Below are 54569 nucleotides of genomic sequence, written 5' to 3'. Positions count from 1 at the left end.
AGGAATAAGGGGCGTAGACATGAATCCGAGCCTGAAAGTGCGAGCTGCCATTCTTCTGCCCGCAATCGCCATCATGGTCGCGATGACTGCTCTCGCAGTCGCCCAACCAGACCTGATCGGGCCTCTCACGAGAGCTATGCCGTTCGTCGGCATGGTAGCCCTAGGACCGGCAATGGTCATAGCACGGTTAATGGGACACCGGAGTGCTCAGTCAGAGGCGCACCTCCACAGGAGGGCCGTCCGGCTGAGGAAAGTGCTGATCGCGATTCTCGTGGCCAATGCGGTCTTCATCGTGGGCATGGCGGTTCTGGCATTCACCCAGCCGCCGAATGTTGCGGCCCTGACTATCGCCATCACCGCGGTGGTATCCATCATCGTGGTCGTAACCGCACTTGTTCTCGATCGCCGGACGCATTCCGAGGAAGGCTCCCAGAGCCGAACAATTACACCGTAAATTCGGACGACTGGTGCGGCCTCAAAAGAAGTGGCTACCTGACGTCGCCTGGTGACTCTTGTGCCTCTCATCCCTCTTCAAAGCAGCGGAGAAAAATACTGGGCGTAACATCCCGTCCACTGGGGGACTAGCCGACTCCGTCTCCTCAAGCAGCCTCCTATCTTGCCTGTACTGAGCCGTGCGGGTGCACACATGAGCTGTGCGCTGCTGGAAAATCTCTGGCCAGGAACTGTCCGCAGCCGTAGGCTGAGCGCACAGATGCCGCCGGTGAAAGGGGCCAACCGTCCGCCAACGATTCGCACTCTTCTAATCGGCCGGCTGCCGGCGTCACCGCTATCAACCACCCGAAGCGTATATTCATCGTCTAACAGGAGCGGAACCGCATGAGACGCCAAGCTTCAAGAAAACCCGTTCCAAGGGCGCTGGCAAAGTTCTGTCTAATTGCCTCTCCTGTTCTATTCCTACTTTTCCTGGTCTCGGCTATCTGGGCGATTGCCGCCGGTGACTCCATCTGGAGCGTACTTCGCGGCTTTGCGTTCGCCCTGATATTCGTCGCTATTTTCTTCCAAATGCGTCTGGAATATAAGCGCGCTCAGGAGACATCGAACAAGCCGCTTTAGGCCTCACGGCCCAACCACTGGCCCCAGGCGTCTTGCCCCGCGGCCTGTTCCGGCCCGATGCCGCACAATCGTGGTTCTCCGTTGGTTGGCCATAGTCTTCTGAGGTGAATGTCTACAAGGAGCATCCCAGCGTCGTTGGCCGCTGGAACAACAACGAGCTTGTTCCCCTGGATGAGGCCCGCGCGGCCGACACCACCGTCTGGTTCCCCATGCCCGAAGAGGATGAAGACGGCGAACGGATCTGGGAGGGCCTCAAGGGCCGGCTTGAACCGGGCGGGGAGGTGACTCTGCTGGCCATCCCGGCCTATGCATACGATCTGAACTTCGGCGACACGGTGAGCGTGATCGCCTCGGCTGAAGGCCCCCTGGTGGCCACCGGTATCCTTCGCGACAGCGGCAACTACACTTTCCGGATCATCGTGCCCGCTACCCCTGAGCCCGGCGCCGAGTGGCATACCCTCGCGGAGAAATTCGCCCGAATGGGCTGTCTGGTCGAGGTCATGACCACCCGGTTCATCTCCCTCTCCTGCGAGGCAGCCCAAGCCCAGGAGATAGCTGACAGCCTCCGGAACCTTCAGGACGCCGGGGACCTGATGTACGAAACCGGACGCACCCGGCACCCGGACAATTCCTGAACCTCCCGCCCATCCTGGCTTGTATCCTGCATGCTTTGCAGGCCGTCTGTACTGAGGGGGTGACGTACCCCATCCCATAACACGCGGCTACTTCATTCGCTTGGACGTTCATACTCTTTCTTGCGCAATAGCTCCGCCACGATGCCACCCAGCCCGCAAAGGCCCATGAAGATAGCAGGGAAGAGCATTTCCTCGGAGGTCATGAATAATATAGCGGCACCCATAATCAGTATGACCGAGCAGGTTATTAGCGGCCATTTCGCTTGCAATCGTGCACGGCGCTGCGGATCGTAGTGAAAAGTGCGCTCAACAGTAATCAGCACACCAATATCCGCAATTAGCACCATTGCGCCGATGACTACTAGGAGCCAGCTACCGAAAATAATTCCGGCTCCTAGCGCACCCAAGGCAGTCAGTCCCCACGATATGGCCATAAATCTTCCGCGATCGAGAGGCATCCAGACCTCACCTCTCTTGGGCATGAATAACATTCAGAGCCTCCTAGATGAGCCGACAGTCTCATGAACGGCGCGGTTATTAAGGCGAGTTGGTCCCGTCGCGGGTGGGCCGGGCAGGTTTTCGCCCGGCCCGTTTGCTGCCGGTGTTCAGTCCTTTTGGCCTTGTGCCAGTGCGTCGTTGGCGAGTTTGACGAGTTCGGCCTGCGCCTGGGACGGGACACTGGCACCGATCTTGACCGCGTTGGCCGCCAGCGGTCCCTGGACGCCGGCAATGGTCATGATCGACTGGGTCTCCCCGGTGTCCAGGGTCTGGGTGACGAGGGTGCCGACGGATTCCTCGCCGATGGTGGTCACCTCCAGCGGCTGCACCTGGCCGGTGATTGTCCGGCCCTGGACCTGGATCTGGAAGTTGGCGCACTCGGTGGCGGCCTGCCTGGCCTGGGCGATCTCCTCGGCCATGGCCTGCGGATCAGGAACCGCAATGACAGTCACGGTGGTCACCGTGTTTTCCGCAGCCGCCTGGCTGGTACCCGCGGCGTAGGTGCTGCCTTCGGGTACCTGGGCGTTCTCGGTGGCGAACGCGGCGCAGGCCTCCGGGGTGACGGTGGCAGTGGACTGCATTTCCTTGGCCTGGGCCAGAAGCTGGTCCAGCTGGGCCGCCGGCACCACGGTCAAAGGCTGGCCCTGCGCATCGGTCAGGGAGGAAACCAGAGCGGTCAGGTCCTCATTGGTATAGGTCTTGGCCGCGGTGGGCGTCGGCGACGGCGCCTCGGAGGACGCCGGGGCCGCCGAGGCCGGTTCGGACGATTCCGATTCCGCCTCTCCTCCGCAGCCGGTCAGCACCAGCGCCCCTGTAAGAATCAAACCGCAGATCCCAGTGTTCCGTTTCATTGGTTCCGTCCTGTCGATCAGCCGCTGTATCAGGCACAGCGTGGTTTGTCGTGATACAGGTCACGCTACATTCGGTCCATGGGGCCCGCCAGAGCACCGGACGGGTTAAAGGTTGCAAAGGCAGCAAGGGAATCATCCCCGGACCCGGAAGGGATCAAGGTGCCTTGCGGACTGCGAGATGCGAAGCAGGAAAACAATAGTTAAGGTCTGCTCGTTTAACCACCCATGCCATAGAGGCAGAGCCTTCACGCCCATTCCACTGGGGTGTTTGATGGGGTTATGGACACGGCGAAACGGCTCGCGCGACTCGCGGTACAGGTCTTCACGCAGATCCTGGTGTTCCTGATCCTCACTTGGTTGAGAACGCTGATAGGTGGGGAGGACTGGGCGGACGCCCTGTCGTCGATGGCTTTTCTTTTGGTCATTCTCTGGATCGTCATGCTTCTGGGGTACTGGCGGGACCGCCGAAGGGCGGCCCGGGGCGTGTTCAAGTGCTACCTGCGGGTTACCTCCGGATCCGCGCCGACGCTCACCGGCAAGTGGCAGTACGGCTTCGCAGCCCCCGGTGAGGGCCAGCTTGAATTCCAGCCCTTCCGTGGAGGAATTGAGAGCGGCGATGTTGTTGCGCTGCCGGTCGAAGGGGTCGGCAGTGAGAGGGAACCGACTTGGAAGGAAGCCCTGTTCGGATTCTCCTTCCCACCGCGCTTCATCACCCTCGAAACCAACGGGGGCCGGATAGAGCTTGCCGCTGCCCGGCCTGACATCCAACGGGCACGAGTTACCATCACCCAACCGCAGCCTCGCTGAGGCCCGCACAGAAACTCTAAGCCTGCGGTGTGGCCTTCAGACTGCTTCGGCAAAAGCGGTCTTTCCTCCCGCCTGTAGTGAACCGAATGAGTTGGTTGTTAGCGGGAGATGGTCTCGTCCCGCTTTCCCTCCCGGCCCCCGTTCCCCGTCAACCTTACGAAAATTCCCGCAACGACTACCAGAACGAGCAATCCTGCGAGCATGAAACGAGGCAGATTCGGGTCTGGGACTGCGATTATTGTTCCCGCGATTGCGAGAAGAGCCACTATCTGCAGCCACGACAAGCTGAAGTTCTTGCGCATCTGTTCCCCGCCTCACACCGGACCAATGTCCGCTCATCCTTGCGTGAAACTGCTGTGAGGGCAATACATCTCCACTGAGAAGCCAGCCGTCTCGCCGAGGGAGCCTTCTTAACCGCGGGATGCAGGCACTCTCAGGGGCAGAAACCTTCGCCCCCACACTTGAGACTTAAGGTCCGTTTGAATGGGCGGCAGGACTCCCTCATCCATCGACTCGAGGATGCCCCTCCTTGTCAGGCTCCGACATGCCTCGCCTGCCCTTTCCTACAGCCGAAAAGATGAAAAAGGTGACGAAAAACATCGGCAGGCCCATGAAAAGCAGCATGTCGAGTCTGTCCGTACGGATGGCCCAAACTATAACTCCAGTAAGAACTATCAGAGCAGCGGAGCGAGCGATCCAGCGCCTTTTCATGGATGGGGCCCTTCAAGAGGCGGTTTCTGTAGTTATGCAGCGGTCCTGGAAGTGAGCCCTAAGCTTTTCCTTGCCGGGAGAGGGAGCGGGGTTGAGTGTCCTTATCAGTGAATCGTGAATGTCAATCTATCAAGCGAGGACTCACAGGACGATCCCCTAAACAAGGGCTCGAAACTTACGTGATCCGCAGAAGCACTGCCTCGACAAGGAACCTCTGTTATCCGGCTGGCCAGAAGAATCGTCAGCTCCATGCCTCTGGCCGCAGCGCTTTTTGCAGCCTGTTAAGTCAACGGCGCCAGCGTCGGACGGCGACAATTAGACCGACCGTAGCCAGCACGGGAAGCACAATGAAGATGTTCGCCGAGCCGGCTCCAAGGGTCCATATCCCGAGCATGAGCAACCAACACAGCACGGTGACGAAAGCGGCCAGCACCACCACTGTGGGGACCTGGTTCCGCTGAAAAGATTGATGGGACATGCCACTTCTCCTGCCTGCAGAAGGTTCGGAATCTGTCTTGTCATCACAGCACGAAGCCACGTAACCGGCCAGCCCCACGGCACGGGAATGCCTTCCTCGGCACAGAATTAGCTAGGGCTATGTGACCCCACATACCGACTCGATCGGGAATGCCTTTTATCGAGCCCCTTGCACGAAACAGTATGCACAGGCCGAGCCGGCTGGGCTGCCGCCGAGCATCGGGAGAGCGACTTAGCGGTCCTGCCGACCGGTCCCCATCCGTTGTTATGCGCTGCCGTCGAGTTGCTTCTTCCTGGCCCTCAGCATCGTCCAGATGGCGGCCGCGATGGCAAGAAAGAAAACAGCAAGCGGGGGCAGAATGGTTGCCAAGGTGAGCCCGCCGGACAGTGCGGCGGCAATTGCACCGGCGCCGAGAACTAATCCTGTCAAAGCCGAGCCCGTCATGATCCTCTTCCAGATGTCGGCATCACGGCTGCTGAGCTGGGAGGCGGTGAATTTCTGAGTGACCTCTGGCTCAAACAGTTGGGCAAGAGACATACCTGTGAGGCACGGAAAGAGTGCCAGTGCTTGATTGGCAAAAAAGTTCGGAGCGCTGATGACCGCAACAACGACCGTGACAACCCCGAACCCGATGACGGACATGTACTTCCATCGGCGGCGGGTCAGTCTGAGCCTGCCACCGTGGCTGCGTCCGGACAGCACGACAACCCCGGCAAGGACAACGAGACCGGCCGCAACGGATACCAGGATGCGTAGCCAGGAATCAAAGGGCAGGCCCCAGAAAAGGACACCGGACAGGACCCCCAGGACGATGACCACAAGCCCGTCAGCAATCCGGAGGCCGGTTTCAGCCTTCGCGGACATCATGCCCTAATTCGATCCGGTTGCCCTGCCGGTGTCAATCATCTCCGGCCCTACCGTCTCGGCCAAGGTGGCGTGCCGCAAGCGACTTACAGAAATGCATTACGCCGCCTCAGGCGCTGACTTTGAGAGTGAGTGCCGCGATAAGGAACAAGAGACCAATGAAGCTAAGCGTCATGAGGGCAATCCGGGTGGATCCTAAGGCTTCCCCTTTGGCGCGTGGATTCTTCATCGCATAAATAGCCGCAGGAAATCCAAGCAGGATGGCTATCATCATCAACACGAACGGGTCCATCTGCACGGGATTCCTCCTGTAGTTCGTTGAATCCTAAGCGGACCTGACGTGGAAGGTGTCACGCCGTCGTTTGACGCTCCAACTTGAGATGGACCCTTCCTTGCTGCGGACCCGGACGGGCTTCTTTGTTTGCAGAACCTGAAGGTGCTGGGGGTACTCGCAGCCGGTTCGCCGTGCGAACTCGACAGCGAACTGCTCATTGACGAGCCGGGCGAGGTCCTTTTTGGTCATGCCCATGTAGACGGCAAGTGCGATCAGAAGGACGAAAGCGGCGACCAGGACGGTGGCAAGGAGCCAGCCCTCGATGATCTCTCGCATTCTGAGCTGTACGGCAACCAGGACGATGCCTACAAATATCGGGGTGGTCACGCGCTCCGCGACTTCCATAAGCCAGTATTTACGGACATCGGGAAACGTGACGGTGAAACCGTCCTTGCTCATCAGCACCCCCGGGCCCTGCCTTATCAGTCCCTGCTCATGGATCGTGGTGCTCAATGTACCAAGCCTTGAAACCGCTGGCGAGGGGCCCAGGAACAGCCGTCCTTACCCTCATGCCGGCACGCCTCATACAGATCCGTGGGCAGGGGAATCACACGTGGCAAGCCGATTTATCTCGAGCGAAACTGTCACGGGTCCCGCACCTGGTGGGGCACCCTGCAGGTAAACCAGAGGCACGATTTCGCATCATCTCCCCGAAATTGTCTTGCCTCTCTGGTTCGGAATCCTCGACAGTCCTAGGCTGAGCCCCGACAGCCTGAAAGCCCGGCCCTCCAACAGCCCACCGGATGTGGGGTTAACAAAGGGGTGCAGAAATGCGCAGAGGAATCAAAATCGCTATTGCCGCAGCTGCGGTTGCAGGAGCTGCAGCAGTGGCTATCGCCGCGGTACCGACACCCGAGCCCAGGGACGCGTCCCGGATCATAGATTCACTGGCCAGGCCCCAGCAGGCGGAGGACAGAGTTCCTGCGGCGTGGGAGTCCCGCCTGCCCATGGATCTTGATCCCTCGAAGACCCGGCTGCTGGGAACAGTGGAGCCTGTCACCTACTACGGGGTGCCCAGCGGTGACGACAAGCTCTGCATGATTGCCGCGGACCCCACTGACGCCAACGGACTCGGATCCATTGGCTGCACGCTGCTGGTGAGCTTCGAAGGCAGCGGCCTGAAGATGGAGAATCCGGAGCGAACCGAAGCAGCCTGGCTCGTGGCTCCGTCCTCGGCCGCCAAGAGTCTGGAGAGGGTCAAAGACCAGTCAGGATGGAGCCAGCAGGCACCGAACTTCCTGGTCCGGACAGACCACTAATCGCCTCTCCAGCACCCGTGAACCGGTCTTCAATATGGTGCCTTGGAATCTGATCGCTGCAAGGGCCAAGCGCAAAGTTCGCCACGAACCCCTGCAGAGTATGTTTGGCGAAAGTGTCTTTTGTCTTGCGCAGCGCACAAGCTGCGGGCTACAGGCGCCTTCGCTGAGACAGTCTCTGTCATGCAAATGCGCACGGAGTGATTGGGCTTACGGTTCCAGTGCGGGTATGCCGAGGCGCTGGCAGATGTCGGGGCCGCCGGGTATTACCGCGGCCATGTCTTGGTAGACGCATGCCGTCAGTTCCGGTACCGGGTACTTGGGGCCGTTGGGATCGTCGGGGTTGAATCCGCTGTTCGGATCCCGGAGAGCAGGGTTCATGCCGTTCCGGGTCAGAACACCTTCCCGCCAGGCTTCCGCGCACCGCTCGACCGCACTTCCGGTGTCTTCACCTGGCAGCTGAGCCAAACCGAGTCCGTCAGGTTCGTTGAGGTCCTGGCTGTAGAAGCAGCGGATGAAGGTCTGGTCGGGTACGGACTGGCTGGCCACGTAGAAGGCGCCAGCCGTGGTGCCGGCTGCGACAATGCCGGCCAGGACGATCAGGCCGGTGTGCCTGTTCCTTTTCTTCTCCGGTTTGCGGATTTCCGCGTTCATGGCCGCCAGCAGGACCGTTCTGGTCTGTTCGCGGCGCGCCCGCGGGAAGTCTTCGGTGTCGATGTCCGGGATGCCCATCATTCTCTCCCTTCCACAAGTTCGCTGCTGTCCGTGGCCAATTCCGGTCCCTCGGATTTGAACCTGGACCGGACCCGGTTGAGCCGGGACCGGACGGTGCCGACCGGGATCCGCAGGGTGGCCGCGGCCTGCTCGTAGGTCTGTTCCTGGACCAGACACAGGATGGCCACGTCCCGGTCTTTGGCCGGCAGGCGGTCGAAGGCTTTCAGGACCTCCTGCATTTCGCGTTCGGCGTCGACCTTGGCGGCGGTCGCGTCGGCGGGATCGGGCTGCTGCCTCGGGACCGGCAGCCGCTGCAGCAGCGCCTCGTACCGGCGCTTCGAGCGGTTCCGATTCCGGTCGACATTGGTGGCTACGCCGAAGAGCCAGGGAATCATCGGTTTGCGTTCGATGTGCAGCTGGTCCCGGTGGCGCCAGGCCTCCATGAAGGTCATGCTGACGATTTCCTCGGCCTCGTGCCAGGAGCCGGTACGGCGGAAGGCATACCGGTAGACCGCATCGGCGTGCCGGTCAAAGATAATGCCGAACGCGTCCGGATCCCCGCGCGCGCACCGCTTCAGCAGCGCCTCGTCGCTCTCACCGTCTAAAGAAGAAGGTTCCCCCATACCTAGTAGTGTCCACCACTGCGAAAAAGGTTCACGAAGATCTGACCGTCAAGGTGTGTGATAGAAGAAACTCGCTCACACCGGTAACAAGCAACAAGGTGTCAGCCGTCTTGACGAAGGACCGGCTCTGTATGGGCCTCCTGCCGGACAGGGATGCGCCGCCGCTTCAGTCATACAGGGCGTAGCCTGACTGCATAAGTGATACGGAAGTTGTTGCTTATGCGGGAGCTCTCCGTGATCGCGTGTCAGGAATTCCCTATAGCGATGAGACCAGGACGGGCATCATGGCGGAACAGATGTTGCATCCCACGCCCCGCAGCCGGTGGGAGCAGGTCTTGGACGTGGGCGGAACGTTCGCCACATTCTTCATTATTTTCAGCGCGTTCACCCTGCTGCGCGAGGCGGTGGGATTGTGGCCTGCCATCGTCATCGTGCTCCTGAGTGCTGTCGTTCTGACAAGCATTTCAGGCCGCTTCATCGCATCGTTGAAACAAGCGCGCGCAGCCAAGGACGCTGAACAGGGTCTTTTTGAATGCCACCTTCGGTACGGCAAACCTGTCCCGGGCTCCTCCAGACGCCCTTGGTCCATAGGCTATGCACAGGTAAAGGGCGGCACTCTCACCTTCCAGGCCAAAAATGGCGTATCAGGTCCTCTGGCCGGGCCCCTGAAAACCTTCTCAAACCTCGTACCCCTTGATAGACCAGACCCGTCCGCAAAAGGTCCATGGCCCATAAGGGGAAAAATCGTAACGCTCGATACCGACAAGGGCCCCATCGATTTGGCAGCATCCGAGACCGGCCTGAAGCTGCTCGCAGCCCACTACTCAGGCCACGGGAACCCGGACCGTCCCGGCACAAACCGGCCAGCCTAGTGAGGGCCAGCGGCACTCAACTGATGTCTTCCCCGTCCGGCTTGCAGTCGGCCGGTTGGGAGTGCTGCCTAGGCCCTGGATGGAGGCTTCAGATGTCGTCCTCGTCCTCGCCGGGGTATTCGAAGGGACCGAGCTCTTCAATTAGCTTCTTGCCCTTGGGCGTGAAGGCAAGCATGAATCTTTCGCCGTTGCTGGGTGAATCGAACGGCCATTCTTCCAATTTCCACTGTCGGCTCAGCCACCACCTTGTAATCTCCTCAAAGGCTTCGTTTGGAGTGCAATCCCACGGTTCGAACTTTTCCCGGACGTTCCCAGGAATCATCAGACCTTGGAAAAGCAATTCGGCAAGTACTCCGATAGCCATAACCTGCTGATCCAGGGGATCCTTGGCCCCCGCAAACCAGGCAAAAGAGGCTAGGTCTCCTGCGCCAACCCAATCGCTCTGGCCTTCATAGAGGGCTCGATGCGCTGCGGGGCTGATGACGTACTTGTCCACCGGTTCATTGCTCATGGTTGTCGCGGTTCCCCTTACCTCGTGATCTGAACGGCGTCTGAGCGCCAAGGACCTTCATCGTGCCGGAAGCTGAATCGCCCCGCCAACTTTGAGCGTCCCGGTTGCCGGCCGCCTGCCGGCCTCACCCCGGTCGTCTGAACCGCTGCGGGGGCTCGGCCTGTCAGGGAGACAGGAGGCAGGAGGCTTGGTCCCCTGCGCAGTGCAGGGGACCCGGACTCGGCCCGGCTCGAACGGGCTGTCACCCTCTCCGTCATGGGTGCGGTCATCCGGAGCCAGCGCACCTTGAGCGAGGACGAATCTATTAACTCACGCTGCATGTGCTCGATGAACGCCAGCGGCTTCCATTCCGTTAGCGGGCAGGCTGAAAGCCCTTTTCGAGTACCTAGGCCAACGGTCAGGTGAGCTTTCTTCGATTAGAGGCTTAGCAGCAGTTGGATGCCATCGGCAACGCGGGTGAGTTCCTCACCTGGTTCGAGGGTCACTTTCCCACAGACGGTCCATTCGTCAGGAAAGGACGGATCCTGCAGGGCGAACATCAGCTGGATGTGGCCATTATGTTCGGCGCGGAGGTTCAGGTCGCCTTCCAAAGACTCATAGTGCTTGGTGCCGGCCCACCCAGTCCAGTGAGCGGCCAAGTCCTCGAAGAAGTCTCGGAGGTCGTCAAAGGCGTTGGCGTAGTGGGGCGTAATTCTCCGGCTTGCCGTCAGACCTTCCAGCTCAACCGAAACACGAAGGCTCAGCATTTCCGAATCGTCACCGCGTTTTACTTCGTCGAACACGATCCTGTTGAAATGGCCAACCACTACTCTGTTCATTGGCCCATTCTGCATTATCTGGAAGATCGGTCGGAGAACATGACCGGCACGAGTAGCGCCCTTACCTACACCGGTCTGTCTTACCTGCCGCCCGGCTTAGTACAGGCAGCTTGTGGACCATCGGGTGCAAGGCACTTCTTAGGCATAAGCGTTTAGTGATCGTTTCATCTGGAAAAGAAGCGCCACCGCTTTCATGGAACCCTCATCACCGGCGTCCCTGCTTGGTACATTGAGCATCACGATCCACTGCTGTGGACCGGCCGCAGCATGGATGGGGGGTCCTGATGGGCAAAGACGGGTTTACCATTACGTTTCCCGAGCTGCACCGGTACTGGGTTGCCGATTTCCTGTTTCGGCTTTCCGGCCCGCTGGTCGGTGTTGTGGTTCTGCTGGTTTTGTTCTCCGTGAACGCGGATTCAAAAGGCTTTTACACGGTGCTCCTGCTTGCCGTGTTTGTTCTGTCCACCGGGCTCCGAATCTACTGCTCCAGGACTACGAAGAGGTTGGCTCCGCTCGTCAATGAACGGTTCGCAGTTGAATTCATGCTGCGCACCGGACAGGAATACCCCCAGCACCTTCAGATCCTGAAGATCAAGGAAACCATTCCGGCCCGCAACCAGGACGGCTCCATCTCGCTCTGGAGTGTCAGACATCGGCGCGATGCCTTCCGCATTGCACCGCTTTAGAACCTGAGGAACTGTGCACAAGCCGCCTGTACTGAGCTGGGACCTTGCACGGCATGCATCTCTGTCTTTGTCTGGGTTGTTTGGGAGTGTGGAACGTTTGATGCCGAACGGCAGGGGGACTGTCAGGTGCTACGGGCCTAGAATCAAGTGGCATCGGGACCTGTTGCAGGGAAGGACTCGAAGTGTGGGACGAATCCATGGAAAGGCCGTACCTGAACCGCCTCATCACCGTTTCGGGTGTGGTCGGCACACCGGTGATCATCGCAGTCCTGGTCCTGGGGACCTTGTTTGATCTTGCCCTCTGGACCGAGATGCTCATCATTGCCGCGGTCGCGACTCTGATCCTTGGGCCTCTTGGTGTTGCCGCTGTCAGGGAACGTCAACGCATCCAGGCCGCAAGCTCCGGCAACCAGCCGGCGCCGCCCGACGGCCCTGCCAGCGGCGAGCCGCCTTCTCCGGCCGCACCACACGACTTCTCCTCCGCAACGGAAGAAGAAAAGCCGCAGTCGCGGCCCCTTGAGCTGACCCTGGCTTTCTGGCTCTGGATCGGTACCGCCGTATTGATTGGCGGTGCGGTCGTCACTGTTGTCGTGCTTGCCGGCCTTGGCATCCTGCCCATCACTGACGCTGCAACCCCGCTGGGGTTGCTCATCTTCCTGGCAGTGGTGGTCCTCATTCTTCTGATGGTCGGCGTCGGGTTCATCTACTCCATGAAAGACGGGGACTGGCTGTCCAGGTACTACCTGACCGAGGCCGGTGTAGCTGCCGCGCTGCCTCTGCTGATGGCCTGGAAATGGCCATTCCTGCTGGCGTTCCTGCTGCCGGCGGCAGCAACAATCCTCATGTGGCTGCCGAAGACAAATGCCTACTTCCACACTGCCCAGAAAAAGAATCCGGCGCTGCGACGCCCCGATTAACCTAACGGCCGCCTATTGGAGAACCTGTCTCAACAAAGGTGCCTACTGCCCGCACCTTGGCTGACGGCAGCCGGGGCGTCTACTAGTGCGGGACATCCCAGCGGTCGGAAGCCCTGGGCCGGGGATGTCCTGACGGTGCTGTACCGGATGATCGAGCCGTGGGAAAGCCATAGGGCAGACCGTTGGAGTGGTGCTCTTGCGTAATAAGCGGCCGCGTATGGAAGCGGAACCGTGGAGCCGCCAGGTAGCGGACTGATCCCGTCATACGATGAGCTGTCAAAGGAACACGGCCCGCCGGCGATGCCCGGGCCAGACGCTGAGGACCGACACTCAGCAGAATTGGGGGATCTAGTGAGTGTGAACGGAACCGAAGGCCAGCAGGCTGAGGCATCCGGAAATCCAGTACAGCTGCCGTACGGGGGTCCGGGAGTTCAGGGGCAGCTGCCGCCCGGCGACTGGGTGTACGTCCCCTCGTCGGCCCACCTGCAGGTACTGTCCAAGCCGCCCGCATCTGGGCTCCGGATCGCCGCAGGAATCATGTCGATCCTGCTCGGGCTGTGCAACCTGCTGGTCGTTCTTGTTCTCATGACCGAACCGGACCTGTTTGGCCTCGAAACGTTCGACCCCGGGACCCTGGTACTGCTGGCCTGCGGTTTCGGCAGCATCGTCGTGGGGATCGTCCTGCTGGTTCTGCAGAGGTCGCGCCGCAAGGGGGCACCCCTCACGGCGTCCGTCTTCACCGTGGCAAGCTTCCTGCTGTGCCTGGGCCTGACGGGTACCGAAATGGGACTGGGGCTGTTTATCCTGCAGCTCATGTTCATGGTGCCAGCAGCTACCTTGCTGATCCTGGTTCTGGTTGCTGATTCCAGACGCTCCTGAAGGAAGGCCCTGCGGTAGCAGGGCCTTCCTCATGTCCGCAGGCCAGAGCCGGATGTCGTGGGGGGGCTGCGACGATTGTGTTTCTAAAAGTGCCTTTGGCTTGCCTCTTGCCTTTCGAACGCTGCAAGCCCCCAGGGCAAAGGCTCACCACAAACACGTCCACCTTGTCTTTGGTGAATGTGTCTTTCGTCTTGCGCAGCGCACAAGCCGCGGGAGACAAGAGGCCGGGTAACTCCATGTATCGGTTGATCCCTGCTGGGAATCGCGGAGCACTGTCCATGCCCTGTCGCTTCCCACAGTCCCTCTATACGCTGAGCTCAGGAGACTTCCAGCCGCCTGACATTGGAGAGTCAAATGGTCCTGCTTGGCACGATTATTTTGATGGTGGCCACAGCTCTGTGCACCAGTGCGGCGGTCATTGACGCCCGCAATCCTTCGAACGGACCTACCCGATATTTTGCCTCCGGCGCTGATGACAGTCTTCGCAGCCCTCGCATCTGGCTATTGATGGCAGGGATCCTGTTAGCAATGGCGGGAGACACGGTGCTGTCTGCGGCCAGAGTTGTCGGCGGTCTCTGGGATATGCCGCTGTTCCTGGCCCTCGTGTTGGCCCCCTATGCCATACATAGAGCCATTCAGGTTCGAAAAAACCGGCGTGCTCAGCAGCAGACCACAGATCTGCCGTGAAAAGTGCGGGACCCACTCGAATCGAGTGAATCCGGCCGCCCATCAATAATCCGAGCGGATTCACTGAGTCGCCCAGCCCGCGGGCCGTAAGAGATTATTCGTTGAACCGGCGGTCCTGCTCTTCTATAGCGGATAGCAGGTCTGTAAGGTCCCGTGTACCTTGCCCGCCATCATTCATCGTTGTAGCGAGGGAAGGACGGCATTCCAGTTCCACGACGCTGCCCTGGTCCGCGGGAAGGATGTGCGCGGTTATTTGTTGGCCCCAGGAATTGATGTTGGCTCTGCCCCGTATCGTGATGAGGTCGTCCCGGACATTCTTGATGGAGAAACGAGGAAGTTCGGCCACTGCGGTCAGGATGAGTTCTTTTGCCTCCTGCGCAGATCTCCGAAGGTGAACTGTTGTGTGGGCTAGTACTCCGTCGACGGTGATCTGCCGGTTGGACCCGGACGTTACTGTTCCCTTCTGGAAGGGGTGTCCTGCTGCTGACTGCTCGCCGGGGATGCTGTTCAATGCGGCTGATCGCCGCAGCTTCGCACGCTGTTCATCCAGGCTTCGGGCTTCGCGCTGGACGGCAAGAACCATGGGCACGTCAATACCGACCATGAACACGGCCACGATCAGCACCGTGAGCCATAGGTCGAGAACGCTGCTCAATGCAATGGCAAGGAACAGCAGCGGGAGTGACGCAGCTAGGGATATCTTCAGGTAGCGCATCATTCTGGAGGTCGGTATTGAGCTGTCCATAGATCACAGTGTGTCCTGCAGCGTTCGGGCCGAAAGATATTGACTCTCGAAATCTCAGCTGGCGATCCTCCCGTGACCGCGGCAGTTTCCTGCAGGAATGTCGCGCGTCCACGCCTTACAGCTCGCCTGTACTGAGCTGGGCAGGATCTACGACAGACTTGCCGAGATATTCCGGGGCAACCGTATAACCACATTGCGGTACCTTCACAGCCATTCCGCCAGAGTGTTGGATGAGTGTACGAGAACAGCTAAGCGAGCCGCGAAAGCAGGCAATTCCTGCATTTTCCGCTTGTAGGCTCGAGGGCGGGATTTGCACGCTCTTGCGAAGTGGACGCGTGATAGGGGAGATCATGACGGGTGGTACAGGACCGCTGAACCAGGACGTCGGCGACAGGTCATCCGGAGAAGACTCCAATGGCCCTGGTAAGGATGATTCACCGATAACACTTAGACAGGCGAGCTGGGCACTGCTCTTCGTTGTCCTGTACGTGGCTGTCTTCACAGGCGCAGTGTTGGCGGTCGGCCAGCTCGACGTCGTTCATTTCACGCCCGGGGGCCTGATCATGCTGTTCCTGCCCGGAGCGACCGCTGCGGGCATGCTCGCGCTTTATGTTCACCTCATCCGCAAGCATCGTCTGGGCCTTGGCGTGCTTGGGTTTCTGCGGCTCACGCCCAGGATGTTCCATCTGCTCTGGCAGATCCCCGTGGCCATTGTGGCTGCTGCCTTTTTTCAGCAGCTTTTCCTGGCTGTTCTTGCCGTTCTGAATGTCGATGTCGCAGCGGCCGGATCCTCCAATGACGCCATAGTCATGATCGCTGAACTGCCGGCTCCGTCCGTGGCGATCGCGTTCGTCGTCATTGCGGTACTCACGCCACTGTGGGAGGAAGTGCTGTTCAGGGGTGCTTTCCTCAGCGGCTTCCTGCGGCGGTTCAAGCCTTCCGTAGCGATCCTGCTGTCCGCTGCACTCTTCGCGTCAGTCCATCTGGTGCTGCTCGGCTTCGGGTACCTATTCGCCCTGGGCGTTGCCCTGGCGCTCCTTCGCCGCTTCCACCGGAACCTCTGGGCGCCTGTGCTGCTTCACGCCGCGAACAACGCCATGGTAATGCTCTTGGTGTTAACGGTCGCTTGAATGAGCGTCAGGTTGTACATGAAAGGCCCAACGCCGGGTTCCGCCTCTGCTGTCTCAACAGCGGAATGGTTCTTATCTGGCGGAATCAGAGAGAGCCTAATCATCTGTTTATCCCGGGAAGTTTCGTGGCTCGGCGCCGGTCCCTTGCCAATTGGTAGAGGGCCGCTGTCATGACCAGGGGAACGACAAGATAGTAGATTCTCCCCGGATTCATCCCGATGAGGATTGCTGCTCCAATCCAAAATAGGACCGTAACAACGAGGTAGACCCAAAAATAGACTGGAGATTCGTGGATTCTTCGTTTCATCTATTGTCCCGAGGGCTTTCGCTAGGTGCGGAAGCTGCCGTGCGTTCCAGGAACCGGGTCGTCTGATGAAACTGCCACACGATCATGATGGTTCCCGCGACAAGGAGCCCGAGGGTAGGAATCCATAACACTCCCAGAACACTATCCCGGGCGTTCACCAGCTGCGGTCCGAGGATGAGCAGGTACCCCGGTATGAGCAGCAGCCCCTGGGCCAGACCCTGCCGTAGCTGAACCGCTGCGCCGCGGGCCACGGTCAGCTCCTCCGGCACCGGGGGGATCCGGCCATAGATCTGTTTCCGGATCCTCTTTTGTTCAGGCTTCTCCAGCCATACGAGTGCCTGCGCCCGCTGCGGGCGGACCTCTGGTTTCACCTTCTTGCTCGCATACACGAACGCGCCGATCATGACACCGATTCCCGCGAGCATTAGGCCAACGCCGAGGTGCTGGGGCCATTCTTCCTGAACGTTTCCGACGATGAGGGCCATGATGAGAAAACCGATGCCTGCCAGGACGAGGACGCCAAGAGGCAGATAAACCAGGAAGTAGGCCCGCAAGGCCTTGCTGATCCCGTAGTCGGTGATCCCCTCGGCGATTTTCGTAGCCTTGGCCCAGCGGACCGCGGCTTCCGTATCAGCATCAGTCACCTTGGCCATCCCCTTAGACGAGAAACCTTGCGTTCCGGACAGTGCTCTAACAGTGCTTCAGTGATGACCAGTTGTCCATAGGCCGTCTCGTCAGGAGCAGCGCATACCCCGCGGCTCTGGAGACGATCGAAACCGGCCTTCAAGCCGCCTGAAAACCATCAACCCCGAGAGTCACCAAAACCCGGGGCAGCCCCTTATGCCTGGCGGACACGGGTCCTCCGGGCAGACATGCCCAGCGCCAAGTCAGCTACGGACACAACCATGCCAAGGTCACTGACGTAGTCACCCACCCTCGGAGTTTCGGCCGGTCCACCCTGTTCGAACCTGCGGGTCCACCCATACGCGTGCGCCACCCCGCTGGTCGTGTGCCAGATGAACGCCAGGTGTTCAGCCAAGAATGGTTCATCTTCCTCCAAAGGAGGCAAACAGTCCGCAAGTGTCTGGGTCATCCTTCGAATCATCGTGGCCTCGCCCGGAGTACGCTTTCCTCCCGTCAGTTGCTGGTGATTATCCCGCGCCTGGGTCGCCATGATCGGCGGGATGGACGGGAACCGCTCAAAGCTTTCGAAAGCGTCGCAAGCGCTCATTGCGCTGCGGCTCTCGGTGCCGGCAACTTCTTTGCCGTTCTGCAATCTCTGCTCTCGGTTATCGGAGGCAAGCACATATACGACGCGGGCACTGCCAACCAGTGCTGTTCTTAGGAGTGTCTGCAGCACCACAGGCCGTGTCTCAAGCCCGGCCATGATGACTTTGAAGACTGTATCCAGAGAACCAATCGACGCGTCGATACCGGCATCCACGATGAGAGACGGAGAAAATCCCATCCGGTTGGCTTCACTTTCATCCGTATGGAGGTCGCATCCGGATAGCGGGGGAAGCTGCACCGCGCTCCATCGATCGTAGAAAGTCTGCACCACCTGAAGATGGTGCATGAAATACTTCTTGGCCCCAGGAGCGTCTAGACCGATAGCAAATCCCATGCCATCAGCTCTAACACACGGAACGGAAACAGACGTGAGCTGCGATCCGCTTCTACGAGCCAGCGCTGCAACAAACAGAGCGCCGGTAGAACCAAAGCATCTCGGAGTCCTCGGTACGTAAGCCGCCTGTTGAGACGCTGCAGCAGCTGTCCGTACACGTGGTTTGAGAACGCCGATTGTCTATCTACTGGTAACCATGGAGAGAATCACCGAGGCAACGCATATTCCGGCAAGCACCCAGAGGATCGGCCAGTTGAGACGAGGCCAGTACCTTTCCTTTGGGTTCTTCAAGTACGCCAATATCGGTCGATATAAGACTGCGACAAAAATCAGTCCTGCAAGTCCGCTCAAGAGCGCGAAGAAGAAACTCCAGGTCATGGTGTGATCCTAATCGTCGCAACGTTCTTCTGGGCCGACTCCGAAGCGGCGCCAAACGGAACAGTGGTCAGGGATAAAGGCGTCGTCCTCTGCGGTCCCAGTCTTCCCTGCGGGCCTCTTCCTCATCCCAGAACGGTGAGTCATTGCGTCGAACACGGAGCAGATAACCGAGGAAGACCATACTGAGGATGAAAGCTGCACCAGCAAGGAGAAGGACGGGCCGGTTCCACTCTTCACCCTGCCCGGGCAGCGCAGTGAAGGCTAGCAGGCCGCTGGTGAGGACTTGGAATGCCCAAGCCCCGAGCATGAACCGGAAGCTGCCGCGAGTCATTCTAGGTTCCAGCCGCTTACGGCCGCCCGTATCCGACATGCTCGGAGCCTACAACCGTTTGCTCAGGTTGTCGCGGGCATTGACCCCGTCCCGGTGGGAGGGGTGGTTGCGCAGGGGCCCGAAGTTCCACGGCCGCACCTCTGGATTCCGGGCCCCATGTGGGCTTCCATGGAGTTATGGGCGGTTCGAAGGCGTTGCTCGCCATAGTGGTGCAGGCCGGTCTTATTGGTCTGGTGCTCGTTCCGCTGGTGTGGCTTTATGCCGCGAACGCTGGCTGGGCAGGTGCCCTGTGGGTGATGGTGCCGCTATGGTTCGTGGTTTCGTTCATCATCCCCTACATTCCGCGTTACGGGCAGCGCCGGAATGAGGCCCGGGGCCACCTTGACTGTTTTGTCCGCGTCATTGACGGCTCCATCCCGCCGCTGACCGCCAGGTGGAAGCCTGCTGTGGTCACACCGCGTGAGGGGCGGCTGGTGCTGGAGACCTCCCGCAGCGGCTACGGCGACATTGTTCTGACCCATGTTGGTGTTGTGGGTCAGGAGCGTGAGCCGACCTGGCCCGAGGCCCTGTTCCGATTCCGGCCCACGTGGCGGGTCCTCACGGTCCCTGCCGAGGAAGGCACGGTTGAGCTGGCGGTCTCGCCGCAGAACCTGAGCAAAGTGGTGGGCACGATCATGGAAACCGAGCGGCAGTAGACCGGGAACCGTGCGGGGAGTGACTGCTCGCCCGATCCCTTGACGGGGTTACCCGCATGGCTGAACAGGGGTGAGCACCACGACGGACAGCGGCAGGAGTGCGATGGGCAGGTGCGGGGACGGTGCTTTGCGGATTCATGGGAGTTGGATCCGGAATCATGTCTCGTAGGAAAAGGCCAGCAGGAAAATAACCGCAGTGGGTGCCGCGCTCATCGAAGGCTACCTCGTGCAGCTGCTGTCAGTGACAAAAGCGTCCCCTATTCTGCCTATTTCGGAACAACCAGAGGGAGGAATCGTCCTGAGAGGTAGTTGTGTTGCTCTGCGAAAACGGCGGCCTGCTGGCTTCGCCCGCCGCCCTACTTTCAGAAGGGTGGTAGGACCGGACGGAGGACTGTAGCGTCTGTGTCACCTCAGAACGGATAAAAACAAGTCAGAGGACGGGCAGAACGACGTGAACCGGTTCCAGATGATCCGAAGGTTCCCACAGCCACTTAAGGCGCTGCATATCCTGTACCTGGTTGCCTTCACTGCGGCGTCCATCAGCATTGTCGTGATCGTGCTCCTCCGTTTGAACGAGTACATCGATATCATTCTCTGGGTCGTTGCGTTCTTCGGTGCCGTGCTCATCCTGTTGGGGCTGGTGATGGTCACCGATTACCGCGGCAGTACCCGGGCCTTCGCCGCTGCGCTGAAGGACTACAAGCCCAGGGGCGTCGACTACTCCCGGTCTTTTTGGTCCACCCCCCGAGCCGTGAGGCTGATGGGAGCGGGCTATCTCGTGGCGGGCCTCTGGTTCAATTACGGCGTCTTCTTCGGCTTCGGACTCGGCCGCTTTACCGACTGAGGTTTCCAGTCGGACTCTTGACCGGGCCACGGTTCCCGGTAGTCTCCGGTCATGGAGTTCCTCCAAGTGTTCAGCAGGTTTCCGCTGCTGATCCGGATTCTGTACCTGGCGCTGTTCCTATGGCAGGCACGGTTTTGGCCCTTACGGATCTGCGCGAACAGGCACAGTGGGCCTCCGCCGCTGCCGGAGCCATACTGGTCATCCTCGGGGTTATCCTCGTCCCGAATCTTTTCGGAACCGCACAGGCTATGGCCGATGCCATGAAGACCTATCGGCCTGCCGGCGTTGACTACTCCCAATCATTTTTGGCCACGCCCCTGTTCCTGCGGCTGTTCGGTGGTATGTCCATCGTCGTGGGCATCGCCTTCATGTTCTTCAGCCCCTTTACCACCAACGGAAGCTAACGCTGCAGGAGTGACTGTAACCGGTTCAACTGTCTCTGCCAGAACATCCCGGAACCAGCTGGTTGAAAATCTCCGAGACATCGATTTCAGCTGTGGTTTGGCTCCACCGCTGGGATGAATCTTCTGGCCTGCGGGTGGAGAAGGACGCCGGAGGAGCAAAACGGCGTTCTGCGGCGGATAACGTGGCGGGCATGGAACAGATTCTGAAATTCTTGCGTCGCTGGGGTGCGCCTTTGGCGGCTCTGGTGTTCTGCGTCCTTTGGACGGGCCGTCACTGGGGCCTCTACGGTTACTTCCTGGCCGAGCAGGGCAGGCTTCCGGTCATCGTTCTGGTCTCGGTGGCCATAGCGCTGGCGGGCCGCTGGGCCGCGGCGTCCCTCGCGGCGACAGCGGTGCTGCTGGTTCTGCAGCTGGTCCATCTCCTGGAACCGATGATCGCCACGCCGTGGCAGGTCTACATCGGTGCCTTTGTGGCTTTGGGTTTCATGGTCTGGACGGCATCGCCCCGGATGAGGGTGGTCGCCGGCGGTGTGACGGCGGTTTTCGCCGGTGTCATGGCGTTCGTCATGCTTTCGCGGCAGTACGGTATGGGGGCCTACTGGGCCTCGCCCCTGGTGATCGCAAATGCTCCGCAGAAAACGATGATCGGCCTGTGGTGGCAGTGCTGGGCGGTCCTGCTCCTCATCGCCGCAGGCTGCGCGGCCGTCGGCATCCTGCTGCGGCTGTATGAGGAGCGCGGCACGCTCTTCCATGCCCGTGACGAGGCCCGGGCGAGTCTCAGGGAAGCCGAGGTCGAGCTGGTCGTTGAGCAGGAGCGGACCAGGATCGCCCGCGACCTGCATGACGTGCTCGCGCACTCACTGGCGGTCATCGCCGCACAGGCGGACGGGGCCCGCTACATCGGCAAGGGACAGCCGCAGCCGGTGCTGGATGCCCTCGGGACGATCTCCGGGTCGGCACGCCGCGCCCTCGTGGACGCCCAGCGCGTCATCGAAGGGGTACGTGAAGACGGTCTGGCGGCGCCGCAGCCGAAGCTGAGCGACATCGAACCGCTGGTGCACCAGATGAGCGGCAGCCTCAAGATCCGCCGGACCGAAACCGGGGCACCGGTCGAGCTCGGCGCCGGCCAGCAGCTGGCGGTCTTCCGGATCGTCCAGGAGTGCCTGACCAATGCGCTAAAACACGGCGGCCGCGGCACGGCCGTACGCCTGCATTTGGACTGGTCCGGCCCGGGTCTGACCCTGCATGCGGCCTCGGCACTGCGCCCCGCCGCGGCGGGCCAGACCGGTGAGGGCGGTACAGCAGCAGAACGGGTGGGGCGGGGTGTTCCCGGGATGCGGGAGCGGGCCCACCTGGCCGGCGGCTGGCTCACCACCGGAGCCGACGGCGAGGACTTCCGCGTCACCGCATTCATTCCCTACGGCTCCCGCCCGCCGGCAGGCACCGCCACCGGTGCCTTGGTGCCGGCAGCGGCCGATGGCGATCCACGCCCCGCACTGGAGGCGACGGCGTCAGCCGGGGGGCCGGAGGAAAACCCCCGTGGCTGATCCGGCCAGGATCTCGGTGGCGCTGGTGGACGACCAGCCGTCCTTCCGCGCGGGCATCCGCATGATCGTGGAAAGCCAGTCGGACATGGAGCTGGCAGGCGAGGCCGGCGACGGCGAACAGGCCGTCACCCTGGCCGCTGACTGCCGCCCGGACGTGATGCTGATGGACCTGCGGATGCCGGTGCTCGACGGCGTGGAGGCGACCCGGCGGATCACGGCGGCGGCCGAGGCCGCCGGGACCGACAAACCTAGGATCATCGCCCTGACCACCTTCAACCGGGACCAGGCGGTCGTCGATGCCGTACAGGCCGGGGCCGCCGGGTACCTGCTCAAGAGCGCCGAGCCGGACTTCCTCCTGTCCGCCATCCGCACGGTGTATTCCGGCTACTCCGTGATAGCACCCGGCTCAGCCCATGACCTCTTCCAGCACGCGGCCCGGACAATGCCTGCGGCCGGACCCGACATGACAGTGCTCGAAGAGCTCTCCGTGCGGGAGCGGGACGTGTTCCTGCTCGCGGCCAAAGGACTGGGCAACACGGACATCGCAGGAAGCCTGTTCGTCTCCGAGGCAACGGTCAAGACCCACCTGCGCTCCGTGCTGGGCAAGCTCGGCCTGCGGACCAGGCTACAACTGGTGGCCTTCGCCTACGAACACCGCCTCCTGTGACAAGGAAACCGGCAGATACAGGGAAAAACGGGAAGTGCGCCGGCTTGTTCCGCTCGAGGTGATGATTGCCGTCGGCGACCCCGTCGATGAAATCCGGAAGTACTACCCGGACTATTCTCCAGCTGCCCGATAGCCTCGCGAAGGAACGTTCAAAGTACCCGGGTGGTGGGACGCCAGGGCAAGGAATGACCGCCGCACACGGCCGAACCGCCTCGTGCCTTCTAAGCGGTACGACAGAAGAAATTCGCTCACACCGGTACCAAGCAACTAGGCATCAGCCGTCTTGATGAAAGACCGGCTTAGTACGGGCGGCAGGCAAGACAAGGACACATGCGTGCCGGTAATTACTCGTTTCATCGAGAAGCAGTGCAGTCTCGCCTCATGACAGGTCCTAGTAGCCTGAATATGCTGGAGACGACCTTGCAACCTCCTACGAGCTGGCATTCCCCGGAAAGGGGCACGGCAATGGACAGTCAGAGGCAGAGGCGGAACCGTTTGGTTGCCGTGGTGGTCGTTCTAGCGCTGTGCCTGTGGTCTCTGATGATGGCCCTGCTGCGAGAAGCAGACACCGTCAGCTTTGGGCAGCGGGTACCACTAATCATCCTGTGTCTTGCCACCGGCGCCGTCCTTTTGGGCTACCTTTTGCGCGGCAAATGGAAGGGTGCTCCGCTGATCTTCGCTCCCAGAGGCAACTGGTGGATCACAGTTCTCCTCTGCGCCGCCATAGCCGGCTACGTCATCTGGTACACGATCCTGGGAACAGAAGCCCCATTCGGCCTGACTCCTTGGCCCTTGATCATTGGCGCGAACGTCGCCTTCAGTTTCAGGCCCCAGTCTGCGGAGACTCAACCCCGCGCTGTTCCCCGACCAGAAAAAGCTTAGGACGCACTTCGGGACTGCCGCATTCCAGCTGTTGTTGAAAGGTCGTCCAGCTGCCTCGACAGGTCGGGCATACATCTCGCACCTTCTGAGCTCGATCGTCAGAAGACTAGTTCTCCTGATCTAAGGAGCCGCTGCGTTCGGCCAGCTGCCGCCGGAGGGAGTCGATGCGCTCCAATCTCCGTTTCAATGTGATCGTCCCCCATGTGCCGAGACCGATGAAAATGGCAGCGCCGGCCAGGAAGAACGGCGCCCACTCGGGGACTAAATACGCATCGTAAAGCTGAAGCCCGACAGCACCGGCCATGATGAGGGGAGTCACGCGGACGTTGGTGCGCACCTGATGACGTCTGGCCGCCAGCTCCGGTCCCCAGTCCAAGACAAAGCTCTGGTTTGGAAGCACTCCGCTTGCAACAGCCGCCTCAAGGGCCGTCCCCTCAGTGGCGGCCTGGCGTGCGCGGCCACCGCGGGGAACGGAAGCTAAGTTTAGGACCACCGCGATGGTCACCCCGCTGCCGATGGCTATGGGGAAGAGGCCCCAGTCAGGGTTCCCTCCTTGTAGGGCCACGACCATGGCGATCGTTATCAGCGCCGCGACCAAAGCCTGAACAATGATCAGGGCCCACCAGGAGCGACGCGTGAGCAGGCCAGAGCGGGCGCTGTCAGATGCGCTGTCCTTCATGTCGGGAGCCTAGCCGACACCCAGTTCACGCGATAGAGCTTCCACACCTCCTGCGCCGACAGAGGATGTCTTTCAGGGCGTTCGCTGCAAGCCCCAAGGCAAAAGCTCACTACGAACACGTTCACCTTGGATTGGATGAAGGTGTCTTTCGTCTTGCGCAGTACACAAGCTGCGGCATGCAAAGCAGGCCTGTACCGAGCCGGACTACAATCAAGATCCCGGCCATCTGGTCCGAAGGCATACTCCGAAACCAGCGCGGCCGAACCGGCGAAAACAGGCTTAACCAAGCACTGCTAGATAACAAAAGAAGGTTGCCAGCCCCAGTGCTGCGCCTGCCAACGCCTCCCCCCATGTATGTTCACCGAGAGACACACGGCTAAACATCATTAATGGAGATAGCATCAACAGCCACGCCCAGGCGCCCCCGTACATGACGCATACCCACAAGGCAGCGAACGTAACAACTGATACATGAGCGGAAACGTCCAACCAGCGCCGGAAGAACACCAGACCCGCATTGCCCATGAAAAACGCTGCAACCGTCAACGGCACCGGTGGTCCCAGGGGAATCATGAAACAGGCAGCCGCACTCGCGAACGTCAGGGCGGCCAGGAGAATGATCCGCAGACGGTCAGGCAGACCCCACCGCCGGAAGAGACCCTTGGAGCACTTATAGATGATCCCTGGGACACCAACAATACCGGCCAGGAGAACCATTACGCCCAACGGGCCCATCCCCGCCTTGAACCCGGCAGCGACCACCAGCATTGCCAGTACCATGGCCGGCGCCAGGATCTGGGAATATCTAGACGACAGCGTCCGTGCGCCGGATAGCTGTGCCGTTTCGCTCAATTTTCTTGCCTATCTCGTCAATGATCTCTGTCTCCTGTGCAGACAGAAGATTGGGTTCCAGCACTCTGATGTCGCCGATGAAGATGAACCAGCGATACAGCTGGGTTTTGGACATGCGTGCATTCAGGGAAATCTTGGTAGCGGCCAGATGCCGCTTGCCTGCGGAAGTATGTGCCAGGCGTTCGACGATGGGTCTGAGAGTGGCCAGCGCCTCTGCATACTCCCTCCGTACGGCGAAGGCTGCCTTGAAGCGCCCATACGCCGGAAGGATGAAACCAACCGCAAAACCCACGGTCATCAGCGCGAGGAAGACGCGGTATCCGACGTTCAGAATATCCTGATAGGCCCCGTCATCGCCCAGCGCCGTCATCCCGATCAGGAACAGTTTCACCGCAGCCGCCAGGACGCCGACCATGCAGCCGGTGCCAAGGAAGTCGAACCCGACCCGGAACAGGCTTGATTCTCCGCGCCTGTTCCTGCGCAGTGATTCCATTCCCGTGTATCCGGTGATGATCCCGAACCACGCGAAGAACGTTGCCTGGTACAGAGCAATGGTCGTCATCTCACCAAAAGTCTCCGTGAAGTTGGCGGCAGATCCTTGGGTGTTCGAAACGAGCAGAAGTGCGGCCTGCGCCATCGCAAGGCCAATCCCCGCGCCGATCAGTACCTTGACATGGCTGCGGAACCGGCCGGTGGCTTGGAGCAGCAGACGGCTGAGTTCCGTCATGCCTATTCCCATGAGCAGGTGGACGATGAGATTGGTCAGATTCCAGCTGCCAAGCTGGTGATCAACGGCCAGATACACCGGGTCGATGTTCAAGGTTGCGCCCAGGGCCACCATCGATACGCCCAGGAGGATCCCGGGCCTCCAGCCAAACCGCAGGCCCACCAGGCGGATTGCTACCACCGCCCAGAGAATGACGATCGAGACTGTTTGCAGGACTGTCATATGAACGTTCGCTCGAAGTCACTGGGGCTCTCGGGCTCCTCGGGCAGCAGCGCCAGGGAGAGCAGGTAAGCAACGCGCTCAGCGGCCATTTCGCTTTCGTTCCAGCCCAACGACCGTGCCAGCATCCGCTTAATGCCGCGGTTCCTGCCAATGTGCTGAAACAAGGTGGGCATGGGAACGTCCGCAACGCCGCAGCCGTCATGGTTCAGAAGAATGTGGCCAAACTCGTGACACGCAGCGTGATTGCGGTGCAGTCGGTTGTCCCCGGACGGCAGCAGAATGACCGACTTCTTATCCGCCTCCATCCAAAGACCCGTGACGGCCGGGATCATCGAGCTGTCTATTTCCTGCAGCTCTATGGGTTTTCCATGGGCTTCCGTGACGATGGCCAACAGCTCATCGAAGGTTATACGGTCAGCAAGATTGAGGGCGGCGACGACTGCTTTCGGGGTTGCGGGAGTTGCCCTCTTCCCGCTGGGGGACTTTCCAAAACGCACAGAAATCGCTTCCCATCCTTGCTTCACGCATGTTTCACTCACGCATGAGTCAATTGAGCCATCCCAAAGACTTGAATATCCAGAATGACACGCTTGTCACATGAGCGTGTAAACGGTTAAGGGGTCTTGGTAGTAGGGGTCGGCGAGTACTACGGCGCCCCCTTGAAGAGGTGTTGCCTTGAAATTGCTGGCTAAGAATCTGCGAGCAACAGTAGCCTGAGCCCAGAAGACGAAACCAGCGGAAAGGCGCCGGCGGCCAGGGGCTTCGGATGCTGCCGCGGACGCTGTATGTCGGTTCCTTGGAGGTTGAGATGCAGGCTATGCCCCGGTCTCAAAGACTTGTCGGAGGGCTGATCGCCCTTATCGTTCTCTGGCTCGCGGTAATCGCTGCGGTCTTCGCCATCGTGATCAGCTATGGAATCCAATGGAGACTGCTTCCCATGCTGGCGCTCCTGTTGATCACAATCGGCACCGGATTCAGGGGTCTGACGACACGGATTAAAACCCTGAGAGCCGTCTCCTCCGGGTCGCTGGCTGTTGTCTTCCTGTGGACGCGCGCCGACGCCTACGTGCCGCTGGATGGTATTGAGGCCTCGGAAGCCTTAGACCGCTGCCGGAAGATTCTGGACGATGCAACAAAATACGAGGAGCCATCAGCGGACAACGGAACGCTGCGGGCGGTGCTGAAATCCCGGTTCAAAAGCACCAACGCCCACTGCCTTATCACCGTGGATCAACCGGCCCAGGTTCTACATATCCGATTTGAGCCTGCAACGGGGAATGCAAGAGTTGAACGGGAGATACACAGGTTCGTCGAGTGCCTTAAACCGAGTACCTCCGGACAAGCTTGAGGACTGTTCCCCCCGCAGGGATCCCGCCGCGGAGGCCTGCACGTTCAGTCAGCGGGGTGGTCGGGTAAGCGCTCCGGATGCTTAGGGTCTCTGCCGCGATCCCGCCAGTACTCATCCCGTTGCCACAACGAAAACCGGATCACCGCCACGAAGTAAACGATGGTCGGAACAGCAAGGATGGCGAGCTTCACCCATATCCACGTCTCGGAGTCGATCGGCAGAAAGTTCAGAATCAGGGTGAGCAGGACTAGGGCCAGCCCGAAGTAACCGAGGCGGGTAAGCCTGCGCCTCACCTCTGGACTTGCGCTGGCGCCGGGCTGTCCGGGCTTTCTCAGGTATCGCGGGGGCATGGATGCACTGAACCATGATCGGTAAGAATCCGAAAGATCCTAGAGCAACCGGTCAGTTCCGGCAGCTTCTGCCCACACGATAATTTCCGTTACAGGGGTTTTGTCACTGCTGGCGGGTAAGTCGCGGGCTGTGAATAAGGTTGATCCCGTGGCAGCACGGAAGGGGTTTGAGAAGCAGCCTGTCAGGTCTGGCCACGCGAATGCCCAGAAGGGGAACTATGCTCGAAGCGGTTCTAGGAGTCGGCATCGTGCTCGTTGTGGTCACCATGCTCGGCGTGGTCCCCTTGGGGATCGCCAATCGGATAGAGCGGTACCAGCCGATGCCGGAAGACGTTTGGACTAGCATCGACACAGCCATCATCTACCGCTATCTCTCGCGGAGGGCAGCGCATACCGCGGCCGCCACCGATAAGCCGACCCTAGTGTCGGTCGATCTCCACCCCCGAAAGCAGGGGTTCATGGACTTTAACAAGCCAAAGGCGATCTATGCCTACCTCGGACACCAGGCCAAAGGCGGGTACCTAAACCATGCGGACGGCATGCTATCTCGCGAATGCCACGAGTCGGTGATCGCTTTCCACGGCAGCCAGCTAACCGCAGTGATAACCCGAGAGGACATCGAGTGGCGCCCGCACGACGGCGCGCTGGCAATCAAAAAGCCGGTCACCGTGCAAGCTCACCTCTATGGACCGGTCAACGCCTACCGCGCGCGGAGAGCGGACGATCCGCCGTTCGTTTTCTGAAGGGAAGGTCATCCCAGCCCCAGGTCGCGTTCCTGTCCTGCTCCGGGTCCGGACTTTCGGGCCTTGGGCGCACGGCTGGGCCCGCCCTCGACGGCGGCGCTGGGCGGGGTGGCCTGGTTGATGTCGGCGGCCAGGCGGGCGACGACGGCTTCATGGTCAGGGCTCCCGAAGGCGGCGGCCAGCTGGTCGGCCAGGGCCGCGCGGCGGTCCCCGGAGTCCCACAGTTGCTCCGCCTCCGTGCGCGCCCGGCCGGCGTCATCGGCGTTGAGCCGGTCCCCCTGACCTGCTTCGGCGGCGTGCAGCGCAGCCTGGGTGTTCTCGCGCTGGGCGTCGTGCTGTTCTTTGTGAGCAACCTCGTTCCCGTTCCCGGACGGAAGGTACCGGTCAAGGCCGTTGCCGCGCAGATAGTCCGCTACGCCGACCCCGTAGCGTTGCTGGACTTCGTGTTCGATGCGTCCCCGGGCGGAACGGGCCATGTCATCATGCTCCTGCCAGCGCAGGGCCTCGGTGTAGCGCTGGGCGATGTCTTCGGGCCGGGCTGCCTCCCACCACCGGTCCTGTTCAACCCCCGAGAGGCTGGTGCGCATCACGGCCCGTTCAGCCTCGAACCGTTCCTGCAGCTGCCGGACCCGTTCGGCCTGCTCGCGGGCCATCTCCTGCCGTCGCTCTGCCATGCGGCGGGCCATGGCCTCGCCGAGCCGGCCCGCCAGTCCCATGAGGGCCTGCAGGTCGCGGGAGACCATGTCGTTAATGCCGTCGGGCTGTGTTGCTGCGGTCATGGGTTATCGCTCCATTCCATGTCGGGGATTCACGGTGTGGTGAGCAAGCGTGTGCGGACGGGCAGTGGGTCCTTCGGTCTCGCGCAGCGGCCGGACTGGTCCGGCCGGGCCGGCATGAGATACCTCTGCTCCGGGGCCCTTCGGGACCTCGGGCAGCGGGGCGGCGACGATGGCCAGCTGCTTCTGCACGGTGTCGGCGATCAGCTGCTGTTCGCGCAGTTCAGCGGTGGCCTTGTGCATGTCGTGGATCGCGCGCGCCAGCCGGATCATCTGCGCCAGGATGACCGCCTGGGCCATCGGGGATGCCGACGTCGCAGCGAGCATGAACGCTGTCGTCCCCGTCATGCGCAGCGGCGGGTCGAGCCGGCTGGTGAGCTTCACTCCTGAACGGCGGGCGGAGCGGGCCAGTACTCTCGAAGTGTGGGCCAACGGCCCCGGTTCAGCCTCGGTGGAGCGAGACCAGGCAGCGAAGACACCGGAGGCTTCCCGTGCGGCGTGGGCCCATGTCTGGTGATCGTCCGGCGCGACGGTCGTCAGGCGTCGGCGGGCCTCGGCCAGTTCCTCGGCCATGCGCCCGGCAGTGGCCTCATCGAGGGCTACTGGATCGCTCTGGCCGTGGACGATGCGGCGGTGCCGCTTCGCCGCGGTCCACTCGTCTGCGGCTTCCTGGGCCAGGTGCACGTCGTCGGGCCACCGGGTGCGCAGCTGCGGCAGGGTCAGATCCTTGGCAAGTTTGCCCCCGCCGAACCACAACGGACGCATCCCGGCCGGGGGACGTTCGGCAACGGAGAACCCGGTGATAACTGACTGCCCGCCGTCGGCGAACCGTGGGTGCACCAGCAGTCCTGCCCGGCGCATCCTGCGCACAAACTGCGCCTCGTCAGGCGAGGACATGGCACACGCGCGTACGGTGCGTTCCAGCCGGAAGCGTGCCGGTTCCCGGTCCGACCCGTGCTGCTTTTCGGAGGGCTTGTAGCCGCGTTCGGAATGCTGCCCCAGCTGGAGCAGACCGAACTCCTTCTCCAGCTTCCGCGCCGCCTTCTGCGCCAGGGAAAAGTCCTGGCCGTCGTGCCACTTGGTGCCGTCCTCCCGCACCCGGGAGGCAACGATATGGATATGGTCGTTGCCCTTGATGCTCCTGCCGTGATGAACCGCGACCCATGAACAGGGCGCCTTTCCGCCGGCGTCGGTAAAGTCCATCTCGTCCATGAAACGGGCCGCGATATCGGACCAGTTCTGGCCGGTCAGCTCCACATCGTCGTCGCGCAGTGACAGCGAACAGTGCCACACGTGCTTGTCCAACTCCACATCGAACAGGGTGCGGTTCAGATCCAGCTCGCGTGCAATGGCCACCGCTGACTCATCGGTCAGCTGTGCGTCATCAAACCACGCCATGATCGTCGGTGAACCGGCCACCAGGTGCGGGTCGGTGTGCTCGTTCCGCTTACCCGGACCGACCAGATACTTCATCAGACCGACCGGCTTGGAACCCTTCGTGACGTTCGGAATCACGGCTTGATCTCCTGCACCAGCTCCAGGATCTGCTGCCCCACCTGCCGGGCCTCACGCACAGTCGCTGCCGTCTCCTCCGCCAGCTCACCGGTGGTATTGGCGTGGCGGGCGATCTGGTTCACGTTATTGGCCACCGTTGCCACCAGCCTGCGGATCTCCAGCAAGGCGGCAAGCTCGCGCTTACGCACCATCAACGACGCCGGATCCCCCGTGCCCAGCGCCGAGTCCACCAGGATCGCCGACGGCGACAAACCGGTCTCCAGCTCCAGCTGCATCAGCCGGACACGCTCGGCCTCGGACATGGACACCCTCACGTACTGCGTCTTGCCCTCAATCCGCTTCCGACGCGACGTCCACAGCCGGCGCGAATTCTGCTCCTCTTCGGCCACAGCATCTCCTCCCCTTGCCCAGCGCAGCGCCCCTCCCACCGGGAGGCCCCACACGCCCCAGTGTGTCACCGCCGGGACCGCAGGTCCAGCGCGGAAGCGCGTTTATGGCACATAAACGCATAGCTTGCTCCGTCGGGGACTCCGATCGGGCCCGCCTCACCGTCAGGTGAGGTTTGGGAGAACGCTGCACGGCGCAGCCGTTCCGCTCCGCCCCCGCAGCATGCTGCGGGGGCTTTATGACCTGTCCTGACCGGCTGCCCTAGGATGGGGTCCATGAGCGCATACCTGGACACCGAACGCATCGAACAGGAAGCCCAGCGGATCCTCAACGGACGCATGGACGTCATCCGCGAACTGGCCAAAAGCCGGCACGCCGTCACCGAAGCCCAACAGGCATTGGCTGCCGCCGAGAACGAGGACGCTCGCCGCTACCAGGCCGCCCTCACCGCCGGCTGGACTCCCGAGGAACTCAAAAAGGTCGGCTTCACCGAACCGGCCAAGAAGCAGCGCGTCACCCGCCGCGCCCGGCGCCAGACCCCGGCTGCCTCGGACACCGCAGCCGTTCCCCCGGAAGCCGCCACCATCTGACCCACCCGTCCACAGCCGGCGCCCCCGGTGTCCCTGGTCTAAAGACAACCGAAGCGGAGGAAGACCCCGGCCCTGGCGGGCCGGGGTCTTCCGTGTCCTGATGCAACAACCTGTTGCCTTTCAGCGATGGAAGCGTACGCGCCGCTCCTCTCTTGGCAATCCTTCCCCGGCGGCTTTCGCGGCATATCCTCCTTACCTTGATTTGGTGTGGATTGAGAGTCGCCGTAAGCTCTCGACCACCCCAGGGACGCCGGGTATGGCTTGCATATCCTTTGCCGCCGATGGCTTCGAGTGATTGGCCGCCCGGCGTCCCGCAACGATGCGACCGCTGATTGAGATATGCGAACTGATCGCTATGTAAGGACACGCCGGCGTAGTCGTCTGCCGGGGCTGAGGAATCCCCTGACGAAAGGAAAGGCATGCAGCACCTGTGGGCCGGAATCGACGCAGGCAAGAGCCACCACCACTGCGTGGTGATCAACGAGGCCGGAGACCGCTTGCTCTCGAAAAAGATCGCCAACGACGAGACTGAGATCCTGGACCTAATCGCCGAAGTCTCCGGACTCGCCAACGACGGGCAGATTATGTGGGCGACCGACATGAATCGCGGTGGCGCAGCCCTACTCATCAGCGTCCTGACTGCCCACGCCCAGCAGGTCATCTATCTGCCCGGCCGCACCGTCAGCGCAGCCGCCCAAACCTACCGCGGCAACGGCAAAACCGACGCCAAGGACGCCGCGATCACCGTCGCCGGCATCCTGGGATACTCCTTCAGCAGCACACGGATCCTCGGCTCCACCGATTTGATCGCAGACTCCCCGGACACCCGCTCATACCTCGGCGGGCCCTCCGACTTCACCGCCTTCGCGACGGTATTCCTGGAGATCCCCAACCGCTCCGCTATCGACCTCATCGACTCGCCCTCGGCCAGATGCAACCGCCGAATCAGCGCCCAATCCTCCACTGTGATCACCCGTCCAATCGTTCGGAACAGGTGGCTCAGTTTTCAACCGTCACAATGGCTCACTTTTCGACCGTCATCGACAAGGCCCCAGTGCTAATGGTTCATACACTAGTGAGGTTGCCTAAGGCGTTCACGCGTCGGCTTCTACTTCCAGCGCTGTGGCCGGGCGAACACCTCTCCGTCACGCCGCCGCCACTGATCGCCGACGCACTCGGCTACAGCTACTAGGTCGAGTTCTGAACGCTGGTCGCGATATGTCGACCGGTGGACTGAACCTGAATGAACAAGGGTCCCCGTCAGCCGTCCATTAGGGATCTTTACCGGGCCGGAAGATGGACGCCAGACTCGCATTGGCTCGGATTCATTTCCGATCAATGTCGAAGGGTACCAGGCCTCAGCGCGCAGCTTCCGGCCGGATTATTTGGGTCGTTGGGAACCGCGTACAGAGCACTATCGGTAGACCATTGCCTGTAGCTCAGCGGCTCGGACCGGCTACGGTCTCGCCTGTCGGGGCGGGGACTCAGCCGGTCAGAAGAGAAGGATCGGCTTGATCGTGGAACCGTTGGCTGAGTCCTCGAATCCCTGATTTATGTCGGCGAAGGGGTAGGTCTTGACCAGCTTGTCGTAGGGGAACCGTCCCTGCTTCCACAGCTCGATCAGGCGCGGAATGAAGACCTGGTACACCGAGCTGCCCTGGACGTTCATTTTCAACGTCCATCCCTTGACCTGGGACTCGCCGATCTCGAACGGCGCCTCGGTGCCGAAGGTCGTGTTGCCCACGGCCACCAGGGTGCCGCGGAACGCCAGCGCCCGAGCAGCCTGGTTGAGCACCGCGGGCACGGAGGTCGTGTCGACGATGTAGTCCACACCCTCCCCGCCGGTGATGCGGTCCAGCTCCTCGCCCATGTCCGTCTTCGCGGAGTTGATGGTGTGGGTCGCGCCGAGTTCGAGGGCCGTCTCGAGGCGATTGTCATGCAGATCCACCGCGACCACCGTCGTGCAGCCGGCGATCTTGGCGGCCATGATCGCCGCCGAGCCCACCGCCCCCGCACCGATCACCGCCAGCGATGTTGCCGCCTCCGGCCGCAGCTCATTGAGCACCGCCCCAGCCCCGGTCTGCAACCCGCACCCCAGTGGGGCGAGCATCTCCAGCGGAACCTCGGGGTCGACCTTGACCACGCTGCGCTCCAGCACGTTCGCATACGACGAGAAGGACGACTGGCCGAAGAAGTGCGAGGCCACGGATTCACCCTCGGCCGAGAGCGCGGTGCGGCGACCACTGAGATTGATGGCGATGTAATGCTCGCAGTACGCCATCTCCCCGCGGCGGCACTGCTTGCACGTACCGCACGATGCCGGCGCCAGCACCACGTGGTCACCGACCGCGACGCTCGTCACCGCTATTCCCACATCCTCCACAACACCAGCGCCCTCGTGACCGAGCACCGCAGGCCACTGGAGGGGATAAGCCCCATCGCGGGCAGTCGAATCCGTGTGGCAGATACCGGTGGCGACCATGCGGACCCTCACCTCATCGGGCTGGAGCTCGGCGAGCTCCAGCTCTTCAACTGAAAGCGGTGCGCCCGTCTCGCGCACGACAGCGGCTGTGACCTTCATGGGTACTCCTCCTTGATCCGGGACCAACACACAGGACAGGCCCACGCGATGGCGCGGATACCTACCTCAACCGTCTCATGCCCGCTGGTTCGGCGGCAGTGATGACCACCGCGAGCCGACCAGCCCGGAAGCTCCTGTCGGATTCTGACAATAGGCGTGCTCCCCGCCGCCCCACCGGACGCTGATCCCAGAGGCAGGGTCAACCGCCTCAACGCATTGAAAAGTTCGAGATTGCATATGCACGGTTATCAGTAGTTGCCTCAGGTAACTGCATGCAGAATCTAGCCGGCCCAGCAAAGAGAACTCAGGGCATCGAGACCGCGAGCATCGGCACTATTGGAATTGGCCCAAGAGCATCTTCCAACCCTTGCCGCATAAGCCGGTCCTTCACCGCGACACCCCAGACCCCTCCCCTCGGCAGAAAAAATCTCATATAAATACTGGAACTTCGGATTCGCATATATCCCGCCCGCAAAAAAGCCCGGTGAAGGTACCCTAACCGCTACAGTTACCTCCATGACCGCCCACATCGTCGGCTACGCCCGCGTCTCGACCAACGAGCAGGACCTCACCGCCCAGAAGAACGGACTCGCCGCCCTCGGCGTACCGGCAGACAGGATCTATACCGACCATGGAATGACCGGAACCACCCGCGACCGGCCCGGCCTGCGCGAGGCCCTGGCCGCCGTCCGCGCCGGCGACACCCTGGTCATCACCAAGCTCGACCGGCTCGCCCGCTCCCTGCCCGACGCCCGCGACATCGTCGAAGAGCTCACCAGGAAAAAAGTGAAGCTAAGCATCGGCGGATCCGTCCACGACCCCACCGACCCGGTCGGCCGGCTGCTCTTCAACGTCCTGGCCATGGTCGCCGAATTCGAATCCGACCTCATCCGGGCCCGCACCCGCGAAGGCATGCAGGTCGCCAAAGCCAAGGGCCGCCTGCGCGGCAAACAGCCCAAACTCACCAGGAGCCAGGAAGCCCACCTCGTCTCCCTATATAAGGGAGGACAGCACACCACCGCCGAAATCGCCGAGCTCTTCAAGGTCGCCCGCAGCACGGTGTACCGCATCGTGCAGCGCACTCCTGCCGACGACGGGGGCACGGGAAAATGAGTTCGCGCCGGCGAGGCAAACCTGTACCAGCGACTTCGGAGTTGGAGAGACTGATCGCTGCCGCGAAGGAGGACGCCAAGAGGCGGGAAGCATCATTCGGCAACGCGCAGGAGGACGTGGACGCCCCTGAGATACAGGCGCTCGTGGCGAAGGCACGCAAGAATGAAAAGACCGCGCCAAGGAAGCATCATGTTGTTCCCGCCTCGTATCTGCGGAGATGGACGGAAAACAAACAACTCCGCATCACCAAAGTGGATGAAGGTCTCTCCTGGACGTCAGCTGCAGAAAAGGCTGCTCGGATTACAGACTTCTACAGCATGGCCTCAGAAGATCTGGATCCGGCAGTGGTGCCTCCTCTATTCGCAGAGACACAGCTATCGGAGATCGAAGCCTTGGGCAAGCAAGCGATCGACGAGGTGCTGCAGCACGGCTTGGCTGGCACAGATCCATCCCCCAAGGACAATCTGGCGGTTTTTCTGGGTTTCCAGCACGTTAGGGGGACTGACTCCAGGGAACGGAGCCATGCGATCGTTCGGGAGTCCTTTCTCCTGCAGTATGGCGACATCAGCGACGAGAAGCTTGGCGCGTTGATCGGGGAAGACGGGCTGCCTCCTAGCCAAGAACGAATGTCGGAGGTGAAGGAGTACATTGCTGGCGTTCGCGATGGCTCTGTCCGCATCGAGCAGCAAACAGCGGCCGCCGTCTCACAGTCGTTCCTGGCTGCCCTGCCGGTAGCCGAAGAGCTCTTTAGGCGACATTGGGTGATCTACCGGACACCGCGCCTGCTCCTAACCTGCGATGAACCAGTTGTGCCTATCGGCGGGCCCGACACTTCGCGGGCTGTGAGGACGGGTGTCGCCGATGCGTGGGTGATGCTCTTCCCATTGGCGCCAGATGCCCTGTTGGCAATGTTCAAGCATCCTCCCCTACCGCATTGGCTCGGAGATCTGACGGCCGGTGAAATCGTGGAGATCAACCACGAGGTGCTTGCCAATAGCCATAGGCTGGCCTTCGAGATTCCAAGTCGAAGAATGTCGGAGGCGCTGTCGGTCCCGCATGCTTCCGTCGCTCTGGAAGTCATTGAACATCCAATCGAAGGAGACGGTTCCCGGTCCTTAGTTAGTTTTCACACCCCCTCCAGGTGGAAAGATTCAGCGGCTCCTCCTCCGTGGCCTGTAGAACGTTGGTATAAGCAAGCAGTGTTCTGAACCGTCAACGACCGGCGTTCGACCTCCCTGCTGTGCACGCCGGGTTATGCTCCCGCCGAATACCGATGCAAAACCCCGCCATTATCGACAAAAGTTACACGTCTGGCCCCAATCATCCCGCCCAGAACAAGCGTGAGGGCGTTGTCTTGGTCGCGGCTTTACGAGACGGTGCGGCTAAACCGAGTAATCATCAACACGACGGTCAACCAGCGATCATCAGCGGCTATCGGTATGTCGCGGTCTGATCAACCTTGAGCCATTTTTCCCTGCGGGCGACAACTGCAAGCGGTTCCGGCTGTTTGGCAGCGGGGATGGACGATGCATTTGCACTATTTCTAGATGCTTCTTTGGAAGAATAACGGGCAGCTAGTAATCCAGACACCAAAATGCTAGTGGCTACGGCAGTGACTTCTCGTCGCGCCAGGAGGCCAGATTCACCGAGGCGGAGGGCGGCGCTGCGGACGACGGCCTGCAATCGGGCTGGCAGACGGTTGAGGACGTGCTCAAGCTCTGGCAACAGCTCATCGATCACGGGGCCTTCCGCGACTCCCCACAACGCGAACGCCCATTCGGCGTTCGACAGTTCGTCATCGCAGGCCTTAAGTCGGTCGCGCCACCATGTGACGTTGTTTCGGTTGGCTCGTGTTTCCGCAATGAGTGTTGCTGGGTGACTGGCCGGTCCCAGTGCTTCGGTACCTGGCGCCAGTTTGTATCCGTTTTGAAGAGGCGAGGCGGCACCGATGACGGCCAGCTCTGTGACGAGCCAGCAGCGGCCGGCATGTTCGAAGAGTGCCGCGGAGGTGTTTGCCCAGGGGAAGGTGCTTCCCTTCTCGCCCCGTCGGAAGCGTCGAAGTCCTGCGATGCGGGCATAAGGAGATCCGGACTTACGGAGGTGCTGGATAGCCTGTGAACGGCGGTCCGGCGAGGTGTCTACGGTGCGGGGCGGCGTGCTTCCGTCGAAGGAATAGAAGTCCGCGGGGTTAAGCGCAACCGCGATGCGGGCGGGTTCTGAGCGGACTGAAGTCGTCTGGCAGCACAGCCCGTTAAGGACCGCTTGGATGAGTTGGGTTTCAAGGTTGCTGCCTTCCTTCGGGACAGCACCGGTGTTGAGGATCAGCTGTGCGCGCTGGCCGTTTTCCGCGGACAGGCCGGGGATGTCGATGATCTCGCCGGCGGCGACCTCACCAGCCGCCCCGATCTTCAGCCACGCGATCTCATGGTCCTTGCCCACTGCTTCTTTCAGCCGTTCGACCCACCAGGTTGCAAACTGGCGTCGTTGCCCAAGCAGCTCGCGAAGCACACGCACCCGTACGTGATTATTGGGATCCTCAGGGCTTCCAGCGATGGATGCTGTGAGACGCTGCCATGCCGCGCCGGCGTGGCCGGTCTCCGGCAATGCCGTGATCTCTTTACCGTCAAGTGCTGAAAGGAGCAGACGCCCACCGAGGTCGTCGGTCAATGCGTCGACAATGGCGGCTGCCTCTATTGGCCGGCTGTTGAACACCCCATCGGTTATGAGGCTCCACGCCGCTACGCGAACCTGCTTCGACGAGTTGGCAACGAGCTCATGCATGATTCCTGCCTGCATCGCGTAGATGTCAGCGCCGGCAGCATTGCCGCCATAGAAGCGGGTGGTATTGAGCCAGTAAGGCCTGCGGAGCAGTTCCCGGAGCACCAGCGTGCGGTCGAACCGGTGGTCGCCCTCGCCTGCATACGTGTACAGGTACCGAGCCGCGAAGTACTCGCGAAGCGACAGCACCTCGAACTCGAAGTGTCCCTCCTCCTTGCTGGTGAGCGCCCACAACCGATCGGTGGCAGCCTCAAAAAGCTCATCAACAACGTTTTCGGGTTTGCCGTAGGTCTTCTGGAAGTGCTTCATGGCAGCCGTGACTTCGGCATCTGTCATTCGTCCGCTGTGGCCGTGCTCTTCAGCCCTGGACTGGAGGTACCAGCCAAGGAACGGAATGATTTCCATGAGTTCCGCCCGATGTTTCCGGACAGACTCGGGATGCTTATTCGCCTCCCGGGCCAACAGCATGGCCATGTATGCGTCATAGAGTTCCGTGCGCTGGCTCGGAGTGGCGTCGCCGTGCTGCCGGAGCAGGAACAACAAAATCGTCAGCTGCATCGGATTCGCTGCGAGTTCCCCGATATACGGCTCACGGGTTTTCTCATTAAAGTTCCGGCGCAGGGTCCGGCTGTCGTTCCCTCGGACGTTGTGCACGCTGCACCACTTGCGGAGGTACTGATCGCGCAAGGCCGCGTCCATAGGGATGAGCGAGATGACCTCGAACATGTCCGGGTCGGGCTCCGGAAGGCCCGCAGAGTTAGGGCGCGAGGTAACAACGACCTTGGGGGCAACCGCATATGACTTCCCGCGAGAACAAAACAGTCCGATCTCGCGAACGACCCTCTTGCGTGCGGCAACGCTACCGACCTCGTCCAGTCCGTCGAGCACGACCAAACTCGGCACGCGGTCGAAGATTTCCTGGACATCGGAGGCACTCACCGAATTGTTCCCGCTGAGGTGTGACATCAGTTCGGCCAGGAAGCACTCGATGCTCGCCTCCGCCGCTGCCCGCTTCTTGCCCTTCTTGACCTTGGTAGCCTCCGACTGATCGAAGACATCGAATCCCTGCATCCATGCCGCATAGTCATCGAGGTCGAATCGCAGCGGAAACCGGGGATTCTTGATCACGGGAAGATCGGTAGGTGATGCGCCCTTGGGCATGAAAGCAGCGCGAAAGGATTGGCAGACGAACTGGCCAAGTGTGGACTTCCCTTGTCCAGGTGCTCCTCTGACGAGCGTGAAAGGATACGGTGACGTTCCGGTGAGGTAGGCTGCGGCACCGCCGAGCCTGGTGGCATCCCAAGCGAGCCCATGTGCCCGACGAGGCAGGTGGATTCGCTCTGCCGGCACATCCACGAACAGGTCGGACAGACGTTCGCGGTCCAATTCGACTTGGCTGAACTTGATGCTTTCGTCCTCGTCCCATTGCGCGGCAGCGACTTTGCCCAGAAGGTCGCGGAGACCGGAGTCCCGTCGGGATTCCGCGTCTTCGCTAATGAGATACCGAACGAGGTCCCACCCCGCGAGCATGTCGGCATAGGCCCACTTAAGCTCGTTTGGCGCCGCATCAACCATGGAGTTGAGGGCCTCACGCCAAAGAGCGCTCATTTCGATGCCGAAGTCTTTTGAATGCCTCTCAAGCTTCTCGTTGAGCTTGTCGAAGGTCCCCGTCTCCCGTCGTCCTGTACTCGGAACGTTCGTGACGATGATGTACTTCTTCGCGCCCTCCGATGCGAAACGATGGATCTTCTCGGCTTCCTGGGTGATTGTTGCGTCCAGCCAAGACACCGGGTCTTTCTCGTTACCTGTTACGGACCACTTGACCTGGTAAATCAGTAGGCGCTCAGGTGAGATGCGAACACCGTCGCGCCCTCCATCGGCCTGTCGAAGCGGAAGCGGCACGAAATCAGGGAAACGCTCAGTGAGCAGGGCAGCGACGAGTTGCTGGAAGTCGTGATCTCCGAGGCGCTCGTAAAGATACTTGTGGCGGCTGTCAGGCAACGGCACCCTTCCTTCTGATTCTGACTCACCATGATCTCACCCACATGCCCACGTCTTCGAAGCCCGACACGCACACTGCCGACTGCGCCATAGCCGCCTGAGCACTGCACCAGAAAGCCCACAGATTCACAGAAATACAGAAAGACAGAAATCCGTGTTTCGGAGCGGACCGAAAGGTTCGTGGGACTGATCCTCGGTCACTGCCCGAGAGGACTGCCGCGGCCAGACTGCCCGCGCAGAAACCGTCCCAAGACGACAACATGACACGTAGTTTTCGGCGCCCGGTTCTGACACCTGTAAGGACCATCGAGAACTCACCTGAGGGAGACACAAAAATCTCCACCGGTATCCACCGTTTTTGACAATGCATCGTAGGCCTTCATAACCAGAAGCTGTCGCCATCGGGTTCTACGTGAGCCTTGGGTTTCGCTGACTATGGAGGTATTTCGTTGATGCAGGTATGGCTGTGCATGAGCAGCTCGGTTGTCCTTTGGATTTGGCTCGTAATTATCGTTTCAGTGGCTGTCCTCCCTCCCCCATACAATTCAAGGCAAGTACGTGCGAGAGCGATGAACGCTGCACAGCAAATGAGGATCCTGCGCTGGACTGGACAGCCACGGCCGCATGTCACCCCGCTGTGTGCAGCAAGGAAGTGGGAGCAGTGGCCGACAACAACAATGCCAACCTAGTGTGGAGCATCGCGAATATTTTGCGCGGCACCTACAAACCGGCGCAGTATGGCTCGGTGATCCTCCCGTTCACTATCCTCCGTCGCCTGGACTGCGTCCTGGACGCCACGAAAAATGCCGTCCTCGCCGAGCAGGAAGCGAAGAAAGATCTGAACATCCCGCTGGATACCTTCCTACAGAAGGCGTCTGGTCACAGCTTCTTCAATACCTCCAAGTTCAGTTTCGCCAAGCTGCTCGATGACCCCACGAACATCAAGGCAAACATCCTCAACTACGTGCAGGGCTTCTCGGAGAACACCAGGGATATTTTCGAGCGCTTCGAGTTCTACAAGACGCTCGAGAAGCTGGACAGCGCGGACCTGCTCTACCACGTCACCAAGGACTTCGCGGCGATCGATCTCCACCCGGAAACCATCAGCAACATCGAAATGGGCCTCATGTTCGAGGAACTCATCCGCCGCTTCGCTGAAGCCTCCAACGAAACCGCCGGTGAGCACTTCACCCCACGCGAGGTCATCCAGCTCATGGTCCAACTACTGCTGAACTACGACGACGACGTCCTCACCAAAGAGGGCATCGTCCGCAGCATCTACGACCCCACCGCCGGGACCGGCGGCATGCTCACCGTCGCCCAGGAACACCTCCACTCGCTCAACCCAAGCGCCTCCCTAGTCGCTTATGGCCAGGAAATCAACGACGAGTCCTACGCCATCTGCAAGTCGGACCTGCTGATCAAGGGCCAGGACATCTCCAAGATCTCCGTCGGCGATACCCTCGCCAACGATCAGAACATCGGCCAGCAGTTCGACTTCATGCTCTCCAACCCGCCGTTCGGCGTGGAATGGAAGAAGATCCAGCCGCAGATCCAGAAAGAGCATGAGCTCCACGGCTTCGACGGTCGCTTCGGCCCGGGCCTCCCCCGGGTCAGTGACGGATCACTACTGTTCCTGCTCCATCTCGTGCGCAAGATGCGCCCGGCACAGGACGGCGGCTCACGCATCGGCATCGTCCTGAACGGCTCACCCCTGTTCACCGGCGGCGCGGGCTCCGGGGAGTCGGAGATCCGCAGATATCTGATCGAGAACGACTTCGTGGAGGCCGTAATCGCCCTCCCCACCGACATGTTCTACAACACCGGCATCGCCACCTACATCTGGATCCTCTCAAACAGCAAGAAAGCGAAGCACCCGGAGCGAGTCGGCAAGATCCAGCTCATAAACGGTGTCGACTTCTTTCAGAAGATGCGCAAGAGCCTCGGCTCCAAACGCAAAGAGCTCGGCCCGAAAGACATCGCCAAGATCGTCAGCCTATACGGGGCCTTTGAGGACGACGGCGACACGTCCAAAATCTTCAACAACCGCGATTTCGGCTACTCCACCATCACTGTGGAGCGCCCGCTCAAACTCAACTTCGCGTTCGCGCCAGATCGGATCGACGCCGTACTGTCGCAGAAGTTAGTCGAGAAAATGCCTGACGACGACCGGCAGCTTCTGGAGAAAGCACTCCGATCCGCTGTGATCGAGCCTATTGAAATCCACAAGAACCGAGAAGCCTTCCTCAAGATCCTCAAGTCGGTGCTCGCCAAGGTCGGCCTCAAACCTGCTGCCCCGCTCCTGAAGGCCGTAATCACCGGACTCTCCAAACGTGACGAGACCGCCGACATCTGCAAAGGACCGAAAGGGACACCCGAAGCCGACACGGACCTTCGCGACACCGAAAACGTCCCCCTGGGTGAGGACATCCAGAAGTACTTCGAACGGGAAGTCCTCCCCCATGTGCCCGATGCCTGGCTCGACCAGTCAAAAATCAGAGTCGGCTACGAGATCCCTTTCACCCGGCATTTTTTCAAGTACGTGGCACCCAGATCGCTGGACGAGATCGACTCTGATCTCAACAGGCTCATCTCCGAAATCACTACTCTGCTAGCCGAGGTCGAAAAATGACGAGGCTCCAGCCCTACCCGGAATATAAAGGTTCTGGGATTGATTGGCTTCCGGAAGTACCGATCGACTGGGAAGTCGCTCGTATCAAGACCTTTGTCGGCCTCGTCAGTGACCGCGCAGATGAACAAACCCATCCAGTCGCCCTGGAGAACATCGAAAGTTGGACCGGCCGATTTGTCGAGTCCGAAACGGAGTTTGTCGCTGACGGCGTGAGGTTTAAACGAGGAGACGTTCTCTTCGGCAAGCTGAGACCATATCTTGCCAAGTCTTGGATAGCAGACCGATCGGGCGAAGCAGTCGGTGATTTTTTCGTTATGCGCCCGACGTCCAAAACCAATCCGAAGTTTCTAAACTACGTAACGCTAAGCCAAGAGTTCATAACCTTAGTTAATGGTTCAACTTTTGGATCCAAGATGCCTCGCGCGAATTGGGACTTCATCGCAAATATTCGTCGTCCGTTCCCGGACGTCGAAGTTCAAGCACAGATAGCTAAGTTCCTCGACCATGAAACTGCCCAAATAGACGGCCTCATTGCCAAGCAGGAGCTTCTCATCGACCTGCTCGCCGAGAAGCGCCAGGCCATCATTACGCATGCCGTCACCAAAGGCCTCGACCCGTGTGCCCCCACCAAGCCCTCAAACATCCCGTGGCTCGGCGAGGTTCCAGTACATTGGGCCGAGAAGCCAATGTGCCACTTCATGACTGGCCGGGTAGATTACCGCGGCGCTACTCCGCAGAAGACCGATCATGGAATCTTCTTGGTTACTGCTAAGAATGTAAAGAAAGGCTTTATCGATTACTCAGCGTCTGCCGAGTACATCGCGACAGAGGATTATGAGACAGTCATGAGCCGGGGACTGCCCGCTGTCGGTGACATCCTGATGACAATGGAGGCACCGCTTGGGAATGTCGCCCTAGTGGACGATCCAAACATCGCCCTTGCCCAACGAGTGGTCAAATTCCGGCCCAAGAACGAGTTGGTCCCGGATTTCGCCGCTTATGCGATGAATTCGCCGTACTTTCAGTGCCAGCTTGAGGCCCGGGCCACAGGGTCAACTGCATTAGGGATCAAAGCAAGCAAACTAATCGAACTTCGCCTCGTGGCCCCGCCAAAAGAGGAACAGCTGCTCATCGTCGACCATCTCGATACGGCTACCGGCCGAATCGATACCTTGACGCGACGATCGAAGGAAGCTGTAGCACTCTTACATGAGCGACGTGCCGCACTGATCTCCGCTGCTGTCACGGGCAAAATTGATGTTCGAGTAGGAGTTACCGAACCATGACAGTGCCATAGTGGCATGGCTTCATTGATCATCAACGGCTGGCATCGCTCATGCCGTGAAGAAGCTGGATAAAGACTTATTCGACAGTTATTTTCGGGGGACCATATGGCACAACACAATGAAGTGACCTTTGAGGAAGAGATCTGTCGGGCTCTCGCCGCCGAGGGCTGGATCTACGAGCCGCACCGCAAAGCCGGTGAGCTCTACGATGCCACACGAGCCCTTGTCCCCGAGGATGTCTTTGCCTGGCTTGGGGACACCCAGCCGGATCAGCTGGCCAAGGTCCTCAAGCCCTGGGATTCACCGGCCGAGCACACAGCGGCGAAGTCGATGCTACTGGACCGGCTCTGCAAGGTCCTGGACAAGCCTGCGACCAAGGAAGCAGGCATGCTCTCTGTCCTGCGCACCGGCTTCAAGGACGTCGCCGCGAAGTTTGAGATGTGCCAGTTCAAGCCTGCCATGGGGCTGAATCCAGTGACACTGGAGCGTTATGGAAAGGTTCGCCTACGGGTAATCCGTCAGGTCCACTACTCCACTGTGGATACCTTGAAGAGCATCGATCTAGTCCTGTTCGTCAACGGCCTGCCTGTGGCCACAATCGAGCTCAAGACGGACTTCACGCAGAACATCAACGACGCCGTCGAGCAGTACCGCAAGGACCGACTGCCCCGCAACGGTAAGAACAAAGATGAGCCGTTACTGTCCTTCGGCCGCCGTGCCCTCGTGCACTTCGCTGTCAGCAACGACGAAATTCAGATGACCACCGAGCTCAAGGGCAAGGACACCTATTTCCTGCCCTTCAACCTTGGCGACAACGGCCGGGCCGGCAACCCTGTCAACCCGAAGGGGTCAGCAACCAGCTACCTTTGGGAACAGGTGCTGCAGCGAGACTCCTGGCTGAACATCATCGGCAAGTTCCTACACCTTCAAGTCAGTGACAAGACCAACCCTGTCACCGGTGAGCGTGAGGTCAGCAAATCCTTGCTGTTCCCCCGTTATCATCAGTGGGACGTGGTCAACAAGCTCATCGGTGCCACAAGGGTGGAAGGGCCAGGCCACCGCTACCTCGTGCAGCACTCCGCCGGCTCTGGCAAGACCAATTCCATTGCTTGGACTGCGCATCAGCTCAGCTCCCTGCACGGTCCGGACGATGAGAAGCTTTTCGACTCGGTGATCGTCGTGACGGACCGGACTGTCCTGGACGCCCAGCTGCAGGACGCGATCTACCAGATCGAGCACAAATCCGGCGTCGTAGTGCCTATCCGAGGAAACGCGGGCTCCAAGTCCGCGGAACTCACCGCGGCTCTGGTGGCACGGACGCCGATTATCATCGTCACTATCCAAACCTTCCCGTACGCATTGAAGGCCATCGCCGAATTCCAGGCTCTGAAGGGTCGGAACTTCGCGATCATTGCGGACGAGGCACACTCCTCCCAGACCGGTTCAACTGCGAACAAACTGAAGAAAGTCCTGTCTGCGGAGGAACTGGCGGATGTTAACGACGGCGGAGACTTCGACATCGAAGCTTACCTGGCCGCCGAAATGGCCGAACGCGCAGACGCGAAGAACATCAGCTACTTCGCCTTCACCGCCACGCCGAAGGCCAAGACGCTGGAGTTGTTTGGCCGCAAGGGTCCGGACGGGCTGCCGCAACCCTTCCACCTGTACTCCATGCAGCAGGCCATCGAGGAGCGCTTCATCCTGGACGTGCTGCAGAACTACACCAGCTACAAGGTGGCCTACCGGTTGGCACATGACGGCCGCGAATACGACTCCGAGGACTCCAAGGTGGAGAAGTCTGAGGCGCTGAAGTCGCTGATGAACTGGGTAAAGCTGCACCCGTACAACATCAGCCAGAAGGTCCAGGTGATCGTGGAGCACTTTCGTGCCAACGTCGCCTGGCGCCTGGACGGCAAGGCAAAGGCCATGGTGGTCACGGGCTCCCGCAAGGAAGCCGTTCGGTACAAGCTTGCTATCGACAAGTACATTCAAGACGCCGGCTACTCCGGCTTGGGCACTCTGGTTGCCTTCTCCGGAGACGTGAACGATGACGAGTCCGGTCCCGAGACCTTCAACGAGATCAACATGAATCCGGGGCTGAAAGGCCGCACCCTGCCAGAGGCCTTCTCGACCGACGAGTACAAGATCATGCTGGTGGCCAACAAGTTCCAGACAGGGTTTGACCAGCCGCTGCTAGTCGCGATGTACGTGGACAAGAAGCTCTCCGGGGTCTCGGCAGTTCAGACGCTCTCCCGCCTGAACCGCACCGCTGTCGGTAAAGACCAGACGTTCGTGCTGGACTTCGTCAACGACCCGGACGAGATCCTAGCGGCTTTCCAGCCTTACTTCCGTGAAGCAGCGCTGGAAGACGTCTCAGACCCGAATGTGGTCCACGACCTTCAAAACAAGCTTGATGCGGCACAGATCTACACGGAGTCCGAGGTGGACGGCCTCGTTCAGTCCTATGTGTTGGAAGCTGGCAATAATGCGCTCTCCGGTTGGGTCGCGCCCGCGAAGTCCCGATTCAACACCCGGCACAGTACCGCGGTGGCCACTGACAACAAGGCAGCGCAGGACGAGCTGGACCTGTTCCGCAAAGACCTCGGCTCATTCGTCCGGGCCTACGACTTCCTCTCGCAGATCGTGGACTTCGCTGACACGGATCTGGAGAAACGCTCAATCTACTACAAGCACCTCCTGCCGGTTCTACGGGTCAATGATGCGAAGGTAGCGTTGGATCTTTCCGGCGTCGTGCTGGCGAAGTATGCGCTCAAGGATAAGGGCGAAGCGCAGCTGCAGCTATCGGGCGACGATGCTCTCCTGAAACCGCCGACCGATGTCGGGACCGGGCAGGGGAAGGACCCCGTCCTAGCGACCTGGGAAGAGATCATTCAGCAGGCCAACCTGCCGTTTGAAGGTGAGGAACTAGACGCCGTGGCGCACTTCGTCGAGGGGGTGCGGCGCGAACTCGTCAAGAACGAGACACTCCAGAAGCAAGCCCAGAACAACTCACGAAACCACTTCGGGAGCAGCCCGCATCTGGAGAAAGCAGTCAGCGACGCAGTCACCAACTCCATGGACAGCCACTACAACCTAAGCCTCCAGGCATTGGGCGACAAGACGAAAATGGCGGCGCTGCTCAAGATGCTGAGTGAATTGGTCTATGAGGAGCTACAGAGATAGATCGCTCGGCCTTTAGCAACGAGGAGCCGCCATTGTGCAGAGTCTCGCTCGGCTAGGCCGTGACCCTTTTGAAAGGGTGCGTGGACCTGACCAAGCGAGACATCGGGGAGGAAGCCTAGCGCCGCCAAGAGGGCGAAACCTTGGTATCCCAGCAGGTAGCTGGGCGATGAAGTCCAGCTACCTCACATAGACTCGACTAGGCCGATACGGCCTAGTCGAGTCTATGCATACCTTTGGGGTATTAAGTTGGGGGACGGCAGCGCCATGGGGAAACTGCCACTGCAGGGAGTGGTTCTATGAGCGCGGAGTTAGGGCATCCGGTGTCATCAATGTCATGGTGCGGAGGCGTTTCGCTACCTAGTCTGGAACAAAGTCTTGTGGCATGCTGTTACCTGATAGGTAATGAGGGAGCATCTTGAAGCTGCTCTATCAGACGCCCGAGGTAGCTAAATTATGTACAAACAACCGAGAAGCGACGAAGCTACTTGGTCAGGTCTGCGTCAAATATCTCAGGCGGCGCATCAAGCAAGTCGAATCTGCCGCCTCCATAGAGGACCTCTTTCAGGGGCCCGGTGATTGGCACCCTCTTAAGGGTGATCGCAAGGGAGAGTTCGCTGCCAGTCTCGAAGGAGGGTGGCGGCTCGTCGCAACGTTTGACGGCAGCGGAACGAACGGGCTGGTGGCTAGGCTTGAAAGTATCGAGGATTACCACGATGGATGACAATGGGGAGGATGAAATGACTGAATTAGCAACGGCTGAGACCGACTATGCCGTCCCCACCGGTGAATTCATTGAAGAGTGGCTTGAGGAAAACGGTATGTCTCAGGCAGAGTTGGCACGTCGTTTGGACGTATCTCCTAAACACGTGAGTAAGCTGATTGCGGGCGCTCGATTGACTGAGACTGTTGCCATGAAACTCGAGCTCGTAACCGGCGTTCCTGCGCGGATTTGGCTTAGTTACGAGGCTACTTATCGTGCTGATATCGCCCGTCTTGGCCTCGAGGCTGAACTCGCCGCCGAGAAAGACGTGGCCGCCCTATTCCCTGTCAAGGAACTCCGACAGATGGAAATCATCACTGAGACGATGCGGCGACCTGGAGTTCTACTCATGCAACTCATGGGGTTCTTTGCGGTGGGCTCTCTGGACGGCCTGAAATCGCGGGCACAGCCCCTAGCCGCATTTCGCCAGGACGCCGCACACCCTGTCGACTCTGCGGCAGTTCAGGTATGGCTGCGATTGATAGAGCTCGAGCTCGCCAGTCTTGACCCACTGGAAAACCGCTTTGACAGAGATGCCTTCCTTGAGCTGCTACCAAACATTCGCAGCTTGTCGCTCAAGTCCCCAGAAGAATATGGGTCCCTACTTCCGCAGATGCTTGCCGAAGTAGGAATCCGGCTCATCTACAAAAGCGAGATCAAAGGCATTCGTGCCTATGGGGCGACCCAGTGGATTGACGGGCATCCGGTCATTGCCCTGACCACACGCGGAGCGGATGACGGTAAGTTTTGGTTTACCCTTTTCCACGAATTCGGCCATGTTCTACATCATCCTCACAATGATCTGTTCATTCAAAAAGAGGACGGAGCCGGCGGGTCTATCTTGGAAGCAGAGGCTGATGATTTTGCTTCCAATGCGTTGATCCCGCCAGAAAGAGCGCAACACCTGCGCAGCCTGCGTTCGCTAAGGGACGTTCAAGAATTTGCCTCATCTATCGGAGTCTGTCCGGGCATAGTCGTTGGTCGAATGCATCATGACCGTATATGGCCCCATCAAAACGGTAGACGTCTATATAAGCGCCTGAGAATAAACGATAGCGACGAATAAACCAGCTTCGTCACCGACAGCTCCCTAAGTCCTTGGCGATCTGCGCCAGCGGCGTCTCATGCTTGCGGGCGACGGCGACGACATCGCGGCGGAACTCAACGGGATAGGGCTTGGGCACAGGAACATCCTTCCTGCAAGGACAGAATCCTCACAAGTCAGGAGTCAACTGAACCGGGGGCAGTCCCCCGTGTTTATGGGCCACTGCAACCTGCTACTGCGGTATCAGGGCCAGCCTGTCGGGATCGGCGGCCGGTTTGATGTTCCAGCACCGTTTGGCTGCGTGGTTGACCATGCGGGGCTGCACTAGATCCTTCGCCCACCAGGCCTCACCGCAAAGCGCCGATAACAGCGCATATGACGGCAGCAGTGGGAGTGGTCCCCGATGCCCGAGACTGCTCGAAGTGAGGCGTGTAGATGCCGCGTTCCAGCTCTCTCGAAGGTCTCCTCTGTGATGGTGCAGAATAACTGCCGGCTCTAAGTCAGAGGGTCCTGATTCTGTTCAGCCACGCGTCAGGACAGACGCCTGAATTCCCCCGGCCCCAGCTGCACATAGATCGGCAAAACCATCTGGATGTGATTAACACCGACCGGCTCGTCGAGCAACTCGTTGAGCGAGGTCTGCCCTTCCAGCTCACAGTCCTGGTCCCTATCCATGAATTGACCATAAACGCGCCTGAACGCCCCGACCCCTTAGACACGCATCTTCCGGGCCCTACCCGGCTCCTTAAAGAGTCAGCCACCGGCATGGGCCGATAACAGCGCCTACGTCAGACGGTTCCTGGAGGGGTTAAATGAGTGGGCACCGGCTGGTCCCGGAGACGGGGGAATCTCCTGACCATGGCCGGTACCGTCATCACTCGCACCTTTGAGGTGTTTCCAACGCCAGAGGCCGCACATGTGCAGGACCGCCATGTTGGCTGGGCAGCCGCTGGACATACTCAGGCGCTTCCAGCCCTTGGCTGTACTCCGACGGTTACCGGATGGGCATGGCTGAGAGCAGTTCCCAGCCTTCGGGGATTTGGGCCAGGAGTGCTTCGCGCCCTTCCGTGTAACTGTTGGCTTCGATTTCGATTTCTTGTGTTTCCTTCGGCCGGATGATGCCGATTACCTTCACCACACCGGTGATCTTATGCCGGAAGCCGGCGCACTCCGGTACGGTGCCGCTGTCATGTAGGCCACGCGGCCGCAGAACGGGGCGGTCAGGATTGTTGGGTGTCGTCCGGATTCTGCTGCAGCCAGCGCCGCAAGGGGCGATTTATTTGCGCGTAAATGCGTTCGGTGACGTCATGATTCGCTATTCGTCCTCGGGCGCTTCGTCTGGCAGGCCGCGGGCGATGTTCTCCTTGGTCCTGCGATAGGCGTCAGCGATGTACTGTTCAAGGATTTGGGCCTCGGTACGCCACTGCCCCCTGCCCCCAATCTGGATCACGGAAAGGTCTCCGGAGCGGACCAGGGCACAGGCCTGGGCTTTGGAGATGTTCAGCTCCTCGGCCACGTCGGTCAGTTTGAGGAACCTTCGGGCCGGCGTCCTCTGCTCGGTCATCGCTGTTCTTCCCGTGTGCGCTGTCCCGGGCGGAGGGAGCCGGGCGGGGCCGGATCCCATTTTCTGCCGTCGTTGTACTTGCGGGCCAGTCGGCGTACCTCCCGCAGGGTGGCCGCTTCGATCAGTTCGGAGACGGAGGCATAGCCTTCGGCCCGGCCGGCGGCCAGGAAGGCGGCTCTGACCTGTCCCGCCGCTTCCTCGGTGAAGTACGGGGTGAATGATGCCGGCTTGCTTCGGCTCATGAACGCTCCTTCCGCCCCTAACGGGCGGGATCTTCGGGCCTGGGGGTGATGTTTCCTGACGGGTTCGCGATTTTCCCGAACCAGGCCTCGTCGTCATCGTAGGGGCGCGGGCTGATGGCCAGCTCGTCCACCGGATGGATCCGCACCGGCACCTCGGCGGCCCGGGGCATGCGCTCGGCGCGATGGGGCGTCACAAGGTTGTAGCGAACGGAGACGCCGAGCTCTTCGATCTCGAGTTCCTGGACGGTGCGCTTCTCTCCATTCTTGGTTTCGTAGCTGCGCACCTTCAGGACACCATGGGCGACAACCCGCGTTCCTTTGCTCAGGGAGGCGACGGCGTTCTTTGCCGCCTCCCCCCAGACCGAAGCCCGAAGGAAAAGGGTTTCGCCGTCCTGCCATTCGTTGCCGTCGCGGTCGAAGGTCCGCGGGGTGGAGGCGATCGTGAAGCTGGCAACCATGGCGCCGGAAGCGGCCAGATGGGGTTCGGGGGCGGCGGTGAGGTTACCGATGACAGTAATGGTGGTTTCACCGGACATGGGTCCTGTTTTCCTTTCCTGCTGGTTCCCGCTGCCGGTTTACCGGACGGAATTCCGGGTAAGTGAGTCGATGGCGCGCTGGATGTTGTCCAGGTCCAGGCCGGACCAGTGGAAATCGCCAACGATGACGATGGGCGCCTGTGAGTAGCCGAGCTCTTCGGTGACGTACTCCAGGGCGGCCGGATTCGTGCTGAGGTCTTCGACCCGGGGTTCAATGCCGGCTTCCTGGAACTTCTGCAGCGTCTTGCGGCAGGGGAAGCATCCGGGCTTGGTGTAGAGAACCGGGCGGTATTCGTCTGAAGAAGTCATGTTCAGTCCTGCGTTTCGTATCAGTTTCGGTTTCGTTCGTCTGGATGAGCTGGTGCTTCCATTCTAGTGTTCATTCATCTGAATGACTATGGGTTCTACCGCTTATTTCCGGGGTTTTCGGGTTATTTTTCGTATGTCCGGGAACCCGTGGCGGGTGGAACGTGCGGACCGGACGTCAACTGGACCGCTCCCCCGCCGGGACCGGGCTGTGTCTCTGACGTTCGGTAAATCCACATATTCTAATCCGGTTTTATCTTTTCGTAGTTGTGTTCTAATTATGGTGTGGGCCGGGACGAACTTGCAAGGATCCAGGCCCGCTACGCACGCCGGGCCGAACCGATCGGGCTGACCGCCGAGGAACTGGATTTCGAGCATCACCCCACCACCACGGTCGTGCCGGGGATTCCGGTGCGGGCGTGGATCCGCTTCCCTGCCGGTGCCGAGCTGGTCGACGGGGAAGCGTTCACCTGGTCCTCCCGGGCGGTGCGGGTCACCTGGTATGACGGGCCGGCCCGGCGGGCGACCTGGGTATGGGCGTCCGCGGTCACCCGGCGCACCGATCCGCTCAATGCCCAGGGACTGGGCGAAAGGACACGAACACATGACAGCAGCAACAGCAGAGACAACGACGGCAGCGGTACCGGCGGCCTCGCCCCTGGGGCCGGAAACGATGGATGAACCGGTACAGGTGCGCTTCACCACCGCCGGGCTCCCGCTGGCGGTGCGCTGGCGGGACCGGGTGTGGCAGGTCGCAGCCGAGCCGAAGCACTGGTTCGGCCGGTGGGACTGGTGGAACCATGTGCGCCGGGCAGCCCTGGGCGCCGGGGCCGTGATCGAGGTCGAATACTGGATGGTCCAGGTCCGCCTGGCCGGCTCCGCGCTGCGGACCCTGCTGCTGCGCAGGGACTCCGGCTCCGACACCTGGCGCGTGGTGCAGGTCTGCGACGACCAGTAAGGAGCACCGGGTTGAAGTACCAGTACGGGGCAGTCACCGCGTCCGGTGATCATTAAGCTATTAAAGGCCGGAAGGCCTGCCGGTTGCCTGGCAGGCCTTCCTTGTTTTCCCTCCGCAAAAAGGGGTCTGGTTCCGGCTACAGCAGTGCAGCCGGTAAGTCTATGGCGTCGTCTCCAGCCTATCTGCTCGCGAAGCTGCTGGATCTTCTGCTGCAGCGTGTTCGCGAGGATCAACTCCGCCCTGGTCTCGAGGGCCGGCATTCTGGTTCCGGCGGCTTGGCGGAAGGCTTCCATGGCGTCCTTGGGCAGGACGTTGTATTTGTCCAGGTGGAAGCAGACTTCCCGGAGAACCTTGCCTAGGGATTGGAGGAATTCGATCTTTTCTGCCGGGGTCGCAGAGCTGTAGTAGCGTTCGCTCCTCAGCGCTTCGGCGGCGTCCTGATGCCTCGATCCGGGGGGGGGCGGGTCCATGGGTGTGTCCCTTCGACGTCCTTGGTGCTGATTCCTGTCCACCGGTCTGAGAGTTTTAGTCGGCTTCGGGCTGATCCTCGGGCATGCCGCCGGCAATGGCCTCTGCGGTCTTCCTGTAGGCAGCGGCAATGAACTCCTCCAGCTTTGCCTCTTCCACACGCCATATGCCCCTTCCCCCTAACTGAAGTGCCTGAATCTCTCCGGAGCGCACAAGCGCGTAGGCCTGGGAAGCGGAGATGTTAAGGATGTCCTGGACGTCTTCCAGTTTCAGGAATCGCCGGGGGCGGCGCGGTTCTGTCATGGGCGTTCTTTCCGTGATGGGTTCGAGGGTCCCGGCCGGTTCCGGCGTCCGGATCTGAGTCTAGTTTTGAGGACTTGCGGTGCCTGCCCTCTAGGGCAGGCACCGCAAGTCCCGAATAGCTAGGCGTTCAGCGGAACCTCGAAGAGGTCTTCGGCGATGCGCACGAGCGTTTCGGGCACGTCCGTCTCCTCGCCCATCTCGCCGTGGCCCAGGAACACTGCGGTCCCGGCAATCAGGTCGTGGAACGGTATCCCGGCCTCGATCATCAGGTGCGTGGCGCGCACGTTCGGGGCCAGCCCGAGGATCTTGCCTTCCTCGTTCAGGTAGGCGTGCCACCGACCGTAGGTGGCCGCTTCGATGTTTCCGGCAACCAGCTCCTGCAGGGTCTCCAGCCCGGCGTCAATGTATTCGAGGCGGACGGCTTCGGCGCGGGATGCGGGAATGATCAGTGCTTTGGTGTTCATGGTGTGTGTCCTTTGCGGAGGATTGGGGGCGGGTCAGCGGTTGGTGTACCGGCCAGCGTCTGCCTTTCCCCGTTGTTTTTTGCCTGCTGGCACGAAGTGCTCATGCGCCGGACGCAGCGGTGTCCACCCGCAGGGCACGGGCGGGGGAAGTTTGCCGCGCGGAATAAGCGAGCGAAGCGAAGCGCGTGCGGCAAAGTTGCCCCGTTCCTGGCCCCGACGCAGGAGGGGCTGGACACCGCGGAGCCGGCGCGTATGATCCGCAGGGCAGCAGCAAAAAACGAAGGACCGGCGGCGACGAAGGAGCCGCCGGCAACAGCCCGAGCGAAGCGAGGACCGCTCCCCCACAGCCCGGACCTCCACGCCCGCCCCGAGCACAGATACACGGATTCAC

60 protein-coding genes and 2 pseudogenes are annotated in these 54569 nt (G+C 60.6%); 31 read left to right on the top strand and 31 right to left on the bottom strand.

All coding sequences use genetic code 11. The features are described 5' to 3' along the window. The first annotated feature begins 253 nt into the window (after positions 1 to 253). The 3 genes from AC5RWU_RS11675 to AC5RWU_RS11665 all read left to right on the top strand — a co-directional run bounded on the left by AC5RWU_RS11675 (position 254) and on the right by AC5RWU_RS11665 (position 1709). Positions 254 to 454 carry a hypothetical protein gene (locus AC5RWU_RS11675; RefSeq protein ID WP_494031825.1) on the top strand — a complete coding sequence of 67 codons (201 nt, stop codon included), beginning with the start codon at positions 254 to 256 and terminating at the stop codon, positions 452 to 454. A 383-nt stretch (positions 455 to 837) separates the two neighbouring features. Then, positions 838 to 1074, top strand: a complete 237-nt coding sequence (locus tag AC5RWU_RS11670; protein ID WP_494037002.1) for a hypothetical protein — start codon at positions 838 to 840, stop codon at positions 1072 to 1074. A gap of 104 nt (positions 1075 to 1178) precedes the next feature. After that, positions 1179 to 1709, top strand: a complete 531-nt coding sequence (locus AC5RWU_RS11665) for a DUF4265 domain-containing protein (RefSeq protein ID WP_494031826.1) — start codon at positions 1179 to 1181, stop codon at positions 1707 to 1709. A 92-nt stretch (positions 1710 to 1801) separates the two neighbouring features. Here the strand turns inward: AC5RWU_RS11665 and AC5RWU_RS11660 are convergent, their stop codons facing one another. After that, on the bottom strand, positions 1802 to 2200 hold the full coding sequence (locus AC5RWU_RS11660; protein WP_494037001.1) for a hypothetical protein: 399 nt from the start codon (positions 2198 to 2200) through the stop codon (positions 1802 to 1804). Positions 2201 to 2314: 114 nt separating this feature from the next. After that, positions 2315 to 3058, bottom strand: coding sequence for a hypothetical protein (locus tag AC5RWU_RS11655; RefSeq protein ID WP_494031828.1), 744 nt, complete (start codon positions 3056 to 3058; stop codon positions 2315 to 2317). A gap of 279 nt (positions 3059 to 3337) precedes the next feature. On the opposite strand from AC5RWU_RS11655, the gene AC5RWU_RS11650 reads away from it, so the two are divergent. Then, positions 3338 to 3865 carry a hypothetical protein gene (locus AC5RWU_RS11650; protein WP_494031829.1) on the top strand — a complete coding sequence of 176 codons (528 nt, stop codon included), beginning with the start codon at positions 3338 to 3340 and terminating at the stop codon, positions 3863 to 3865. 997 nt (positions 3866 to 4862) lie between these two features. Here AC5RWU_RS11650 and AC5RWU_RS11645 read toward each other — a convergent pair. The 4 genes from AC5RWU_RS11645 to AC5RWU_RS11630 form a co-directional block, all read right to left on the bottom strand. Beyond that, a complete protein-coding gene (locus AC5RWU_RS11645; protein ID WP_494031830.1) occupies positions 4863 to 5054 on the bottom strand; it encodes a hypothetical protein in 192 nt (63 codons plus the stop codon). 264 nt (positions 5055 to 5318) lie between these two features. Next, on the bottom strand, positions 5319 to 5921 hold the full coding sequence (locus tag AC5RWU_RS11640; RefSeq protein ID WP_494037000.1) for a hypothetical protein: 603 nt from the start codon (positions 5919 to 5921) through the stop codon (positions 5319 to 5321). Positions 5922 to 6027: 106 nt separating this feature from the next. Next, on the bottom strand, positions 6028 to 6216 hold the full coding sequence (locus AC5RWU_RS11635; RefSeq protein WP_494031832.1) for a hypothetical protein: 189 nt from the start codon (positions 6214 to 6216) through the stop codon (positions 6028 to 6030). Positions 6217 to 6243: 27 nt separating this feature from the next. After that, positions 6244 to 6705 carry a hypothetical protein gene (locus AC5RWU_RS11630; protein WP_494031833.1) on the bottom strand — a complete coding sequence of 154 codons (462 nt, stop codon included), beginning with the start codon at positions 6703 to 6705 and terminating at the stop codon, positions 6244 to 6246. Between the two features lie 317 nt (positions 6706 to 7022). On the opposite strand from AC5RWU_RS11630, the gene AC5RWU_RS11625 reads away from it, so the two are divergent. After that, positions 7023 to 7511 (top strand): hypothetical protein, encoded by a 489-nt coding sequence (locus tag AC5RWU_RS11625; protein ID WP_494031834.1) that lies wholly within the window; start codon positions 7023 to 7025, stop codon positions 7509 to 7511. 207 nt (positions 7512 to 7718) lie between these two features. Here the strand turns inward: AC5RWU_RS11625 and AC5RWU_RS11620 are convergent, their stop codons facing one another. Then, positions 7719 to 8243, bottom strand: coding sequence for a hypothetical protein (locus AC5RWU_RS11620; RefSeq protein ID WP_494031835.1), 525 nt, complete (start codon positions 8241 to 8243; stop codon positions 7719 to 7721). Further along, positions 8240 to 8845 carry an RNA polymerase sigma factor gene (locus tag AC5RWU_RS11615; RefSeq protein WP_494031836.1) on the bottom strand — a complete coding sequence of 202 codons (606 nt, stop codon included), beginning with the start codon at positions 8843 to 8845 and terminating at the stop codon, positions 8240 to 8242. Before AC5RWU_RS11615 ends, AC5RWU_RS11620 begins: the two co-directional genes overlap by 4 nt. 284 nt (positions 8846 to 9129) lie before the next feature. Between AC5RWU_RS11615 and AC5RWU_RS11610 the strand changes: the two genes are divergently transcribed. Next, on the top strand, positions 9130 to 9717 hold the full coding sequence (locus tag AC5RWU_RS11610; RefSeq protein ID WP_494031837.1) for a hypothetical protein: 588 nt from the start codon (positions 9130 to 9132) through the stop codon (positions 9715 to 9717). Positions 9718 to 9805: 88 nt separating this feature from the next. On the opposite strand, the gene AC5RWU_RS11605 is transcribed toward AC5RWU_RS11610, so the two are convergent. Beyond that, positions 9806 to 10228 carry a hypothetical protein gene (locus tag AC5RWU_RS11605; protein ID WP_494031838.1) on the bottom strand — a complete coding sequence of 141 codons (423 nt, stop codon included), beginning with the start codon at positions 10226 to 10228 and terminating at the stop codon, positions 9806 to 9808. A 416-nt stretch (positions 10229 to 10644) separates the two neighbouring features. Beyond that, a complete protein-coding gene (locus AC5RWU_RS11600) occupies positions 10645 to 11046 on the bottom strand; it encodes a DUF6228 family protein (protein ID WP_494031839.1) in 402 nt (133 codons plus the stop codon). Between the two features lie 284 nt (positions 11047 to 11330). Between AC5RWU_RS11600 and AC5RWU_RS11595 the strand changes: the two genes are divergently transcribed. The 4 genes from AC5RWU_RS11595 to AC5RWU_RS11580 all read left to right on the top strand — a co-directional run bounded on the left by AC5RWU_RS11595 (position 11331) and on the right by AC5RWU_RS11580 (position 14215). Next, positions 11331 to 11732 (top strand): hypothetical protein, encoded by a 402-nt coding sequence (locus AC5RWU_RS11595; RefSeq protein ID WP_494031840.1) that lies wholly within the window; start codon positions 11331 to 11333, stop codon positions 11730 to 11732. A 182-nt stretch (positions 11733 to 11914) separates the two neighbouring features. Then, on the top strand, positions 11915 to 12649 hold the full coding sequence (locus tag AC5RWU_RS11590; RefSeq protein ID WP_494031841.1) for a hypothetical protein: 735 nt from the start codon (positions 11915 to 11917) through the stop codon (positions 12647 to 12649). A gap of 351 nt (positions 12650 to 13000) precedes the next feature. Next, positions 13001 to 13528 (top strand): hypothetical protein, encoded by a 528-nt coding sequence (locus AC5RWU_RS11585; protein ID WP_494031842.1) that lies wholly within the window; start codon positions 13001 to 13003, stop codon positions 13526 to 13528. A gap of 354 nt (positions 13529 to 13882) precedes the next feature. Continuing rightward, positions 13883 to 14215 carry a hypothetical protein gene (locus AC5RWU_RS11580; protein ID WP_494031843.1) on the top strand — a complete coding sequence of 111 codons (333 nt, stop codon included), beginning with the start codon at positions 13883 to 13885 and terminating at the stop codon, positions 14213 to 14215. Between the two features lie 94 nt (positions 14216 to 14309). On the opposite strand, the gene AC5RWU_RS11575 is transcribed toward AC5RWU_RS11580, so the two are convergent. After that, a complete protein-coding gene (locus AC5RWU_RS11575; RefSeq protein ID WP_494031844.1) occupies positions 14310 to 14960 on the bottom strand; it encodes a hypothetical protein in 651 nt (216 codons plus the stop codon). A gap of 230 nt (positions 14961 to 15190) precedes the next feature. On the opposite strand from AC5RWU_RS11575, the gene AC5RWU_RS11570 reads away from it, so the two are divergent. Next, entirely contained in the window at positions 15191 to 16090 is a 900-nt protein-coding gene (locus AC5RWU_RS11570) for a CPBP family intramembrane glutamic endopeptidase (RefSeq protein WP_494036999.1), read from the top strand. Between the two features lie 303 nt (positions 16091 to 16393). On the opposite strand, the gene AC5RWU_RS11565 is transcribed toward AC5RWU_RS11570, so the two are convergent. Both AC5RWU_RS11565 and AC5RWU_RS11560 read right to left on the bottom strand, forming a co-directional pair. Next, complete coding sequence (locus AC5RWU_RS11565; RefSeq protein WP_494031846.1) at positions 16394 to 17041, bottom strand: hypothetical protein; 648 nt, start codon at positions 17039 to 17041, stop codon at positions 16394 to 16396. A gap of 194 nt (positions 17042 to 17235) precedes the next feature. Continuing rightward, positions 17236 to 17973 carry a hypothetical protein gene (locus tag AC5RWU_RS11560; protein ID WP_494036998.1) on the bottom strand — a complete coding sequence of 246 codons (738 nt, stop codon included), beginning with the start codon at positions 17971 to 17973 and terminating at the stop codon, positions 17236 to 17238. 933 nt (positions 17974 to 18906) lie between these two features. Here AC5RWU_RS11560 and AC5RWU_RS11555 point away from each other — a divergent pair. The 6 genes from AC5RWU_RS11555 (at position 18907) to AC5RWU_RS11530 (ending at position 23769) form a co-directional block, all read left to right on the top strand. Further along, positions 18907 to 19425: a hypothetical protein gene (locus tag AC5RWU_RS11555; protein ID WP_494031849.1), complete on the top strand. Its 519-nt coding sequence runs from the start codon at positions 18907 to 18909 to the stop codon at positions 19423 to 19425. 451 nt (positions 19426 to 19876) lie between these two features. After that, positions 19877 to 20269: a hypothetical protein gene (locus tag AC5RWU_RS11550; RefSeq protein WP_494031850.1), complete on the top strand. Its 393-nt coding sequence runs from the start codon at positions 19877 to 19879 to the stop codon at positions 20267 to 20269. Between the two features lie 134 nt (positions 20270 to 20403). After that, the gene (locus AC5RWU_RS11545; protein ID WP_494031851.1) at positions 20404 to 20673 is read left to right on the top strand and encodes a hypothetical protein; all 270 of its coding nucleotides are present in this window, start codon (positions 20404 to 20406) and stop codon (positions 20671 to 20673) included. Positions 20674 to 20864: 191 nt separating this feature from the next. Then, positions 20865 to 22220, top strand: a complete 1356-nt coding sequence (locus AC5RWU_RS11540; RefSeq protein WP_494031852.1) for a sensor histidine kinase — start codon at positions 20865 to 20867, stop codon at positions 22218 to 22220. Beyond that, positions 22213 to 22887, top strand: coding sequence for a response regulator (locus tag AC5RWU_RS11535; RefSeq protein WP_494031853.1), 675 nt, complete (start codon positions 22213 to 22215; stop codon positions 22885 to 22887). Before AC5RWU_RS11540 ends, AC5RWU_RS11535 begins: the two co-directional genes overlap by 8 nt. A 465-nt stretch (positions 22888 to 23352) precedes the next feature. After that, a complete protein-coding gene (locus AC5RWU_RS11530) occupies positions 23353 to 23769 on the top strand; it encodes a hypothetical protein (protein WP_494036997.1) in 417 nt (138 codons plus the stop codon). 106 nt (positions 23770 to 23875) lie between these two features. Here AC5RWU_RS11530 and AC5RWU_RS11525 read toward each other — a convergent pair whose 3' ends face one another. From AC5RWU_RS11525 to AC5RWU_RS11510, 4 genes are all read right to left on the bottom strand, one after another. After that, positions 23876 to 24448, bottom strand: a complete 573-nt coding sequence (locus tag AC5RWU_RS11525) for a hypothetical protein (RefSeq protein ID WP_494031855.1) — start codon at positions 24446 to 24448, stop codon at positions 23876 to 23878. A gap of 279 nt (positions 24449 to 24727) precedes the next feature. Then, a complete protein-coding gene (locus tag AC5RWU_RS11520) occupies positions 24728 to 25300 on the bottom strand; it encodes a hypothetical protein (protein WP_494031856.1) in 573 nt (190 codons plus the stop codon). After that, positions 25254 to 26249 carry a hypothetical protein gene (locus tag AC5RWU_RS11515; protein WP_494036996.1) on the bottom strand — a complete coding sequence of 332 codons (996 nt, stop codon included), beginning with the start codon at positions 26247 to 26249 and terminating at the stop codon, positions 25254 to 25256. Before AC5RWU_RS11515 ends, AC5RWU_RS11520 begins: the two co-directional genes overlap by 47 nt. Continuing rightward, entirely contained in the window at positions 26246 to 26788 is a 543-nt protein-coding gene (locus AC5RWU_RS11510) for a hypothetical protein (RefSeq protein ID WP_494031858.1), read from the bottom strand. Before AC5RWU_RS11510 ends, AC5RWU_RS11515 begins: the two co-directional genes overlap by 4 nt. Positions 26789 to 27015: 227 nt before the next feature. On the opposite strand from AC5RWU_RS11510, the gene AC5RWU_RS11505 reads away from it, so the two are divergent. Then, the gene (locus AC5RWU_RS11505; RefSeq protein WP_494036995.1) at positions 27016 to 27597 is read left to right on the top strand and encodes a hypothetical protein; all 582 of its coding nucleotides are present in this window, start codon (positions 27016 to 27018) and stop codon (positions 27595 to 27597) included. Between the two features lie 568 nt (positions 27598 to 28165). Beyond that, positions 28166 to 28690 carry a hypothetical protein gene (locus AC5RWU_RS11500; RefSeq protein ID WP_494031860.1) on the top strand — a complete coding sequence of 175 codons (525 nt, stop codon included), beginning with the start codon at positions 28166 to 28168 and terminating at the stop codon, positions 28688 to 28690. Positions 28691 to 28698: 8 nt separating this feature from the next. Here AC5RWU_RS11500 and AC5RWU_RS11495 read toward each other — a convergent pair whose 3' ends face one another. Genes AC5RWU_RS11495 through mobC form a run of 3 tightly spaced genes read right to left on the bottom strand, consistent with a single transcriptional unit; the run spans position 28699 to position 31370 of the window. Next, positions 28699 to 29469, bottom strand: coding sequence for a hypothetical protein (locus tag AC5RWU_RS11495; protein WP_494031861.1), 771 nt, complete (start codon positions 29467 to 29469; stop codon positions 28699 to 28701). Positions 29470 to 29472: 3 nt separating this feature from the next. After that, entirely contained in the window at positions 29473 to 30981 is a 1509-nt protein-coding gene (locus AC5RWU_RS11490; RefSeq protein WP_494031862.1) for a relaxase/mobilization nuclease domain-containing protein, read from the bottom strand. Further along, positions 30978 to 31370 (bottom strand): plasmid mobilization relaxosome protein MobC, encoded by a 393-nt coding sequence (mobC, locus tag AC5RWU_RS11485; RefSeq protein WP_494031863.1) that lies wholly within the window; start codon positions 31368 to 31370, stop codon positions 30978 to 30980. The genes AC5RWU_RS11490 and mobC overlap by 4 nt, the downstream gene beginning before the upstream one ends. A 273-nt stretch (positions 31371 to 31643) precedes the next feature. On the opposite strand from mobC, the gene AC5RWU_RS11480 reads away from it, so the two are divergent. Both AC5RWU_RS11480 and AC5RWU_RS11475 read left to right on the top strand, forming a co-directional pair. Further along, positions 31644 to 31958, top strand: coding sequence for a hypothetical protein (locus AC5RWU_RS11480; protein WP_494031864.1), 315 nt, complete (start codon positions 31644 to 31646; stop codon positions 31956 to 31958). 419 nt (positions 31959 to 32377) lie between these two features. Beyond that, positions 32378 to 32701 (top strand): annotated as a pseudogene (locus tag AC5RWU_RS11475) (IS110 family transposase); the annotation flags it as partial. On the opposite strand, the pseudogene AC5RWU_RS11470 reads toward AC5RWU_RS11475, so the two are convergent. Together AC5RWU_RS11470 and AC5RWU_RS11465 are read right to left on the bottom strand one after the other, a co-directional pair. Continuing rightward, positions 32695 to 32922: pseudogene (locus AC5RWU_RS11470) on the bottom strand (helix-turn-helix domain-containing protein); the annotation flags it as partial. The pseudogenes AC5RWU_RS11475 and AC5RWU_RS11470 sit on opposite strands and share 7 nt — an antisense overlap. A gap of 528 nt (positions 32923 to 33450) precedes the next feature. Beyond that, positions 33451 to 34539, bottom strand: coding sequence for an NAD(P)-dependent alcohol dehydrogenase (locus AC5RWU_RS11465; RefSeq protein ID WP_494031865.1), 1089 nt, complete (start codon positions 34537 to 34539; stop codon positions 33451 to 33453). A 516-nt stretch (positions 34540 to 35055) separates the two neighbouring features. Here AC5RWU_RS11465 and AC5RWU_RS11460 point away from each other — a divergent pair. Together AC5RWU_RS11460 and AC5RWU_RS11455 are read left to right on the top strand one after the other, a co-directional pair. Next, positions 35056 to 35652, top strand: a complete 597-nt coding sequence (locus tag AC5RWU_RS11460) for a recombinase family protein (RefSeq protein WP_494031866.1) — start codon at positions 35056 to 35058, stop codon at positions 35650 to 35652. Positions 35653 to 35693: 41 nt separating this feature from the next. Next, complete coding sequence (locus AC5RWU_RS11455; RefSeq protein ID WP_494031867.1) at positions 35694 to 36860, top strand: DUF4238 domain-containing protein; 1167 nt, start codon at positions 35694 to 35696, stop codon at positions 36858 to 36860. 223 nt (positions 36861 to 37083) lie between these two features. Here AC5RWU_RS11455 and AC5RWU_RS11450 read toward each other — a convergent pair whose 3' ends face one another. Next, complete coding sequence (locus tag AC5RWU_RS11450) at positions 37084 to 40437, bottom strand: NACHT domain-containing protein (RefSeq protein WP_494036994.1); 3354 nt, start codon at positions 40435 to 40437, stop codon at positions 37084 to 37086. A 655-nt stretch (positions 40438 to 41092) separates the two neighbouring features. On the opposite strand from AC5RWU_RS11450, the gene AC5RWU_RS11445 reads away from it, so the two are divergent. The 5 genes from AC5RWU_RS11445 (at position 41093) to AC5RWU_RS11425 (ending at position 49358) form a co-directional block, all read left to right on the top strand. Further along, on the top strand, positions 41093 to 43063 hold the full coding sequence (locus AC5RWU_RS11445; protein WP_494031869.1) for a type I restriction-modification system subunit M: 1971 nt from the start codon (positions 41093 to 41095) through the stop codon (positions 43061 to 43063). Next, the gene (locus tag AC5RWU_RS11440) at positions 43060 to 44349 is read left to right on the top strand and encodes a restriction endonuclease subunit S (protein WP_494031870.1); all 1290 of its coding nucleotides are present in this window, start codon (positions 43060 to 43062) and stop codon (positions 44347 to 44349) included. The genes AC5RWU_RS11445 and AC5RWU_RS11440 overlap by 4 nt, the downstream gene beginning before the upstream one ends. Before the next feature lie 105 nt (positions 44350 to 44454). After that, positions 44455 to 47532, top strand: a complete 3078-nt coding sequence (locus tag AC5RWU_RS11435) for a type I restriction endonuclease subunit R (RefSeq protein ID WP_494031871.1) — start codon at positions 44455 to 44457, stop codon at positions 47530 to 47532. Between the two features lie 415 nt (positions 47533 to 47947). Continuing rightward, positions 47948 to 48253: a type II toxin-antitoxin system RelE/ParE family toxin gene (locus AC5RWU_RS11430; protein ID WP_494031872.1), complete on the top strand. Its 306-nt coding sequence runs from the start codon at positions 47948 to 47950 to the stop codon at positions 48251 to 48253. Continuing rightward, entirely contained in the window at positions 48246 to 49358 is a 1113-nt protein-coding gene (locus tag AC5RWU_RS11425) for an ImmA/IrrE family metallo-endopeptidase (protein ID WP_494031873.1), read from the top strand. Before AC5RWU_RS11430 ends, AC5RWU_RS11425 begins: the two co-directional genes overlap by 8 nt. Positions 49359 to 49868: 510 nt before the next feature. Here the strand turns inward: AC5RWU_RS11425 and AC5RWU_RS11420 are convergent. From AC5RWU_RS11420 to AC5RWU_RS11395, 6 genes are all read right to left on the bottom strand, one after another. Further along, positions 49869 to 50012, bottom strand: a complete 144-nt coding sequence (locus tag AC5RWU_RS11420; RefSeq protein WP_494031874.1) for a hypothetical protein — start codon at positions 50010 to 50012, stop codon at positions 49869 to 49871. 319 nt (positions 50013 to 50331) lie between these two features. Then, positions 50332 to 50475, bottom strand: a complete 144-nt coding sequence (locus AC5RWU_RS11415; RefSeq protein ID WP_494031875.1) for a hypothetical protein — start codon at positions 50473 to 50475, stop codon at positions 50332 to 50334. A gap of 177 nt (positions 50476 to 50652) precedes the next feature. Further along, positions 50653 to 50901: a helix-turn-helix domain-containing protein gene (locus AC5RWU_RS11410; protein ID WP_494031876.1), complete on the bottom strand. Its 249-nt coding sequence runs from the start codon at positions 50899 to 50901 to the stop codon at positions 50653 to 50655. Further along, entirely contained in the window at positions 50898 to 51143 is a 246-nt protein-coding gene (locus tag AC5RWU_RS11405) for a ParB family protein (RefSeq protein WP_494031877.1), read from the bottom strand. The genes AC5RWU_RS11410 and AC5RWU_RS11405 overlap by 4 nt, the downstream gene beginning before the upstream one ends. A 17-nt stretch (positions 51144 to 51160) precedes the next feature. Beyond that, positions 51161 to 51679 carry a single-stranded DNA-binding protein gene (gene ssb / locus AC5RWU_RS11400; protein WP_494031878.1) on the bottom strand — a complete coding sequence of 173 codons (519 nt, stop codon included), beginning with the start codon at positions 51677 to 51679 and terminating at the stop codon, positions 51161 to 51163. Between the two features lie 39 nt (positions 51680 to 51718). Beyond that, positions 51719 to 51988: a glutaredoxin family protein gene (locus AC5RWU_RS11395; protein ID WP_494031879.1), complete on the bottom strand. Its 270-nt coding sequence runs from the start codon at positions 51986 to 51988 to the stop codon at positions 51719 to 51721. 282 nt (positions 51989 to 52270) lie between these two features. Between AC5RWU_RS11395 and AC5RWU_RS11390 the strand changes: the two genes are divergently transcribed. The 3 genes from AC5RWU_RS11390 (at position 52271) to AC5RWU_RS11380 (ending at position 53302) form a co-directional block, all read left to right on the top strand. After that, complete coding sequence (locus AC5RWU_RS11390) at positions 52271 to 52666, top strand: hypothetical protein (RefSeq protein WP_494036993.1); 396 nt, start codon at positions 52271 to 52273, stop codon at positions 52664 to 52666. Further along, positions 52659 to 52943, top strand: coding sequence for a DUF6504 family protein (locus AC5RWU_RS11385; RefSeq protein ID WP_494031881.1), 285 nt, complete (start codon positions 52659 to 52661; stop codon positions 52941 to 52943). Before AC5RWU_RS11390 ends, AC5RWU_RS11385 begins: the two co-directional genes overlap by 8 nt. 161 nt (positions 52944 to 53104) lie before the next feature. Further along, complete coding sequence (locus tag AC5RWU_RS11380) at positions 53105 to 53302, top strand: hypothetical protein (RefSeq protein ID WP_494031882.1); 198 nt, start codon at positions 53105 to 53107, stop codon at positions 53300 to 53302. Between the two features lie 166 nt (positions 53303 to 53468). On the opposite strand, the gene AC5RWU_RS11375 is transcribed toward AC5RWU_RS11380, so the two are convergent. Both AC5RWU_RS11375 and AC5RWU_RS11370 read right to left on the bottom strand, forming a co-directional pair. Next, positions 53469 to 53714 carry a helix-turn-helix domain-containing protein gene (locus tag AC5RWU_RS11375; protein WP_494031883.1) on the bottom strand — a complete coding sequence of 82 codons (246 nt, stop codon included), beginning with the start codon at positions 53712 to 53714 and terminating at the stop codon, positions 53469 to 53471. Positions 53715 to 53833: 119 nt separating this feature from the next. Then, positions 53834 to 54178 (bottom strand): DUF3846 domain-containing protein, encoded by a 345-nt coding sequence (locus AC5RWU_RS11370; RefSeq protein ID WP_494036992.1) that lies wholly within the window; start codon positions 54176 to 54178, stop codon positions 53834 to 53836. Between the last annotated feature and the right edge of the window lie 391 nt (positions 54179 to 54569).

Source organism: Arthrobacter sp. B0427-1-12, assembly GCF_059092905.1.
This window is presented reverse-complemented; position numbering and strand designations above follow the sequence as displayed.

Coding starts and splice junctions, on each gene's coding strand:
- AC5RWU_RS11560 (WP_494036998.1), bottom strand. CDS start 17,973: ATGCACCATCTTCAGGTGGTGCAGACTTTCTACGATCGATGGAGCGCG.
- AC5RWU_RS11405 (WP_494031877.1), bottom strand. CDS start 51,143: ATGAGCCGAAGCAAGCCGGCATCATTCACCCCGTACTTCACCGAGGAA.
- AC5RWU_RS11525 (WP_494031855.1), bottom strand. CDS start 24,448: ATGAAGGACAGCGCATCTGACAGCGCCCGCTCTGGCCTGCTCACGCGT.
- AC5RWU_RS11495 (WP_494031861.1), bottom strand. CDS start 29,469: ATGACCGCAGCAACACAGCCCGACGGCATTAACGACATGGTCTCCCGC.
- AC5RWU_RS11555 (WP_494031849.1), top strand. CDS start 18,907: ATGGGCGGTTCGAAGGCGTTGCTCGCCATAGTGGTGCAGGCCGGTCTT.
- AC5RWU_RS11440 (WP_494031870.1), top strand. CDS start 43,060: ATGACGAGGCTCCAGCCCTACCCGGAATATAAAGGTTCTGGGATTGAT.
- AC5RWU_RS11625 (WP_494031834.1), top strand. CDS start 7,023: ATGCGCAGAGGAATCAAAATCGCTATTGCCGCAGCTGCGGTTGCAGGA.
- AC5RWU_RS11620 (WP_494031835.1), bottom strand. CDS start 8,243: ATGATGGGCATCCCGGACATCGACACCGAAGACTTCCCGCGGGCGCGC.
- AC5RWU_RS11500 (WP_494031860.1), top strand. CDS start 28,166: ATGCTCGAAGCGGTTCTAGGAGTCGGCATCGTGCTCGTTGTGGTCACC.
- AC5RWU_RS11425 (WP_494031873.1), top strand. CDS start 48,246: ATGGATGACAATGGGGAGGATGAAATGACTGAATTAGCAACGGCTGAG.
- AC5RWU_RS11640 (WP_494037000.1), bottom strand. CDS start 5,921: ATGATGTCCGCGAAGGCTGAAACCGGCCTCCGGATTGCTGACGGGCTT.
- AC5RWU_RS11380 (WP_494031882.1), top strand. CDS start 53,105: ATGGCGTCGTCTCCAGCCTATCTGCTCGCGAAGCTGCTGGATCTTCTG.
- AC5RWU_RS11650 (WP_494031829.1), top strand. CDS start 3,338: ATGGACACGGCGAAACGGCTCGCGCGACTCGCGGTACAGGTCTTCACG.
- AC5RWU_RS11595 (WP_494031840.1), top strand. CDS start 11,331: ATGGGCAAAGACGGGTTTACCATTACGTTTCCCGAGCTGCACCGGTAC.
- AC5RWU_RS11410 (WP_494031876.1), bottom strand. CDS start 50,901: ATGACCGAGCAGAGGACGCCGGCCCGAAGGTTCCTCAAACTGACCGAC.
- AC5RWU_RS11575 (WP_494031844.1), bottom strand. CDS start 14,960: ATGGACAGCTCAATACCGACCTCCAGAATGATGCGCTACCTGAAGATA.
- AC5RWU_RS11655 (WP_494031828.1), bottom strand. CDS start 3,058: ATGAAACGGAACACTGGGATCTGCGGTTTGATTCTTACAGGGGCGCTG.
- AC5RWU_RS11530 (WP_494036997.1), top strand. CDS start 23,353: ATGGACAGTCAGAGGCAGAGGCGGAACCGTTTGGTTGCCGTGGTGGTC.
- ssb (WP_494031878.1), bottom strand. CDS start 51,679: ATGTCCGGTGAAACCACCATTACTGTCATCGGTAACCTCACCGCCGCC.
- AC5RWU_RS11460 (WP_494031866.1), top strand. CDS start 35,056: ATGACCGCCCACATCGTCGGCTACGCCCGCGTCTCGACCAACGAGCAG.
- AC5RWU_RS11515 (WP_494036996.1), bottom strand. CDS start 26,249: ATGACAGTCCTGCAAACAGTCTCGATCGTCATTCTCTGGGCGGTGGTA.
- AC5RWU_RS11660 (WP_494037001.1), bottom strand. CDS start 2,200: ATGTTATTCATGCCCAAGAGAGGTGAGGTCTGGATGCCTCTCGATCGC.
- AC5RWU_RS11580 (WP_494031843.1), top strand. CDS start 13,883: ATGGTCCTGCTTGGCACGATTATTTTGATGGTGGCCACAGCTCTGTGC.
- AC5RWU_RS11505 (WP_494036995.1), top strand. CDS start 27,016: ATGCTGCCGCGGACGCTGTATGTCGGTTCCTTGGAGGTTGAGATGCAG.
- AC5RWU_RS11375 (WP_494031883.1), bottom strand. CDS start 53,714: ATGACAGAACCGCGCCGCCCCCGGCGATTCCTGAAACTGGAAGACGTC.
- AC5RWU_RS11570 (WP_494036999.1), top strand. CDS start 15,191: ATGAGTGTACGAGAACAGCTAAGCGAGCCGCGAAAGCAGGCAATTCCT.
- AC5RWU_RS11385 (WP_494031881.1), top strand. CDS start 52,659: ATGGATGAACCGGTACAGGTGCGCTTCACCACCGCCGGGCTCCCGCTG.
- AC5RWU_RS11610 (WP_494031837.1), top strand. CDS start 9,130: ATGGCGGAACAGATGTTGCATCCCACGCCCCGCAGCCGGTGGGAGCAG.
- AC5RWU_RS11370 (WP_494036992.1), bottom strand. CDS start 54,178: ATGAACACCAAAGCACTGATCATTCCCGCATCCCGCGCCGAAGCCGTC.
- AC5RWU_RS11670 (WP_494037002.1), top strand. CDS start 838: ATGAGACGCCAAGCTTCAAGAAAACCCGTTCCAAGGGCGCTGGCAAAG.
- AC5RWU_RS11465 (WP_494031865.1), bottom strand. CDS start 34,539: ATGAAGGTCACAGCCGCTGTCGTGCGCGAGACGGGCGCACCGCTTTCA.
- AC5RWU_RS11420 (WP_494031874.1), bottom strand. CDS start 50,012: ATGGATAGGGACCAGGACTGTGAGCTGGAAGGGCAGACCTCGCTCAAC.
- AC5RWU_RS11600 (WP_494031839.1), bottom strand. CDS start 11,046: ATGAACAGAGTAGTGGTTGGCCATTTCAACAGGATCGTGTTCGACGAA.
- AC5RWU_RS11605 (WP_494031838.1), bottom strand. CDS start 10,228: ATGAGCAATGAACCGGTGGACAAGTACGTCATCAGCCCCGCAGCGCAT.
- AC5RWU_RS11395 (WP_494031879.1), bottom strand. CDS start 51,988: ATGACTTCTTCAGACGAATACCGCCCGGTTCTCTACACCAAGCCCGGA.
- AC5RWU_RS11540 (WP_494031852.1), top strand. CDS start 20,865: ATGGAACAGATTCTGAAATTCTTGCGTCGCTGGGGTGCGCCTTTGGCG.
- AC5RWU_RS11435 (WP_494031871.1), top strand. CDS start 44,455: ATGGCACAACACAATGAAGTGACCTTTGAGGAAGAGATCTGTCGGGCT.
- AC5RWU_RS11480 (WP_494031864.1), top strand. CDS start 31,644: ATGAGCGCATACCTGGACACCGAACGCATCGAACAGGAAGCCCAGCGG.
- AC5RWU_RS11615 (WP_494031836.1), bottom strand. CDS start 8,845: ATGGGGGAACCTTCTTCTTTAGACGGTGAGAGCGACGAGGCGCTGCTG.
- AC5RWU_RS11645 (WP_494031830.1), bottom strand. CDS start 5,054: ATGTCCCATCAATCTTTTCAGCGGAACCAGGTCCCCACAGTGGTGGTG.